General features: G+C 62.3%; 47 protein-coding genes (1 of these 47 running past the window's edge). 21 read left to right on the top strand and 26 right to left on the bottom strand.

What is annotated here, in order from left to right:
• Window positions 1-72 precede the first annotated feature (72 nt).
• The gene (locus QM649_RS08205; protein ID WP_415198540.1) at window positions 73-852 is read right to left on the bottom strand and encodes a DUF5666 domain-containing protein; all 780 of its coding nucleotides are present in this window, start codon (window positions 850-852) and stop codon (window positions 73-75) included.
• A gap of 380 nt (window positions 853-1,232) precedes the next feature.
• On the opposite strand from QM649_RS08205, the gene egtB reads away from it, so the two are divergent.
• Both egtB and egtD read left to right on the top strand, forming a co-directional pair.
• Complete coding sequence (egtB, locus tag QM649_RS08210) at window positions 1,233-2,552, top strand: ergothioneine biosynthesis protein EgtB (protein ID WP_415198541.1); 1,320 nt, start codon at window positions 1,233-1,235, stop codon at window positions 2,550-2,552.
• Between the two features lie 59 nt (window positions 2,553-2,611).
• The gene (egtD, locus tag QM649_RS08215; RefSeq protein WP_415198542.1) at window positions 2,612-3,589 is read left to right on the top strand and encodes an L-histidine N(alpha)-methyltransferase; all 978 of its coding nucleotides are present in this window, start codon (window positions 2,612-2,614) and stop codon (window positions 3,587-3,589) included.
• Window positions 3,590-3,933: 344 nt separating this feature from the next.
• Here egtD and QM649_RS08220 read toward each other — a convergent pair whose 3' ends face one another.
• The 5 genes from QM649_RS08220 to der form a co-directional block, all read right to left on the bottom strand.
• Window positions 3,934-5,046, bottom strand: a complete 1,113-nt coding sequence (locus QM649_RS08220; RefSeq protein ID WP_415198543.1) for a carboxypeptidase regulatory-like domain-containing protein — start codon at window positions 5,044-5,046, stop codon at window positions 3,934-3,936.
• Window positions 5,047-5,164: 118 nt separating this feature from the next.
• On the bottom strand, window positions 5,165-5,857 hold the full coding sequence (gene queC, locus QM649_RS08225) for a 7-cyano-7-deazaguanine synthase QueC (RefSeq protein ID WP_415198544.1): 693 nt from the start codon (window positions 5,855-5,857) through the stop codon (window positions 5,165-5,167).
• Window positions 5,858-6,116: 259 nt separating this feature from the next.
• Window positions 6,117-7,109: a substrate-binding domain-containing protein gene (locus QM649_RS08230; RefSeq protein WP_415198545.1), complete on the bottom strand. Its 993-nt coding sequence runs from the start codon at window positions 7,107-7,109 to the stop codon at window positions 6,117-6,119.
• Between the two features lie 162 nt (window positions 7,110-7,271).
• The gene (gene trmFO, locus QM649_RS08235; protein ID WP_415198546.1) at window positions 7,272-8,612 is read right to left on the bottom strand and encodes a methylenetetrahydrofolate--tRNA-(uracil(54)-C(5))-methyltransferase (FADH(2)-oxidizing) TrmFO; all 1,341 of its coding nucleotides are present in this window, start codon (window positions 8,610-8,612) and stop codon (window positions 7,272-7,274) included.
• A 97-nt stretch (window positions 8,613-8,709) separates the two neighbouring features.
• Window positions 8,710-10,248 carry a ribosome biogenesis GTPase Der gene (gene der, locus QM649_RS08240; RefSeq protein ID WP_415198547.1) on the bottom strand — a complete coding sequence of 513 codons (1,539 nt, stop codon included), beginning with the start codon at window positions 10,246-10,248 and terminating at the stop codon, window positions 8,710-8,712.
• A gap of 154 nt (window positions 10,249-10,402) precedes the next feature.
• On the opposite strand from der, the gene QM649_RS08245 reads away from it, so the two are divergent.
• The 4 genes from QM649_RS08245 to QM649_RS08260 all read left to right on the top strand — a co-directional run bounded on the left by QM649_RS08245 (window position 10,403) and on the right by QM649_RS08260 (window position 14,786).
• Window positions 10,403-12,388, top strand: a complete 1,986-nt coding sequence (locus QM649_RS08245) for an ATP-dependent DNA helicase (protein WP_415198548.1) — start codon at window positions 10,403-10,405, stop codon at window positions 12,386-12,388.
• 8 nt (window positions 12,389-12,396) lie between these two features.
• Window positions 12,397-12,996: a DNA-3-methyladenine glycosylase I gene (locus QM649_RS08250; protein ID WP_415198549.1), complete on the top strand. Its 600-nt coding sequence runs from the start codon at window positions 12,397-12,399 to the stop codon at window positions 12,994-12,996.
• Window positions 12,997-13,108: 112 nt separating this feature from the next.
• Entirely contained in the window at window positions 13,109-14,215 is a 1,107-nt protein-coding gene (locus QM649_RS08255) for a hypothetical protein (protein ID WP_415198550.1), read from the top strand.
• A gap of 319 nt (window positions 14,216-14,534) precedes the next feature.
• Window positions 14,535-14,786: a hypothetical protein gene (locus QM649_RS08260; RefSeq protein ID WP_415198551.1), complete on the top strand. Its 252-nt coding sequence runs from the start codon at window positions 14,535-14,537 to the stop codon at window positions 14,784-14,786.
• Here QM649_RS08260 and QM649_RS08265 read toward each other — a convergent pair.
• A complete protein-coding gene (locus QM649_RS08265) occupies window positions 14,783-15,664 on the bottom strand; it encodes a hypothetical protein (RefSeq protein WP_415198552.1) in 882 nt (293 codons plus the stop codon). The two genes, QM649_RS08260 and QM649_RS08265, sit on opposite strands and share 4 nt — an antisense overlap.
• Window positions 15,665-15,832: 168 nt before the next feature.
• On the opposite strand from QM649_RS08265, the gene queD reads away from it, so the two are divergent.
• From queD to QM649_RS08285, 4 genes are all read left to right on the top strand, one after another.
• Window positions 15,833-16,210: a 6-carboxytetrahydropterin synthase QueD gene (gene queD / locus QM649_RS08270; RefSeq protein ID WP_415198553.1), complete on the top strand. Its 378-nt coding sequence runs from the start codon at window positions 15,833-15,835 to the stop codon at window positions 16,208-16,210.
• Window positions 16,211-16,225: 15 nt separating this feature from the next.
• Window positions 16,226-16,906, top strand: a complete 681-nt coding sequence (locus QM649_RS08275; protein ID WP_415198554.1) for a 7-carboxy-7-deazaguanine synthase QueE — start codon at window positions 16,226-16,228, stop codon at window positions 16,904-16,906.
• 368 nt (window positions 16,907-17,274) lie between these two features.
• On the top strand, window positions 17,275-19,554 hold the full coding sequence (locus tag QM649_RS08280) for a GH92 family glycosyl hydrolase (RefSeq protein ID WP_415198555.1): 2,280 nt from the start codon (window positions 17,275-17,277) through the stop codon (window positions 19,552-19,554).
• A gap of 287 nt (window positions 19,555-19,841) precedes the next feature.
• Window positions 19,842-20,678, top strand: coding sequence for a TIGR03435 family protein (locus QM649_RS08285; protein WP_415198556.1), 837 nt, complete (start codon window positions 19,842-19,844; stop codon window positions 20,676-20,678).
• Window positions 20,679-21,199: 521 nt separating this feature from the next.
• Here QM649_RS08285 and QM649_RS08290 read toward each other — a convergent pair.
• Window positions 21,200-21,868, bottom strand: coding sequence for a hypothetical protein (locus QM649_RS08290; RefSeq protein ID WP_415198557.1), 669 nt, complete (start codon window positions 21,866-21,868; stop codon window positions 21,200-21,202).
• 146 nt (window positions 21,869-22,014) lie between these two features.
• On the opposite strand from QM649_RS08290, the gene QM649_RS08295 reads away from it, so the two are divergent.
• Genes QM649_RS08295 through QM649_RS08315 form a run of 5 tightly spaced genes read left to right on the top strand, consistent with a single transcriptional unit; the run spans window position 22,015 to window position 26,726 of the window.
• Window positions 22,015-23,301, top strand: a complete 1,287-nt coding sequence (locus QM649_RS08295) for a 3-deoxy-D-manno-octulosonic acid transferase (protein ID WP_415198558.1) — start codon at window positions 22,015-22,017, stop codon at window positions 23,299-23,301.
• A complete protein-coding gene (gene lpxK / locus QM649_RS08300; RefSeq protein ID WP_415198559.1) occupies window positions 23,298-24,248 on the top strand; it encodes a tetraacyldisaccharide 4'-kinase in 951 nt (316 codons plus the stop codon). Before QM649_RS08295 ends, lpxK begins: the two co-directional genes overlap by 4 nt.
• Window positions 24,249-24,252: 4 nt before the next feature.
• The gene (locus QM649_RS08305) at window positions 24,253-25,356 is read left to right on the top strand and encodes a glycosyltransferase family 9 protein (protein ID WP_415198560.1); all 1,104 of its coding nucleotides are present in this window, start codon (window positions 24,253-24,255) and stop codon (window positions 25,354-25,356) included.
• Window positions 25,356-25,937: a methyltransferase family protein gene (locus tag QM649_RS08310; protein ID WP_415198561.1), complete on the top strand. Its 582-nt coding sequence runs from the start codon at window positions 25,356-25,358 to the stop codon at window positions 25,935-25,937. Before QM649_RS08305 ends, QM649_RS08310 begins: the two co-directional genes overlap by 1 nt.
• 9 nt (window positions 25,938-25,946) lie before the next feature.
• Window positions 25,947-26,726 (top strand): DUF3108 domain-containing protein, encoded by a 780-nt coding sequence (locus tag QM649_RS08315; protein ID WP_415198562.1) that lies wholly within the window; start codon window positions 25,947-25,949, stop codon window positions 26,724-26,726.
• 48 nt (window positions 26,727-26,774) lie between these two features.
• Here QM649_RS08315 and QM649_RS08320 read toward each other — a convergent pair whose 3' ends face one another.
• Window positions 26,775-27,089: a hypothetical protein gene (locus QM649_RS08320; RefSeq protein ID WP_415198563.1), complete on the bottom strand. Its 315-nt coding sequence runs from the start codon at window positions 27,087-27,089 to the stop codon at window positions 26,775-26,777.
• A 483-nt stretch (window positions 27,090-27,572) separates the two neighbouring features.
• Between QM649_RS08320 and QM649_RS08325 the strand changes: the two genes are divergently transcribed.
• Window positions 27,573-28,955, top strand: a complete 1,383-nt coding sequence (locus QM649_RS08325; RefSeq protein WP_415198564.1) for an alpha-L-fucosidase — start codon at window positions 27,573-27,575, stop codon at window positions 28,953-28,955.
• Window positions 28,956-28,981: 26 nt separating this feature from the next.
• On the opposite strand, the gene QM649_RS08330 is transcribed toward QM649_RS08325, so the two are convergent.
• From QM649_RS08330 to QM649_RS08385, 12 genes are all read right to left on the bottom strand, one after another.
• Window positions 28,982-31,567, bottom strand: coding sequence for a ComEC/Rec2 family competence protein (locus tag QM649_RS08330; RefSeq protein WP_415198565.1), 2,586 nt, complete (start codon window positions 31,565-31,567; stop codon window positions 28,982-28,984).
• Window positions 31,568-31,710: 143 nt separating this feature from the next.
• The gene (locus QM649_RS08335) at window positions 31,711-32,991 is read right to left on the bottom strand and encodes a class I SAM-dependent RNA methyltransferase (protein ID WP_415198566.1); all 1,281 of its coding nucleotides are present in this window, start codon (window positions 32,989-32,991) and stop codon (window positions 31,711-31,713) included.
• Window positions 32,988-33,698, bottom strand: coding sequence for a hypothetical protein (locus tag QM649_RS08340; protein ID WP_415198567.1), 711 nt, complete (start codon window positions 33,696-33,698; stop codon window positions 32,988-32,990). Before QM649_RS08340 ends, QM649_RS08335 begins: the two co-directional genes overlap by 4 nt.
• 3 nt (window positions 33,699-33,701) lie before the next feature.
• A complete protein-coding gene (locus QM649_RS08345; RefSeq protein ID WP_415198568.1) occupies window positions 33,702-34,511 on the bottom strand; it encodes a type III pantothenate kinase in 810 nt (269 codons plus the stop codon).
• A gap of 3 nt (window positions 34,512-34,514) precedes the next feature.
• The gene (locus tag QM649_RS08350; protein ID WP_415198569.1) at window positions 34,515-35,330 is read right to left on the bottom strand and encodes a biotin--[acetyl-CoA-carboxylase] ligase; all 816 of its coding nucleotides are present in this window, start codon (window positions 35,328-35,330) and stop codon (window positions 34,515-34,517) included.
• A 2-nt stretch (window positions 35,331-35,332) separates the two neighbouring features.
• The gene (gene nadC / locus QM649_RS08355; RefSeq protein ID WP_415198570.1) at window positions 35,333-36,229 is read right to left on the bottom strand and encodes a carboxylating nicotinate-nucleotide diphosphorylase; all 897 of its coding nucleotides are present in this window, start codon (window positions 36,227-36,229) and stop codon (window positions 35,333-35,335) included.
• A gap of 26 nt (window positions 36,230-36,255) precedes the next feature.
• A complete protein-coding gene (locus QM649_RS08360; protein WP_415198571.1) occupies window positions 36,256-39,060 on the bottom strand; it encodes a valine--tRNA ligase in 2,805 nt (934 codons plus the stop codon).
• Window positions 39,061-39,284: 224 nt separating this feature from the next.
• Window positions 39,285-40,940 (bottom strand): outer membrane protein assembly factor BamD, encoded by a 1,656-nt coding sequence (gene bamD, locus QM649_RS08365; RefSeq protein ID WP_415198572.1) that lies wholly within the window; start codon window positions 40,938-40,940, stop codon window positions 39,285-39,287.
• Between the two features lie 93 nt (window positions 40,941-41,033).
• Window positions 41,034-41,711: a ribulose-phosphate 3-epimerase gene (gene rpe / locus QM649_RS08370; RefSeq protein ID WP_415198573.1), complete on the bottom strand. Its 678-nt coding sequence runs from the start codon at window positions 41,709-41,711 to the stop codon at window positions 41,034-41,036.
• Between the two features lie 151 nt (window positions 41,712-41,862).
• Complete coding sequence (locus tag QM649_RS08375; protein WP_415198574.1) at window positions 41,863-42,948, bottom strand: UvrB/UvrC motif-containing protein; 1,086 nt, start codon at window positions 42,946-42,948, stop codon at window positions 41,863-41,865.
• 185 nt (window positions 42,949-43,133) lie between these two features.
• Window positions 43,134-44,510, bottom strand: coding sequence for a TldD/PmbA family protein (locus QM649_RS08380; RefSeq protein WP_415198575.1), 1,377 nt, complete (start codon window positions 44,508-44,510; stop codon window positions 43,134-43,136).
• Between the two features lie 404 nt (window positions 44,511-44,914).
• Window positions 44,915-46,015 carry a thioredoxin family protein gene (locus QM649_RS08385; RefSeq protein WP_415198576.1) on the bottom strand — a complete coding sequence of 367 codons (1,101 nt, stop codon included), beginning with the start codon at window positions 46,013-46,015 and terminating at the stop codon, window positions 44,915-44,917.
• Between the two features lie 54 nt (window positions 46,016-46,069).
• Between QM649_RS08385 and QM649_RS08390 the strand changes: the two genes are divergently transcribed.
• Window positions 46,070-46,783, top strand: coding sequence for a M24 family metallopeptidase (locus QM649_RS08390; protein ID WP_415198577.1), 714 nt, complete (start codon window positions 46,070-46,072; stop codon window positions 46,781-46,783).
• Window positions 46,784-47,005: 222 nt separating this feature from the next.
• Here the strand turns inward: QM649_RS08390 and QM649_RS08395 are convergent, their stop codons facing one another.
• From QM649_RS08395 to QM649_RS08405, 3 genes are all read right to left on the bottom strand, one after another.
• Window positions 47,006-48,193 carry an NAD(P)/FAD-dependent oxidoreductase gene (locus QM649_RS08395; protein ID WP_415198578.1) on the bottom strand — a complete coding sequence of 396 codons (1,188 nt, stop codon included), beginning with the start codon at window positions 48,191-48,193 and terminating at the stop codon, window positions 47,006-47,008.
• 148 nt (window positions 48,194-48,341) lie between these two features.
• The gene (locus QM649_RS08400; protein ID WP_415198579.1) at window positions 48,342-49,862 is read right to left on the bottom strand and encodes a GH39 family glycosyl hydrolase; all 1,521 of its coding nucleotides are present in this window, start codon (window positions 49,860-49,862) and stop codon (window positions 48,342-48,344) included.
• Between the two features lie 200 nt (window positions 49,863-50,062).
• Window positions 50,063-50,971, bottom strand: a complete 909-nt coding sequence (locus QM649_RS08405) for an acyl-CoA desaturase (protein ID WP_415198580.1) — start codon at window positions 50,969-50,971, stop codon at window positions 50,063-50,065.
• Between the two features lie 277 nt (window positions 50,972-51,248).
• Between QM649_RS08405 and QM649_RS08410 the strand changes: the two genes are divergently transcribed.
• Window positions 51,249-53,732, top strand: coding sequence for an ABC transporter permease (locus QM649_RS08410; protein WP_415198581.1), 2,484 nt, complete (start codon window positions 51,249-51,251; stop codon window positions 53,730-53,732).
• Window positions 53,733-53,819: 87 nt separating this feature from the next.
• On the opposite strand, the gene QM649_RS08415 is transcribed toward QM649_RS08410, so the two are convergent.
• Window positions 53,820-54,914 (bottom strand): PIN/TRAM domain-containing protein, encoded by a 1,095-nt coding sequence (locus tag QM649_RS08415; RefSeq protein WP_415198582.1) that lies wholly within the window; start codon window positions 54,912-54,914, stop codon window positions 53,820-53,822.
• Window positions 54,915-55,163: 249 nt separating this feature from the next.
• Here QM649_RS08415 and QM649_RS08420 point away from each other — a divergent pair, with 249 nt between their 5' ends.
• From QM649_RS08420 to QM649_RS08430, 3 genes are read left to right on the top strand one after another with little or no spacing between them, the layout of a single operon-like run.
• On the top strand, window positions 55,164-55,520 hold the full coding sequence (locus QM649_RS08420) for a hypothetical protein (protein ID WP_415198583.1): 357 nt from the start codon (window positions 55,164-55,166) through the stop codon (window positions 55,518-55,520).
• Between the two features lie 5 nt (window positions 55,521-55,525).
• A complete protein-coding gene (locus QM649_RS08425) occupies window positions 55,526-56,212 on the top strand; it encodes a TetR family transcriptional regulator (protein WP_415198584.1) in 687 nt (228 codons plus the stop codon).
• Window positions 56,213-56,215: 3 nt separating this feature from the next.
• Complete coding sequence (locus tag QM649_RS08430; RefSeq protein WP_415198585.1) at window positions 56,216-57,175, top strand: TIGR01777 family oxidoreductase; 960 nt, start codon at window positions 56,216-56,218, stop codon at window positions 57,173-57,175.
• 117 nt (window positions 57,176-57,292) lie between these two features.
• Here QM649_RS08430 and moeB read toward each other — a convergent pair whose 3' ends face one another.
• On the bottom strand, window positions 57,293-57,671 hold the end of the coding sequence (gene moeB, locus QM649_RS08435) for a molybdopterin-synthase adenylyltransferase MoeB (RefSeq protein WP_415198586.1). 815 nt of this gene lie beyond the right edge of the window; only the last 379 of its 1,194 coding nucleotides appear in the window; its start codon lies off the right edge, out of view; it ends in the stop codon at window positions 57,293-57,295.

Below are 57,671 nucleotides of genomic sequence, written 5' to 3' on the forward strand. Positions count from 1 at the left end.
GCCGTGTCTCCTCTGGCAGCCTCGGCGAGCAGAGCAATCGTGGGAAGAAGTCGCTGCTTCATTGGCCTGTTCTTAGAGGTTGGGATTCTGCGGAGGATTGGTGTTTGCGGGTGCGTCTCCCGAGTTGCTGCCCTGACTGTTCACAGGACCATTGCCTGGCCCGCGGTCGCCGCGTGGGCCACCCGGTCCGCCGGGACCGCCAGGGCCGCCGACGTTCAGGGTCTTTGCGAGGAAGTCTGCACCCTGCAATGCGCCGCGCGCGGTCACGTTGTCGCCTACCTTGATGTCGGCCAGGGTGATGTCATCGCGCCGCTTGCGGAAGGAGGTGTTCTCGTCGACGACGATGATCTGCACGGCGTTATCCGGGCGTTTGACGGTGATCTTCGTGTCGACGATCGTCTGCACGACGCCCATGGTCCAGGTCTTGCCGAAGTCAGCCTTCGCCTTCTCGATCTGCTCCTGCTGTTCCTTGCTGATGACCATGACGGCGATAGCGCCGAGATCCTTCGCCTTGTCGTCTTTGTCGCCGAAGGCTCCGACGACGTCGCCCGCGTGGAGGTCGGTCAGCTGGATCTGCTGACGGTCCCTGCGGACGCGCGTGTTAGGGCCGGTTTCGATTGTCCAGCTGGCTCCGTCCTCGGTCTTCACGGTCAGCTTCGATCCATTGATCGCGGTCACCGTGCCCTGTACGCCGTGGTCCTGGAAGGCCTGCATCATGCCCATGCCACCGGGACCGCCTCCCGGTCCACCACCGGGCCCACCCTGAGGCGGGCCATCCTGCCCCAGCGCGGGAAGAGCCCCGACCAGCAGCGCGAGCAGGGACAGGGGGAGGAATTTGCGAAATCTGGTCACGACGAGCGTTCCTTTCTGGTACAGTCTCGGGGATGTGGAAGCGCTGAGAAGCTGCACGATAGACGCCATCGGCAGCCGGGAAGACGCAATGTGCTGTGCGCAGGAAGTTTGAGACAGGCCCCCAACGTTTGTCATGGGCTCCAGGCCACGAATATCCACGGAACCCGTTGCTCTGTTCCGCGCATCTTTAGGGAAACGGCCATTTGTGTCCGCTGAACAGGGCTCTGGCAACGTTTCGGTGCCCGTCCTGTTCTCATACAGAGAATATCTCGACCCATCATCGCGTTAAGAACGATCGCCGGGCAGGGTGTTGCCCGATTCTTTCCACTCCGGAGCCGCACGTCGCGCGCCCGGCCAGCCATCAGGAAGGTAAGCACGCCATGCATGCAACGGTAAGCCCGGTCGCCGAGACCCTGTCTATGCAGTCCCGGACAGGCGTCGTATCCTCGCAGGCAGCGCTCCTCGAGTTTTTCTGTAGCGTGCGGCAGCAGACGGAAGCACTCTGCCTGCCGCTGACTCCCGAGGACATGATGGTCCAGTCGTGTCCTGAAGCCAGTCCGGTTAAATGGCATCTGGCCCATACCACATGGTTCTTTGAGACCTTCGTTCTTACGCCCTACCTCGACGGCTACCATCCTTTCCATCCTGATTTCGTCTGGCTCTTCAATAGCTACTACAATTCCGTCTCTGACCAGCCGCTCAAGAAGCTGCGTGCCTGCTTCTCTCGGCCCTCGCTCGACGAGATCCGCGCGTATCGCGGCCATGTGGACGCCGGCATCGAGAGCCTGCTTGCGGGCTCGCCGGATCCGGAAGCGGTGCGCCGTATCATCATCGGCGTTCACCATGAGCAGCAGCACCAGGAGCTGCTGGCCTACGACGTGAAGAACGCCTTCTGGGTGAATCCGCTGCATGCCTCGTATCGCTCCGAAGCGCTGAAGCCTGCGACCAAGTCTCCAGCCGTGGAGTGGATCGACTTCTCCGGTGGCCTGGTCGAGATCGGCCATGCGGACGAAAGTTTCTCCTTCGACAATGAACTGCCCCGCCACAAGCACTATCTGCGGCCCTACACGCTGGCCTCCCGCCTGGTCACGTGCGGCGAGTATCTCGATTTCATGCGAGATGGCGGCTATCAGAGGCCGGAGCTGTGGCTCTCGGAGGGCTGGGAGACGGTAAAAGCGCAGGGCTGGAGCGCGCCGCTCTACTGGTTCCACGGCGAGAACGGCGAATGGCAGCTGTTCTCGCTCGCCGGCGCCATGCCGCTCTCGGCGATGCTGGCCACGCCGGTCTGCCACGTGAGCTACTTCGAGGCCGAGGCCTTCGCCCGCTGGGCCGGCAAGCGTCTGCCGACCGAACAGGAGTGGGAGGCTGCGGCAGAGACGGTCTCCGCGGAGGCGCGGGCGATGGGCAACTTCCTCGAGTCCGGCGATCTTCATCCCATGCCTGCGAGCGCAGGTGGGGGCCTCCAGCAGATGCACGGCGACCTGTGGGAGTGGACGGCCAGCGCGTATCTCGGCTATCCGGGGTATGCCGCCGAGCCGGGCGCGCTTGGTGAATACAACGGCAAATTCATGTGCAACCAGATGGTGTTGCGCGGCGGTTCTGCCGTGACTCCGGCCAGCCACATCCGCTCCACCTATCGAAACTTCTTTTCACCAGCCACCCGCTGGCAGTTTGCGGGTTTTCGTCTGGCCAATCGCTAGTAAGCTTCTCCGCTTGTTTTCTTAAAGCCGAAAGACCAACCGAAAGCCGGGTCCCCTGCATGAATGCTGCATCGCCGATACTCTCCTTGCCGGAAGCCGCCTGTACGCCCGTGGGTTCCGAGGTCTATCGCGGCCTCACCGCCAGGCCCAAGACGCTTTGCCCCTGGCTCTTCTACGATCAGGCCGGTTCGGAGCTCTTCGAAGCCATTACCGATCTGCCGGAGTATTACCTCACGCGCACCGAGCGCAGCATTTTCAGTGAGCGCGGCGACGAGATTATCGCCGCCGCCTCGGATGGCGCGCCGCTGACAATGATCGAACTGGGCGCAGGCACAGCGACCAAGACCGGCCTGCTGCTGCGCGCCGCGATCCGGATGCAGGGCGTGGTCGATTATTACCCCATCGATGTTTCGGAATCGGCGCTTGCCGCGGCGGAACAGCATATCCAGGCTGGGATCTCCGGCGTGCGCGTGGAATCGCGTGTCGGCGACTACACGCAGGGCGTTGCGCCGATCGATTGCGTGGGCCGCAGGCTGGTGCTGTACATCGGTTCGAGCATCGGCAACTTCGAGCCCTCTGACGCAGTCGGCGTTCTCCGCGAAGTGCGCCGCATTCTCGCGCCGGGCGACCGGCTGCTGCTGGGAGCGGATCGCGCGAAGGATGCTTCGGTTCTTATCCCCGCCTATGACGATGCAGCGGGCGTGACCGCCGCGTTCAACAAGAACGTGCTTACGCGCATCAACCGCGAGCTGGGTGCAAACTTCAATCCGATGAGCTTCCGTCATCGCGCGCGCTGGAATGAAGATCAGTCGCGCATCGAGATGCACCTGGAGAGCCTCGTTGCGCAGACCGTTTCGATTCCCGCGCTCGAACTCGAAGTGCGCTTCGCGCGCGGCGAAACAATTCATACCGAGAACAGTTACAAATTCACGCCGGAATCGATTGCGTCGATCGTGGAGCGAGCCGGCTTCGCCATGACCCGCTGCTGGAGCGATCCGCAGCAGTGGTTCGGGGTTTATCTGGCGACGGCCGTGTAGCTGCTGCGCGAATCGCCTTCGGCCACCGCTCCCGTTGGTCGCGATCCGATGTAGGTATCCCACGTCTCAGAATCGAGACGTGGGATACCCGGGCCATGAGGCAGGTCTCGCAAAGAACAAAATCATCTGTCATTCCGACCGTAGCGAGACGTTTTTGTTTCGCGCAGTGGAGAAACCTGCGGTTCTCTTCAAACATGTGAGGATGCGGATTGTTGCTTCCCCACTCAAGCCAAACCCGGGCTTGCATGGGCCACCCGCCATTTCTCTACCCACCCTATACTCAGCAGCAGACGCACAAAAGCCGCCCCAGAAGGGCGGCTTTTGTGTGGTCTGCTGCAAAGAGGTTACTTGGCCTTGTAGCGGCTCTGGACCTTTTCGCCGAGCGAGTCGAGGATGTTCTTCGCATCCGCGGCGAAGGGACCGTTCGGCGCCAGCTCCAGGTACTTCTGGTAGGCGTCGGCGCAGCCCGGAGGCGCGACGATCTTCTGGGTCTTCGGATCGACGGTGGCCTTGTTGATGAGCGCCTTGCCCTTCAGGTAGTAGGGAATCGGCTGGTTCGGATCGGCGGCGATAGCCTTGTCGGCGGCCTCGACGGTGGCGTCGACGTTGCCTGCGCGGTCCATCATGATGGCCTCGTTCTGGTAGTGCATGAACGCAGACTTCGGATCCTTGGTCGCGGCAGCCTTGGCGGCGGCGTCATAGGCTGCCTGCGCATCGGGAATCTTGCCTTCGGAGGCGAGCACTTCGCCCAGCGCGTCGTTGGCAGCGGCTTCGATATCCGGGTTCGGCTTGCCACCCGCGTTGTCGAGCTCGACAGCCTTCTTGAGTGAGGTCTCGGCTTCAGGCAGCTTCTTCTCGCCCTTCTGCGCTACGCCCAGCTCTACCCACAGGACAGCGGCATCCGGCTTGGCGGCGGTGTCCTTGGTCATCAGTTCGTCGGCCGCGGCGTAGTTCTTGTCGCGATTGTCGTCACGCGCGGTCTTCAGGTCGGCGTTCAGGTTCTTGATGACGCCGTTTTCCTTCATCGCGGTGGCATTCTTGGCCTTCACCTCTTCGAGCTGCTTGCGCTGCTCGGGCGACATCTTCGCGACGTACTCAGGACGGCCGAGGTCGAAGTCCTGCGCGGTGTCGGCGCCGGCGGTGATCTTCACGTTCTGGAACTGGTCGATCGGCTTACCCTGATCGTTGTCCAGGGTCACAATGTAGGTGCCCGGGGCGATGCCATCACCGGTGTAGTTGCCGTTCGCATCGGTGGTAAAGGTGTACTTGGCGGTCTTGCCGTCGGTGCTCACTTCCACCTTCGAGTTCGCGATCACGACACCCACGGGGTCGACCGCGTGACCGTGCAGCTTACCGGTCTCCTGCGCGAAAGCGGAGTGCGTCGCAAAAGGAGCGGCGGTAAGAGCCAGCCCAAGGGCCAGCCGGAGGCTTTTGCTGCTGGTAATCTTCGTTCCCATACTTTTTGATCTCCTTGGGTACTTGCTGAGCGCTTGGTCCCCGCGCCGCATCCTGCGGCAGGTGGGGTCCGAACCCTGTTCGCTGATCTTCATTCTCCGGCTTGCCTGCCCGGAGAGCCTATCCTTTGCCGCTGGCGTAGGGAATCGGGTCGCTGAGGCCTGCTTCGCGAAAGGCGCGCAGGCGGAGCACACAACTGTCACACTCTCCGCACGCCGCTTCGGCGCCCGAGTAGCAGGACCACGTTAAATGGAACGGAGCGTTCAGTTCAAGGCCCAGCGCCACGATCTCCTTCTTGCGCATATGGATGAGCGGAGTGGCAACTTTGATGTCTCCCTCCTTCGTTCCGCGCTCGATAAGGGTCTGGAAGGCCTCATAATAGGCCGGCCGGCAGTCCGGATAGCCGGAGCTGTCCTGCTCGACGGCGCCGATGACGATAGTGCGGGCGCCCAGCACCTCGGCCCAGCTCACCGCCGCCGAAAGAAAGTGCGCGTTGCGGAAGGGCACGTAGGTGACAGGCACCGATTCGCCGATGGGCTCCTCGGCCGAAGCCTTAGGCACGTCGATCGAGTCGTCGGTCAGCGCCGAACCGCCGATCCGGCGGAAGAAATCGAATTTCACGTGCAGGAAATCCTTGAAACCCAGGGTTTCAGCCACCGAGCGGGCGCTTTTCAGCTCGCGCTCCTCGGTCCGCTGACCATAGCTGAAGTGCAGGGCATAGGCGTCGTAGTCGCGCGCGGTAAGAGCTGCGCAGACCACCGAATCCATGCCCCCCGAGAGACAGACGACGGCGCGATCGCGGGTGGAGGCCATAACCCTCTATGCTATCGCGAGCCGCAGTTGCGCGGGACTGGCCTCCGGACCTTTTGCGCTTCGCAGTCCCCATTACATGCAGAGCGGCCTGCATCTCGCACCTGGCAACAACCCGAAGTTGTCATTTCGACCGGAGCGGGACCATTTTCTGGCACTGCGGAGCGGAGAAACCTGCGGTTTCCGCCGGTCACAGGCGAAGAACCGCAGGCCCCTCTACTCCGCTCTGCCGTTGGCTGCGCTTCTGTCGGGATGACAGGTTCTAGGGCTGTGTGGCCTCCGAAGCGGATGCGGCGTAGATGTCCACGTTGTCCTTGTCTACACGAGCCGTTCCCGTATCGACGAAGACCGGCACGGGTGAGAACGTATCCACCGCGTAGTCCGATCCCAAGCCTTTCAGCTGGGAGTGGTACAGATCGTCGAGCGCTTTGAGTCCGTAATACGCCATGGTGTAGGGCTTCTGTGCGATGGTCGCATCGATGACGCCCTTTTTGATTAGGTCGAGTGTGTCCGGGTCCACGTCCATGGCGATCAGCAGTCGGTCAGTCGCGTGCTGTCGCTGGAGAATCTCCGCCACATCCTTTCCGGCCGAGGCTTCGAGGCAGATGAAGGCGTCGATTTTATTGGCTCCGGTTTGCGCCAGGTACTGCGGCGTCTTGTCCATGGCATTGCCGGAGTCGCCTTTGATGTTGAAGATCTCCGCCACCTTGATACCCGGGTGGTCGGCGAAGATTTCCATGTAGCCGTTCAGGCGCTCATCGAGGTTGGGCTGGCCGGGCATGGTGAAGAAGACCACGTTTCCCTTGCCGCCGAGTTTGTCCACGACGCGCTGTCCGCCCAGATGGCCAGCCTCTCGGTTGTTCGTTCCGATGAAGAAGATGCGATGGCTGTGCGGTGCATCCGAATCCATGGTGATGACGGGGATGCCGCGGGCCAGTGCTGTATCGATTTGCGACTGCATGGAGGAGGCGTCGGCCACGGAGACGAGAATGCCGGCCGGTTTTGTGGCTGCGGCCTGGTCGAAGGCCTGCGATTCGGCCGCGGCGTCGTAGTTATCCGGGCCGACGACCTTTGCGGTCACGTGATATTCCGCGGCAGCCTTCTCAAATCCCGTCGCCGCTGTCTTCCAGTACGGCAAATTCAGGTTGTTCGATACGAGGTAGTAGGTTTCATTGCTGGAGTGGCGGCTGCAACCGTCGAGCAGGAGCAGGGTGAAGAAAACGGAAACCATCCCTGCGCGGAGAGCTATGTGCATAGGATCCTCCCACGAGAAACGCCAGGCTGTGGCCGGCTCGGAGAGTACGCAGCAGAGCGGGTCGGTCTGCGCAGCGAAGCGCGGCGGAATTCTACTCCATCCGGTGCAGAGCTGGTTGCTGTGCCGGGAGTGAAGTGCCGCCGCTTCGCATGCGGTGAAAGATTATGCGCCGGCGGCGGACAGTTGCGGAATGCCGGCGAGCCAGCCGTCAAAGGCAGTAAGCCCGCGCTCGCACTGGATGCGGTGCCGCTCCTTCTTGTCGCGGATCTTCTTGCGCAGCTCCTCTTCGAGCGGCGGAATCAGGTCGAAGGTAATGTTCGCCGGATCGAAGTGTTTGCCCTCGTAGTGCGTGATGTAGTGCACCAGTGAGCCGAGCGCGGAAGGGCGCGGCGCTGGTTCCGCTGTTTTGCCCGCGGCGTAGGACGCAGCGAAGATTCCGGCGAGCAGACCGGTGGCGATCGACTCGGTGTAGCCCTCCACGCCGGAGATCTGCCCGGCGAAGAAGATCGACGGATGCTCCTTCATCTGCAGCGTCTCGGTGAGCACCTTCGGTGCCTGGATATAGGTGTTGCGATGAATCTGTCCGTAGCGCAGGAACTTCGCATTCTCGAGGCCCGGAATCATGCGCAGGATGCGCGCCTGTTCGCCGTACTTGAGGTGATTCTGGAAGCCGACGAGGTTGTAGCTGTCGGCGCGCAGGTTCTCACAGCGCAGCTGGACGACGGCCCAGGGCGTCTTGCCGGTACGCGGATCGCGCAGGCCCACGGGCTTCATCGGGCCGAAGCGCAGCGTGTCGCGGCCGCGCCGGGCCAGCTCTTCAATCGGCAGGCAGCCCTCGAAGTAGTCGAGCTTCTCCCACTCCTTTTCCTTCACCTGTTCCGCGGAGACGAGCGCATCGTAGAAGGCGTCGTACTCTTCCTTGTTCATCGGGCAGTTGATGTAATCGGCCGTGCCCTTGTCCCAGCGCGCGGCAAAATACACGCGGTCCTTGTCGATCGAGTCGGTCTCGACGATAGGGCTGATCGAGTCGTAGAAGGCGAGGTGCTCGCTGCCGGTAAGGCGTGCGATCTCAGCGGAGAGCGCCGACGACGTGAGCGGGCCGCTGGCGATGATCGTGATGCCATCGGCAGGATCAAGCTGCGTGACTTCTTCGCGGATGACTTTAATCTTTGGCTCGTCGGCGATGGCCTTCTCGATGAGGCGCGAGAACTCCACGCGATCGACGGCGAGCGCATGGCCGGCGGGCACGGCGCTCGCATCGGCGCACTTCAACAGCACGGAGCCGGCGCGGCGCATCTCCGCCTTGAGCAGCCAGGGCGCGGTGTTTTCACTCTCGGACTTGAGCGAGTTCGAGCACACGAGCTCGCCGAAATCGGATGTCTGATGCGCGGGCGTAGGCTTCACCGGCCGCATTTCGTAAAGTTCCACTTCGCAGCCCAGCCGCGCGGCGGTCAACGCCGCTTCCGGTCCGGCAAGGCCGCCGCCAATCACACGAATCTTCATACTTCTGCCTTCTTCACGGCCGCTCCGGGCCGGATCTGTTTCGCTGTGCAGGGCGATCAGCATTGAGCCGACGCAGGCCCTGCGCGCGCAGGTGCGGCTAGTCTTCGTTCTTCTTGTTTCGCGGCTTGATCTTGAACCAGATGGGCGATCCTTCAAAGCCGAAGGAGGCGCGAATCTGGTTTTCGAGGAAGCGCTCGAAGGAGAAGTGCAGCTTCACGTCGCGGTCAGTGAAAAGCACGAAGGTCGGCGGCGCGACCGCGGCCTGCGTCATGTAGAAGATGCGCATTTTCTTCGAGAGCGGCACACCGGCGCGCTGGAAGTCGATCTGCTCCAGGAAGCGATTCATCTGGCCGGTGGAGACGCGCTTGCGGCGCTCTTCCGCCACGCGGATCGCGGTGTCGAGCAGGTGCTGGATGTCGCGGCTCTCCTGGCCCTTTTCTGCGCGCTCGATCGCAGCGGCAGCCGAAAGGAAGACCACCGGCGCGTAGTTCAGATACTTGAGGTGGTAGCGCAGCTGCTCTTCGAAGACCTTGCGGTCGGCGGCAGGCTTGCCGTCAGTGCGGTTGGTGGTGACGAGGTCCCACTTGTTCACCACGATCACGACCGAGCGGCCGCTCTCGTGCGCGTAGCCGCCGATGGTCGCGTCCGATGCGGTGACGCCTTCGGTCGCGTCGATCATGAGTAGCGAAACGTCGGCAGCCTCGAGGTGGCGGCGCGACATGATGACTGAGAGCTTCTCCGCCATCTCGTGCGTCTTGCCCTTGCGGCGGATGCCGGCCGTGTCGATGATGCGCAGCGTCTTGTCCTTGTACTCGATGACCTCATCGACGGCATCGCGCGTGGTCCCCGCGATAGGCGAGACGATGGCGCGAGAGGTGCCGGTGACGGCATTGAGCAGCGTCGACTTGCCGACATTGGGGCGGCCGATAATCGCGATGCGCGTTTCGTGCTGCTCATATTCGCCGTGCGTGCGATGCAGCGACTGCGCCTTCTCTTCCGAACCCTCTTCCGGTTCCTCTTCAAACGGCTTCTGCTCTTCTTCCTCTTCGGTGGGGAACTTGAGCACAGCGAAGACCTCGTCAAGCAGGTCGCCGATGTTATGGCCGTGTTCGGCAGAGATCGCAATCAGGTTGTGGATGCCGAGCTGGCGGAAGTTCTCCGCACCCGCGTCGAGCGCCTCGGTGTCGATCTTGTTCACCGCGAGGAAGAGCGGCTTGCCGGAGCGCAGCAGGATGCGCGAGAGCTCGAGATCGGGCGCAGCCAGCTCGGTGCGGCCGTCCACGACCATGACGATGGCCTGCGCTTCCTCGATGCCGACCTTCGCCTGGCGATAAATTTCGGAGGGAATCAACGCTTCGTCGTCGGGGACGATGCCGCCCGTGTCAACCAGGCGTGCGGTCTTGCCCTCCCACTCGACCTCGCCATAGATGCGGTCGCGGGTGATGCCGGGCTCGTCGCCCACGATGGAGCGGCGTGTGCCGGTGAGCCGGTTGAAGAGCGTCGACTTGCCGACGTTCGGCCGCCCCACGATGGCGAAGGTGGGCTGCGAGCTGTCCTGCGAAAAGGCAGTCGTGGCGGAGTGCGGTCCGCGGCTGCGGCCCTTCTGTGTCGGTCGGCGGGTCTTTTTCTGGTTCAAGAGTGTCTCGTCTGCGGCAGGAATCGCCGGGTAAATATGGTGCCGCGTGACAGAAGACGTAAGTCCTCGCGAAAGCTCGGCAATCTTTTATTCTATCGTGAGCCGTCAGCGGGCCGATTTTGCACGCCCTCGCAGGCGATATCCTGTAAAGACCGTGTCGCCCACTCTCCAATCCACGCACAAGCTGCCGTCGCTCTATGACTTTTTCGCGCCGGGCGGGGTGCTTTCGCGTTCGCCGCTGCCGTACGAGTTCCGCAAAGGCCAGCTCGAAATGGCGCAGGCCGTCGAGCGCGCTATCGAGGAGAGCCGACACCTCATCGTCGAAGCGGGCACGGGCACGGGCAAGACGCTCGCCTATCTGCTGCCGGCGCTGCGTTCAGGCCGCCGCGTGGTGATCTCGACCGGCACGAAGAACCTGCAGGAGCAGCTTTTCTTCAAGGACATTCCGTTCCTCGAGTCGCTGCTCGGCCCGCTGCAGACCTGCTACATGAAAGGGCGCGCGAATTATCTCTGCCGCCATAAGCTCTTCGCGCTGCGCAGCCAGCCCATTCTCACGGGCCTCGAGGAGATTGCGCAGTACCAGGCCATTGCTGAGTGGGAGAAGACGACCGAGACCGGAGACCGCGCGGAGATCGATGGCCTTCCGGAGACGAGCCAGCTGTGGCCGAAACTCGATGCGCGCGGCGAGGCCTGCCTGGGGCAGACGTGCCCGGACTACCAGCGCTGTTTCATCACCGAGATGCGGCGCAAGGCGGCTGAGAGCGATATCGTCATCGTCAACCACCATCTCTTTTTCGCCGACCTCGCCATCCGCCAGCAGGCGAAGGCTGCGCCAGATGCGGGCGTGCTGCCGGATGCGGGCATCGTGATCTTTGACGAGGCGCATGAGCTCGAAGACGTGGCTTCGGGCTACTTCGGCATCAACCTGAGCAATATTCGTTTTGAAGAACTGGTGCGCGACCTGGAGACGCTGCTGCGCTCGAAGGATGCGCTCTCGGCGGGTATCACCAGCGCCGCTCAGACATTGCGCGAGCGCGCCCGGCTCTTCTTCTCGACGCTGCCTCGCGGCGCCGGGCACGAAGGCCGGATGCAGTTCACGGACCGCGAAGGCTTTCTCGAAGAGCATGGCGACCTCTACATGGGCGTGCTCAACGGGCTGCACCGGCTGGAAGGGGAGCTGGAGCGCGTGCGCGGCGCGGAAGAGGCGCAGCCGCTCAAGCGGCGCACCGCGGATATTCGTGAGCAGTTGAAGTATTTGTTCGAGTCGGAAGACAAGAATACTGTTTTCTGGCTGGAGCGCAGAGGACGCGGAGGTGCGCATGCTGCCTCGCTCTCGACTCATATCCAGGCCACGCCGATCGATGTCTCGGGCATCCTGAACCAGCTGCTCTTCGAGAACTTTCCGACGGTGGTGCTGACCTCGGCGACGCTCACTGTGGCCGGTGGCTTCGAGCACATGGAAAAGCGACTGGGGCTGCGCGAGGCGCGCGAGATGGTGGTGCCCTCGCACTACAAGTATTCCGAGCAGGCGGTGCTTTTTCTGCCGCCGCGCATGCCCGATCCGCGCGATCCCAACTTTCAGGAAGAGGCGGCGCGGCATATCCGCCGCATGCTCGAGATCACCGAGGGCCGCGCCTTCTGCCTCTTCACCAGCTACGCGCAGATGCGCGATCTCTATGAGCGGCTGCTGCCGCAGGTGGGCTATCCACTCTTGTTACAGGGCACCGCGCCGCGCAAGGCTCTGCTCGAGGAGTTCCGCAACACGCCGAATGCCGTGCTCTTCGGCACATCGAGCTTCTGGCAGGGCGTGGACGTGCAGGGCGACGCGCTGAGCTGCGTCATTATCGACAGGCTGCCCTTTGCCGTGCCCAGTGATCCGGTGGTGCAGGCTCGCATGCGCGCGGTCGAGGATCGCGGTGGCAGCCCATTCTTCGAGTACCAGGTGCCGTCCGCAGTCATCACGCTGAAGCAGGGCTTCGGCCGGCTCATTCGCTCGCTGGAAGATCGCGGTGTGCTCATGCTGCTCGATCCGCGCCTGCAGCGTCAGCGTTATGGCAAGGTCTTTATCGACAGTCTGCCGCCTTACCGCGTGACGCATGAGTGGTCGGATGTGGAAGACTTTTTCGCCAAGGAAGAATAGAGAAACCTATGTCGAAAGCCATTGCCGGGGAAGATGGAAAGCTGCGCTGCGCGTGGTGCATGAGCGCGCCCGAGTTCCTCAGCTATCACGATACGGAATGGGGATTTCCTGTTCATGACGATGTGCGGTTGTTTGAGAAGCTCGTGCTCGAAGGCTTCCAGTCCGGTCTGAGCTGGCGCACCATCCTGAATAAACGCGAAAACTTCCGCAAGGCCTTTCGCGGATTCGATTTCGACAAGGTGGCACGCTTCACGCAGAAGGATGTGGAGCGGCTGCTGCAGGACGAAGGCATCATCCGGCATCGCGGCAAGATCGAAGCAGCGATCCACAATGCCAAATGCGCGCGAGAGATGGTCGAGCGCGAAGGTTCACTTGCTAAGTTCTTCTGGCGCTATGAGCCGACACCTGCGAACCTCGCGAAGCCGCAGACGCTGACGACTTCAGCCGAGTCGATTGCCTTGTCGAAGGATCTCAAGAAGCTGGGATGGAAGTTCGTCGGCCCGACGACGATGTTCGCGCTGATGCAGGCCATGGGTCTCATCAACGATCACGTGGAGGATTGCGTGATTCGCGCGCAGGTGATGAAGGCGCGCAAGCAGAAAAGATAAGTGGTTGCCTGTTCATCCGATATTTCGATTTCAAATGCTAGCCTTGGAAGGGCTTCCACGCGAACTTGGAAGCCGTACGCATCCGAATATCGAAAGGAACCCACGTCCCACGATGTTTTCTGCGATTCTGCTTTCCGGTCTCCTCGCGGCCACGCCCGCGCAGGCGAAGAAGACTCCCCCATCCTGCCACGCACTCACGGAACATCAACTGAAGGATGACATCACGCTCTCCGAGCCCTGCTATGCGGTCAGCGGCTTTGTCACCATCGGCGGTCACATCACGGTTGAGCCGGGTGTGCATATCGTCGTTGGCTCCGGCTCTACGCTTTCGTTCGAGAATGACGGCACGCTGACGGCCATTGGCACCGCCGACAAGCCCATCGTGATTGAGGGCAAGGATCACACGCCCGGCTTCTGGAGAGGTCTGCATTTCCAAACCAATAGTTCGAAAAATCAGCTGAGCTATGTCACCGTCGAAGATGTCGGCGAGGCAGGGGCTGACTCCGGCGCGGTGATGGTCGGCGTTGCCGCTCGCCTGGCGATGGATCACACCACGGTGCGCAATGCCGAGGGCTTTGGGCTGAATGTGGACCAGCGCGGCATCCTCGCGAAGTTCGAGGCGAATCACTTCGAGAACACCGGCACGCCGCTGCGTGTGAAGGCCGCGGATCTTGCGATGATCGATCCGGCGACAACCTTCGCGAACAATAAGAAAAACTATGTGCTGGTCTACTTCAACGAGTGTGTTGTGAGCGACGATGCGACATGGCGTGCACTGGCTGTGCCGTATCACTTCGCATGCAGTCCGGAGATCAAGAGCCATTTAACGATTGAGCCGGGCGCGAAGCTTGAGTTCGAATCGAATGTCGGCATTGATGTGACGCAGGACGGCAGCCTGAGCGCGGAAGGCACGCCGGATAAGCCGATTGTCTTCACCGGAGCGGACGAGACGCCGGGCTTCTGGACTGGGCTCTACTTCGAGTCGAACAGCGCGAAGAACGTGGTAAGTCATGCGACGATCCAATACGCCGGGCAGGATAGTTCGATCAGCGGCGGTGTCTGCATCGGTGTAAACGCAGGCGCGAAGGTGTCGGACTCCGAGATCGGCAACAATGCGGTCGCCGGTATCCGCGTGCTGCAGAACGGTAGGCTCAACGCGGATGCGGAGACGTCGAACCGGTTCCATGACAACAAGGTGAACATCCAGCGCGAGAACTAACGGCTCGCCTTTCCGAAGAGCATCGTCATCTCGACCGGAGCGGAGAGACCTGCGGGTTATCCTTCCCACCCAAGCGGAGCTTGGGTGGGGCACCCGAATCCTCGCTCGATACGAGAACCGCAAGTTCCTCCGCTTCGGTCCGAATCACAGGGCTAACGATGGTTCGGCTGGCCCATTCAAGCCCGGTGTTGGCTTGAGTGGGGAGCGGGAACTGCAGGGTCCTCCACTGAGCCTCCTCTGGTCGCTTCGGTCGGCATGACAGTCTTGGATAAAGATGTGCAGGATCGGATAGCATCATCGCTGCTCCACTCTGCTCACCATGGCTCGCAACCTCTACATCCTCGCTGCTACGCTCGTTCTCTTCTCCGCCATCTCGTGTGCCGCTGTGTTTCTGGGCGGCTCCAGCCAGCCGGGGCTGCCGGGGAACGGATCGCTCTGGAAGACGGTGTCGCTGTTTCTGCTGGTGGGCGGCCTCGTCGTCGCGCTCTGCGGCATGATGACCGCGATGTTCGAGCAGGTGGAGCGGCGGAATGAAGAGCAGAGGCGGCGCGAGCGAGCGAAGCGGCGTTAGGCTTGTGCCTCGGTCCCCGTGCCCAGCCCTGCGAGTAGCAGAGTAGCCGCGAACAGCAGAGTATCCCCTACATAATTGAGCCCTTCGAGCGCGAGCGAGGTGTGCGCTTCTGTCACGAAGATGGGGACGTAGAAGAGCAGTGTCAGCAGCACGAGTATGGTGCCGGTGAAGGCCGCTGCGGCGCGCACGGTGCGTGGAATGAGCAGCCCGATTCCGCAGAAGAGCAGGGGAGCCCCGATCACGCACGCAAGCACATGTGGCCAGGGCACCCACGCGGGCGTCAACTTCTCGAGCGGCACACCGGGTACGAATTGCGGAAAGAGAAAGTGCTCGACTGCATAAAAAACGCAGATCGGCGCCACAACTCCTCGGCCTGCGTATGCGAGCGCAATACGCAGTTTGCTTCCGCGTGGCAGGAGGCTGGCTGTCAGCACCCATGCTCCGCAGGCAAAGGCCGTTTCGCGGAGGGTAAGCGTCCAGTAGAGGCGGTCCCGGAGATGCGGAGCGAAGTGCTGCGGCAAATTCGGCAGATCGAGGGTGGCGACAATGATGAGGAAAAACAATGCGAGCAGGGGAGCGGAGAGCTGCACCTGCCGCCATGCGATGAAGCTTACAGCTGCGGCCAGCAGCGCGATGCCGACCAGATAGGTCCAGAAGAGCGGCGCAGGCAGCCAGCGAGGCACAATGCCCATGAGGTCGCGCGCCGCGAAGAAATGCTCCGCTGCGAACATGGCGAGAGCGACAGCTTCAAAGACCGGCCCGAGAACCAGGATGCGATCCAGGCCAGAAGCGCCGTGAAAGCGCCGGCGGGCAAGAAACAGTCCGGCGATCAGTACGGATAGCCCTGCGGCCATCATGGCCCAAACCACAGTGGGCATAGGTACCTCCCCCAATCATGCTTGCAGTGTGCAGCGTTGAGCCGTCTGGCTTTCCGGTCACGGAAGCATATCGCAAATGGGCCTGCCATTCAGCCCAAATCCACCCCGCCCGCCTGACCGGCTACAATAGAAAAAGGGCCGTTTTGCCCCAGAGAGCCACAAAAAGCAATGTACGAAGTTAGAGTTGAGCGCGAGTTTTCCTCGGGCCACTACCTCAGGAACTATCGCGGCAAGTGCGAAAACCCGCACGGACACAATTACAAGGTTCAGGTCACCCTGCGCGGCGAGACGCTGGACGTCTCCGGCCTGCTGCTGGATTTCAAGATCCTCAAAGAAGTGATGCGCCCGGTCCTCGATCGCCTGGATCATCAGATGCTGAACGACCTCGAGCCCTTCACCGAGATCAATCCCTCGGCTGAGAATCTCGCCAAGTATTTCTATGACGAGACCAAGAGCCAGCTCCACGAGCTGACCAAGGGCCGCGTCACGGTGAAGGACTGCACCATCTACGAGACCGACACCACCACCGCGACGTACTACGAGTAGCCCTGGGAGTAGGCCTTGTACCTGATCGAGATCTACAAGTCCGTCCAGGGCGAGTCGAGCTTTGCCGGCGTGCCATGCATCTTTGTGCGCCTGGCGGGCTGCAATCTGCGTTGCTCCTGGTGCGACTCGGAATACACCTTCACCGGCGGTTACAAGTTGACCGAGGACGAGGTGATGGCCGAGATCCGCAAACTCGCGCCCGTAAAGCTGGTGGAGTTCACCGGCGGCGAGCCGCTGTTGCAGGAGCGTGAAGTGGTGCCCCTGATGAAGCGGCTGCTGGCCGAGGGCTATGAGCTGATGATCGAGACCAGCGGCGAGCGCCCGGTGGTGAACGTGCCCGAGGCCGTGCACAAGATCGTCGACGTAAAGTGCCCGGGCTCCGGAGAGATGAACCGTTTCCATCGGCCGAATCTCTCCTCGCTGACCCTGCGCGACGAGCTGAAGTTCGTCATCTCCGATCGCGCCGACTACGAGTATGCCCGCGACTTCATCCGGACCAACTCACTTGAAGGCCGTGTGGGGCAGCTGCTGCTGTCGCCCGCCTTCTCGAAGACGCCTTCGCCCGAGCGGTCGACGGCGAACTGCGTGCTCGATCCGCGGGAGCTGGTGACGTGGATGCTCGAGGACGGTCTCAACGCGCGGCTGAGCCTGCAGATTCATAAGTACATCTGGGAGCCGCAGAAGAAAGGCGTCTAGGGCTGGCCGTCCAGGCCTTTCGCCTTCGGCTGCTGTTCCAGCTGGTCGCGATCCGGATTAAAGCTCGTTCTCCTGCGAACCTCGTGCTTCGATGGGATGCGGGTAGAGGCGTGAACCCCCTCTGTGTCCTCGGTGGTGGATAGGCTTTGTGTGGCCCATCCTCGCCGCTCGGAAAACTGCAGGTTCCTCGACTGCGCTAGGAATGACAGCTTTTGGGGTTAGTGCTGGTCCTGCCAGCCCTGCCACTCTCATGGTATCGTTTCCATATCCAGGGTTCCCCCGAACCATGCTTCACCCTTGCTCCACCACCCCGGCGCGGCATCCTGCCCGTGCCGGGGCAAGACTGTACCGGAGGAAATCGTCTGCCTATGAAGTCGCCGTCCACCCCTCTCTCCGCCTCACGTCGTAACTTCCTGAAGTCCTCGTCGCTGGCCCTGGCCGCGACTGTTGCCGTTCCCGCCGCTGCTCCGGCTGTTGCTCGCGCGGAGGGCTTTGGAGAGGGTCAGGACAACGGCATTCCTCCCGCTGGGAGCACCGGTTCCGTTGCCAGCCCGGTTACGCTGGTGAACATTCTGCAGGGCACGGCTTCCACGCCCGAGTTCTCCCGCGGCGGCACGCTGCCGATCGCGACGCGTCCCTTCGGCATGGGCCACTGGACGCTGGAGTCGAATCCGCACAGTTCGTGGATGTTCGCGCCCGGCGATCGCCGCGTGACCGGCTTCCGCTGTACGCATCAGTTGAGCACCTGGCTCGGCGATTACGGCCATGCTGCCTTCCTTCCGTTTTCGGGTGAGATCAATGCCGACTCCGGCGGCCGCTCCAGCTCGTATCGCCCCGAGGATGCGAAGCTCGCGCCGCACACGCTGGGCCTGCGCCTGATGCGCTACTCCATCGATGTCGAGCTGCTGCCCACCGAGCGCTGCTCCCTTATCACCGCCAAGTACGAAAAGAAGCAGACGCGCGGTTTCATCTTTGACATCCCCGTGCAGAAGGAAGCCTCTGCGCCGAAGGTCGAGATCGACAAGGACGCGAAGACCATCCGCTTCACTTCGACTGCGAACTCGGGCGGCGTACAGGAGGGGTTCGCGAGCTACTACGTGCTGCAGTTCTCCGCTCCTTGGACGAATGTCGAGGAGAAGGACGAACTGAGGGACGGGCGCGGCTCGCACACCGGCAAGGTCACCTTCGACGACGATGTGTGGGCGGTCGAGGTGCGCATCGGGACCTCGTTCATCTCCTTCGAGCAGGCCGAACGCAACATCAAGCTTGAACTCGGCGACAAGACGCCGGACGCGCTGCGCAAAGAATCGGAAGAGGTCTGGAACAGCTACCTCAAGCGCATCGAGATCGAAGGCGGAACCCACGAGCAGCAGCAGACCTTCTACTCCTGCCTCTATCGCACGCTGCTCTTTCCCCGCATCTGGCATGAGCCGGACGCCGACGGCAAGCCGCAGCACCGCAGCGTCTACACTGGCAAGGTGCTGCCGGGCGTGATGTACGCCGATCACGGCTACTGGGATGTTTACCGCGTCTGGTACCCGATGATGACGATCCTGTTTCCGGAGCGCCTCGGCGAGATTCTGCAGGCCTGGGTGAACATCTACGATGAGGGCGGCTGGCTGCCGCAGTTCCCGTGCCCGGGCTATCGCGCCTGCATGACGGGCAGCCTCATCGACTCGCTCTTTGGCGAGGCCGCGGTGAAGAAGATCAAGGGCTTCGATCTGGCGAAGGCATATGAGGGCCTGAAGAAGCACGCCACGCAGCCGGGCGATCCGGACAAGGGTTACGGCCGCCGCGGGGTTGATCTGTATATGCAGTACGGCTACGATCCGGCGGACAAGGTGGGCGAGGCTGCCGCCGAGACGACCGACGCGGCCTACGGCGATTACTGCATCGCGCAGGTGGCCAAGGCGCTCGGCAAGACCGAGGACTACGAGATGTTCATGAAGCGCTCGGAGAACTGGCGCCATCTCTTCGACCCGCAGACTGGATTTATCCGCGGCAAGAAGTCGGACGGCAGCTGGCTCGAGCCTTTCAACGAATTCACCTGGGGATCGCCGTACGTGGAAGGCGGCCCGTGGCAGCATCGCTGGGATGTGCCCCACAACATGCCTGCTCTGATCGAGGCCGTGGGCGGCAAGGCGAAGGCGGTCGAACTGCTCGAAAAGATGATGGCCCTGCCGCCGACCTTCAATACCGGCGTCTACGGCTATGAGATCCACGAGATGTCGGAGATGGCGGCGCTGAACCTCGGCCAGTACGCGCACAACAACCAGCCCGTGCACCACGTGCTGGCGGTCTTCGCGGAAGCCGGCCGTCAGGACCGTCTCGCCTACTGGTCGCATCGCACGCTGAACGAGTGCTACGCGCCCAGTGGCTTCTCGGGTGACGAGGACACAGGCTCGATGGCGGCGTGGTATGTGATGGCCTCGCTCGGCATCGTCACCCTGTGCCCGGGCAAGCCGGAGTACAAGCTGGGTAGCCCGCTGTGGTCGAAGGCCACGGTGCACCTGCCGGAAGGCAAGACGCTGGTCGTCGAGTCCGCCGCGCCCGAGGCTCACAAGACCACGCTGAACGGCAAGCCGCTCAGCGATGCGACGGTGGATCACTTCGAGCTGGTTGCAGGCGGCAAGCTGAAGTTCGCCTAGGGACTGACCGTCCCGGGTATTCGCCGTCGGCTTCCGCTCCCGCTGATCGCGAGTTGAAGTCGTAGTAATGAAAAGGCGCTGCGAAAGCAGCGCCTTTCTGCATATTCAGCACAACAATCGGGTGGGACCATTCAAGCCCGGTTGGCTGGAGTGGGGAAGCGACTCCTTTGCTCGTATCAGGGCAAGGCTTTAGCCGCGCCTGAACCTTTCGCGGATCGCTGGCTTACGTCGGACAGAGAGTGCCGTCTACACATGCGTAGCGCTCTCACCTGATCCTGGAGCCTGGAATGCATCTTCGTTGGCACGCGCTGTTTTCAAAGAGCCTTATCGTTCTGTTCTTGTTCAGCGGCGTTTCGCTTATAGCTGCACAATCCAGCAACTCTCCATCCTTCGACGCGGTGTCCATTCGCCCATCCAACGCGATGAAGATGGTCCAATTCCCGCAAAGAAGCGTCGCGTTTCCCGAGCACCGGGCGTGCCAGTATCTGCGTGATCGTGTGACATGCCTGTTGCCGCTCCGCGACTTGCTGCGCGAGGCATTTCAGCTCCGGTATTTCCAGCTAAACGTTCCCAGCTGGATGGATGATGCACGGTACCAGGTTGAGGCCACGATGCCTCTCGATACTTCGAAAGAGGTCGCGCGCCAGATGCTGCAGCGTGCGCTCATCGAGGCGTTCAGCATGAAGTATGAGCAGACTTCGCGCATGACCCCTGTCTACGCGCTCGTCTGCGCACCGGCAGGCACACACCTCACGCCCTTCGACCCCGAGCATCCCGTGATGCAATCCCGGGAGACGCCTCTGGGGAAAGTAGAAGACTCGGTGGTCATCACGCCGGGGCATTTCTTTCAGGCCGGTGGGAGCCTGGATGTATTTGCCCAGAACCTGGGATCGACCGCGGCACTCACGCTGCCGGTCATCGATGCCACCGGCCTGACCGGAAGATACGTGATCGACCTTAGCTGGAAAAGCTCGGCCGATCAGGACCAGGAATCAAATGTGAATGTTGAGGACAGAGGCATCGTCAAGGCAGCGGCGCAAGAGTTGGGGTTGATCCTGGAAAAGAGAGAGATGCCGCTCCCATATCTCAAGGTGGATTCCGCGAACAAGTCACCGCAGATTTAATTGCGTGCGCTGTCGCGAGCTTGTATCGAAGTGCGGCAAGCGCCCGGGGGAATTATCTTTGCCCACTGAGCAAGAGAGCGATTCCTCCGCTTCGCGCCTGCGGCCACTTCGGTCGGAATGACAGGAATAGGGAAGTGCGGACTTCGCGTTCTTTGTGTCTTTGCGCTGAAATGCGATGCGGGCGTGGTGCGAATCCTTCCGTACTCTCTCTGTTCTGTGGTGAAAGAGTCTTATTCAGGCGAGGATCATGCCTTCCCACTCAAGCCGCAAACAGAGCGGCTTGAATGGGGCACCGTCAAATCGTCCTTGAGTTGAGGAGTCGCACCTTCCCGCGTCTAAGAATCGAGACGGGAGCACCTGACACGAGAAGACGTAATACCGGGTGCCCATGTCTCGCTCTTGAGACATGGGATGGATCCGTCTGTTTCTTCACTTCGGGCTAATCGTGAAGCAGAATCCCACGTCTCAGAATCGAGACGTGGGGCACCCGGATTTGAGAGGGGTTAAACCCAAAGCCAGGGCTATTGCGTAGCGCCCTTCTGCACATCGAGGAACTTGTTGAACGGGATGTCATATGGGAAGAAGTCCCGCCCGTCGGAGTCCTGCACGCGGCGGAAGGTCAGCTTGGCGTCGCGCAGAGGGTTTCCTCCCAGACCTTCCATGTCGTAGAAGAGGAAGCCGTACTTGGTCGAGTGTGGCGGGACGGTGACGTCCTGGTACTCGAGCTGCCGGAAGTCGGCCTCGATCTTGGCGTCGGGTGTCTTCGGCTTGCCTCCCATCGGCGGCAGCGGAGCAGGCATGGGCACGGCGCGGCCGGTGTTGCTCACATGGGTCATGCGGCGCTCCACATCCTCGGGCTCGGCCGCCTGCACGCGGTCATTATTCGCGCCGATGAAGTCGATGCGCGCTTGCGCGAGCGAGATCGGCTTGTCGCCATTGTTCGTGACGACGATCAGGATGGGCAGGAAGTTGTTCTTGAGGTAGTCGACCCGGAAATACTTCATCTCCTCCTTGGTCTGGAAGGGGATGGCGGCGATCGCCACCTTTTCGTCGCCGTGGGCGTCGAAGGCCGGATACTTCGTGGCGTCCTGCGGCGGCGGAAGCGCGTGCTGCGCCCGGGCGAGCGGCGCCAGGGCCGCCAGCAGAAGCAGAGAAAAGGCGAAAGAACGCGGGCGCAGGGTGTTAGGCATGATGATCATCGTCGCTGAAGACACCGTACATCAGAACATCAGACGCAATCCGAGGTAGGGATGTCGCAATCCTATGCCTCCGGCCGGTTAGAAACCGGTAAAGTGGAGCAGGAGAATGACTTTACCGGAGCGGAGTTTGTAAGCGGATGTTTCTGCTGTACAGTCTGGCGCTGAGCCTGGTTCTGCTGCTGAGCGCGCCTTTCTGGCTCTTCCGCATGGCGACCAGCGGAAAGTACCGCGAAGGGCTCGGGGAGCGGCTTGGCCGGGTTCCCAGGCGCCTGCGCGGGGCCGCCTCCGCGCGTCCGGACGAGCGTCCGGTGGTCTGGCTGCACGCTGTTTCGGTCGGGGAAACGCTGGCTGCCAGCGGCTTGATCCTGCGTCTGCGCTCGAGCCTGCCCGGTTACCGGATCGTCGTCTCCACCACCACGCGCACCGGCCAGAAGCTCGCCCGCGAGCGTTTCGGCGCGGACAGCGTCTTCTACTTCCCGCTCGATTTCGCCTTTGCGGTGCGCTCCTGGCTGCGATTCCTGCGCCCGCGCCTCGTGGTGCTGCTGGAGTCCGAATTCTGGCCGCGGATGCTGCATGAGTGCCGCCTTGCCGAGGTGCCCGTGGCGGTGGTGAATGCGCGTGTCTCCGATCGCTCCTGGCCGCGCTACCAGCGCCTGCGCATGCTGTGGCGTGCTCTGCTGTCTCCGCTTGCCCTTACCCTCGCGCAGAGTGAGGAGGACGCCGCGCGGCTGATGGAGATCGGTGCAGGGAACGTCGAGGTCGCGGGCAATCTCAAGTTCGACATCCGGGTGCAGAAGGAAGCGGCCGTGACTGTCGCGCTGCGCCGTGTGCTCTCCCCCGGCCAGCCGGTGCTGGTCTGCGGCTCCACGCTCGAGGGCGAAGAGGAGCTGCTGCTGAACGCCGCTCCGCCCGAGGCCGTCGTGATCCTCGCTCCGCGCCATCCCGAGCGTTTTACGGCGGTTGCGCAGCTGTTGCGCCGCCGCGATGCCCGCTGGATCCGCCGCTCGGAGTGGCTGCCTTCGCCCGCGCCGCTCAAGCCGGGCAGCGTGCTGCTGCTCGACTCCATCGGCGAGCTGGCTTCGGTCTATTCGCTGGCGACCATCGCCTTTGTGGGTGGCAGCCTGGTACCGGCCGGCGGCCATAACCCGCTGGAGCCTGCGCAGTTCGCAGTGCCCATCGTGATGGGCACGCACTATCAGAATTTCCGCGCCATGGTCGAGCTGCTGCGCTCGCTCGACGCGATCCGCCTTGCGCCTGTTTCGGATCTGCGTGCCGTACTTGCCGAGCTGCTCCGCTATCCTGATGAAGCAGCCGCTATGGGAGAGCGGGCCCGCGCTATCTTCGACGCCGAGGCTGGTGGTACCGACCGTACGCTCGCGCGTCTGCTTTCGCTTCTCGGAACTCCATCCGGAGACGATGCTTGATCCTCACTCCCCTCATTCCGATCTATGCCTCGGCGATTGCTGCCAAGAACTACGCCTACGACCGGGGCTGGAAACATGCGCACCGGCTTACGCAGCCGGTCATCAGCGTGGGCAACATCTCCACCGGCGGCGCGGGCAAGACGCCTTTTGTCCAGTACCTGGCGGGGCTGATGATCCGCCTCGGCTACCGCGTGGACGTGCTCTCGCGGGGCTACGGACGCGAGACCACCGGAATCCTGCGCGTGGACCCGCGCGGCTCCGCCCGCGATTACGGCGACGAGCCCCTGCTGCTGGCCCGCTCCGGCGTGCCTGTCTACGTGGGCGCGGACCGCTATGAAACCGGTCTCTTCGCCGAGGGCATCGCTCCGGCCGCTCACCTGCTCGATGACGGCTTCCAGCATCGCCGCCTGTACCGCGACGCGGATATCGTCCTCATGCACTCGTCGGATTTCACCCAGCAACTGCTGCCCTCCGGACGGTTGCGCGAGCCCCGCACCGCGCTGCGGCGCGCCTCCATCGTGGTACTGCGGCAGGAGGATATCTTTCTCGAGGAGCACGTCCGCAATCTCGGGGTCACCTGCCCGGTGTGGATCCAGCGCCGCCGCCTGAGCCCTCTGCCGCAGGGCAAAGCCTTCGCTTTCTGCGGCATCGCCCGCCCGCAGGAGTTCTACGCCCGCATCAAGGGGCAGGGAGTCACGCTGGTGGAGACGCGCTCCTTCGGCGACCACCAGCCGTTCTCGGCCTCCGATGTCGATCAAATTCTGCGCCTCGCTGTAAGCCGGGGCGCGTCGTATTGCGTCACTACCGAGAAGGATGCAGTGCGCCTCGGCGACGAGCTCTGCGCACGCCTTCGCGCGGTGATGCCTCTCGAGGTGCCCCGGCTCGACGTGACCCTCACGGACGAGTTCGCGGCGGCCGAGTGGCTGAATGACCTTATGAGAAAATAAGCCTTTGCCGAACAGAACGAAGCAGTTTCGAGTCCTCATCGTGCGCCTGGGCGCCATGGGAGACATTCTCCACTCCCTGCCCGCGGTCACCGCGCTCCGCCAGCGATTTCCGGACTGGTATATGGGCTGGGCCGTGGAGCCGCAATGGACCGGCCTGCTGGCCGCACCCGACTCCGATTTTCGTGGCATCTCCCAGCCGTTGGTCGATCGCCTGCATGTGGTCCCGGCTAAGCGCTGGGCCCGGGAGCCCTTTTCCCGTCGCACCTGGTCGGCGATCCGGGAGCTCCGGCGCGAATTGCAGGAAGCGCACTACGATGCCTGCCTCGATCTGCAGGGCGCAGTCCGCTCAGCCATGATCGCCCGCCTCGCCGGCACCGGCCGCGTCGTCGGCGAAGACAAGCCGCGAGAGGCTGCCGCCCGCTGGCTTTTCCATGATCGCGTACCCACCGAGGGTGTCCATGTCATCGAGCAGGCCATCGAGGTCGCCAGCCGCCTGGCCGGCTCGCCACTGCTGCTGGCTCCCGCCGCTCTGCCGGTCGATCCTGAGACCGAGCAGGCTGCGGATGCCTTCCGGCGTCCCTTTGTGCTGCTGAATCCCGGCGCCGGATGGGGCGCCAAACGATGGCCGACCGAGCGCTATGCCGCAGTCGCTCGCGCGCTGCATGACGCAGGCTATGGCATCGTCGTGAATCTTGGTCCCGGGGAAAAAACTCTCGGCAAGGAGCTGCGGGCCGCTGCGGGCGAGTTTGTCCAACTGGCCGAGGCTTCGCTCACCGAGCTTATCGCCCTCACCCGCCGCGCCTCACTCGTAATCGCCGGAGACACCGGACCGTTGCACCTGGCCTCGGCGCTGGGTCGCCCGGTCGTTGGCATCTTCGGGCCTACGGACCCGGCGCGGAACGGTCCCTTCGGCGGACGCTTCCACGTGCTGCGCCATCCGGACAGCGTCCGCGATCACTCGCGGCGCGCCGAGCCCGAGTCGGGCCTGCTTACGATTACCCCGGAGGCGGTCACCGCCGCTGCATTGGATCTGCTGGCGGACGGGAGCCCCTCCCTGCAACACTTTTCCCTGAACGACCTTTCCCTGAACGACAAGGAGAAACACTGATGGCTGGCGGATGGAAAAAAATTGCCAAGCGTATTCGCGTTCCACTCGGCTTTGCCTTTGCCATCTTCTTTCTCTGGATGGCCCGGCCCTCGCTGCCGTTCCTGGCGCTCAGCCTGGTGCTGGTGGTGCCCGGCGTCGCCCTGCGCGCCTATGCCTCCGGCTACGTGAAGAAGAATCGCGAGCTGACCATCACTGGCCCTTACGGCTATACACGCAATCCGCTCTACCTCGGCTCGATGATGATCGCCTTCGGCTTCGCGCTGGCCTCGCGCAGCGTGTGGATTGCCATCGCTCTTGCCGCGCTCTTCGCCATCATCTACATCCCGGTCATTCAGGGGGAGGAGCAGTTCCTGCGTTCGACCTTCCCCGGATTCGACGCATATTGCAGCCGCGTTCCGCGCCTGTTTCCGCGCTTCACCAGCGCTTCGAAGGGCACCGGGGCAGAGAAGGGCGCCTTCGCCGTTGATCTTTACAAAAAACATCGCGAGTACAATGCACTCATAGGCGCCTTGGCCATTTACGCGGCCCTGGCCCTGCGCCTCTATCTTTCCCAGGCGGGCGTCATCCCCTCCGGCAGGTGAGAAACAGATTTGATCCGTAGTCGACGACTGCTCCCTTTTGTGGCCGGACTTGTTCTTTTTGCCGGCGCCTCGGCCCGCTCGCAGCAGCCTGCGCCGCCGCTTCCGCCACCCCATGCCGGATTTGCCTTTCCGGCGAAGCAGACCCTGAACTATGCCGTCGACTGGCGCGTTTTTCCCGCAGGCATCGTGTCCTTCCACTTGGAGCAGGATGGCGATCTGGAGCGCGTGTCCGTCACCGCGGATACCGTCGGCGCAGTGAACCTTCTCTTCCGCGTCAGCGATCGCTTTCAGTCCGCCTTCCATCGGACCACGGGCTGCTCGGACAGCTTCTCGAAGCAGACCATCGAGGGCCGCCGCCAGGTGAACAGCGAGCTGCACTTCGACTACAACCAGCGCAAGGCCTTCCTCAGCGAGACCAACCTCGTCTCGCGCATCACGAAGCATCAGCAGAACTCGATCCCCGCCTGTGTGACCGATTCGCTCTCGGCGATTTTCTACGCTGCATCGCAGCCCATGACCGTGGGACAGAGTTTTGAGGCTCCGCTGGCCGATGCGATGAAGACCGTCCCCGTGACCATGAAGGTCGAGGGCAGGGAAGAGATCAAGACCCCAGCAGGCACTTACCAGACCATTCGCGTCGAGCCCACGGCCGATGCCGGCGTGGTGAAGAACCGCGGCAATATCTGGATCTGGTACACGGACGACGACCGTCACCTGCCCGTGCAGATGCGTGCCCGCCTCTTCTGGGGAACGATCACCTTCCGCCTGACCTCGATCGACCAGAAGTAAAGTTTTTCGTGCAGGGAAGGCCGTCCGGATTCGGGCGGCCTTTGTCTTTCACTGGATTCGGTATCGTTCGCGCATGAGCCGCTGCAGGCGCGGCTTGTAGATGAGGTTGTAGGCCAGTTCCTTGTCGGGGAACATGGCGAGCGCTGCTTTGCGGCTGTCGGCCACCATCACGGCGGCCTCGTCCACGGTCAGGCTTTTGTCCTGCCGGATGACGGACATGACCAGGTCCATCATGAGCTGTAGGCGGCGCAGGTTGCGCTCTTCCTGGATTTCGAGTTGGAGATCCGACGCCTCATTCGGAGTCGTTACCGCATGCGATGAGTCGGAAAGAGGTGCCGCACTTTCTGTGTTGTTTAGGCCCATGTACGAACGTTCCTCCTTGTTAGAGTCTGTTAGGGACTTTGGCGTGGGCATCGCTGAGAGCCAATTTCTCTCATATCGAGGAGTGTGCCGCGACGGATATTTAACATATCCGAGCGGTGCGCGACGAAGAGATGGGGAAAATTGGCCTCAGCCCTTCGGGTTGCTGGGTAAACCGGCCCATACTTCGTTGTCGTCCTCGTCTGGGAATAGCCTAAGCCTTCATCCTCCGCCTCGTCTGGGCTGATTTGCCCAGCAACAATGCCTGCGCGAAAGTCCCTAACAGACTCTAGGCATCCTACTCTTTCTATCGACGCGGCTTCGAGCAAAAAGATGCCTGGATCGGTATCCATGCGAATGCCCCGATCGCGGACGGTGGGCTACCCGCTGGATAGGGTGGCCCACTCAAGCTTCCGATGCTTGGGGGACAAGCGAAGCGACATCGGCGGTTAGTCTAAGAACAAACCAGAAAGGAACCCGCAGTCGATGTCCTCATCCCTGTTCACCCGTCGCGGCATGCTTCTCGGAACTGGAGCGTCGCTGGTCGGTGCCGCTCTGCGTCTTGACGCGCAGAAAGCCGCAGAGAAAGATGCTCCGAAGCCTGCACCCTGCGCTCCTCGCTCGGACGATTCCTATCCGCCGACGCCAGACCAGCTTCGCCGCCTGAAGTGGTGGAAGGAGGCGCGCTACGGTCTCTTTATCCACTATGGCCTTTACAGCCTCTACGGACGGCAGGAGTGGGCCGTCGAGAAGGAAGCGATCCCGTGGCCCGAGTACGAACAGCTCGCACATCGCTTTTCGCCGCGTCCGGATTGCGCAAAGGAGTGGGCGCGCATCGCGAAGGCAGGCGGTATGCGTTACATGGTCTTCACCGCGAAGCATCACGAGGGCTTCTGCAATTGGGATACAAAGCTCACCGACTTCAACTCGGTGAAGCAGGGTCCGAAGCGCGATCTGGTGCGCGAGTACGTCGAGGCCGCGCGTGAGGCGGGCATCCGCGTAGGCATCTACTTCTCACTTATGGACTGGCACCATCCTGACGGCGAGCGTTGCTCGGTGGATGAGGCTGCGCGACGCCGCTTCGTCGATTACACGCATGGGCTGCTGCGCGAGCTGTTGACCAACTACGGCAAGATCGACATCCTCTGGTATGACGCCGCGATGCCGATGGACGCGAAGGGTTGGGAGAGCGAGCGCATGGACCGTATGGTCTTCGAGCTGCAGCCGGACATCGTGGTGAATGGCCGCAACGATTCGATCGGCGACTTCTCGACGCCCGAGCAGCATCTGAGCGCCTCGGCGCATGGCCGCGCATGGGAGAGCTGTATGACGCTCAATGAGAGCTGGGGCTACTGCGCCGCGGATCATGAGTGGAAATCGCCGCGCACGCTGCTCGCCAACCTCATCACCTGCGCGCGCGATCAGGGTAACTATCTCATCAACGTGGGCCCCATGGGAGACGGGACCTTCCCCGAAGAATCCGTGCGCATCCTGACAGAGGTTGGTACGTGGATCGAGGGCAACGCCGAGTCGATCTTTAACACCGATCTCGCGCAGCCCTGGCGTCCCAATTACGCGCTCTACACACGGCGCGGCAACACGCTCTACATGCACGTGCACATGTGGCCGGGTAGCGATGTGTCTCTCTCCGGCTTGCAGACGAAGGTGCTTTCCGTGCGCATGCTGCGCGGCGGCGCGCCGCTCAAGTTCACACAGGATGCTTGGCGTGTGCACATCGCCGGCCTGCCGGAAGAAGCTCCGGATCGGCCCGCCACCACGCTGGTGCTCGAGTGCGAGAGCGAGCCGCGCATGAACTCCGATCATGAACTGCGCCTGGCCAAGCCGCGTGGCGGCGTGAACATCGGCTGATGATCACTGGCCCTGTGCTCCTTCGCTCAGGGCCAGTTGCCTGCTGTCACTCTCTTGCCGTCAAGATAAAAGCTCGTCATTCCCGTCAGCTCGGTAAGCCGCGTGCCCACATGCGCAGCTGCGAGCCGCGCCAGCACCTCGCGCCGTGGATGCCCGTAGAAATTGCGCTTTCCCACGGAGATGACCGCCCATTGCGGAGCGACAGCTGCGAGGAACGCAGGCGTCGTTGAAGTGATGCTGCCGTGATGCCCGACCTTCAATAAATCCGAATGAAGATCGCCTTCGGCTTTCATCGCGGCTTCCGTCCGCGCCTCGGCATCGCCTTCGAGCAGCGCGGAGGTCTCGCCATACGCCACGCGCAGCACCAACGAATCGTCATTCGAGGCTGCGGCGCCGGGATGATAGTTCGCTGCAGGCCATAGAGCCTTCACCGCCGCGCCGCCAAAGCTCCACGCATCGCCCGCCACGTGCGCGATGGTTTGTGTTCCGGCTTCGCGCGCGGCCTGCAGCACGCGGCCATAGGCGGCACTGTCCGGATTTTTCCCAATCCATAGCGCATGTGGGCGAAAGTTCGCGATGACCGCTGCCATGCCGCCGATATGATCGAGATGCGCATGCGTTATGGCCACCGCATCGAGCTGCCGGATGCCGCGCGCCCACAGCACGGGTGAGACGACATCTTCGCCGACATCGAAGTTTGACTCTGGCGAAGTGCCGACGAGACCTCCTGCGTCGATGAGCAGAGTTTTGCCCTCAGGCGAGACGACAAGCAGCGCATCGCCCTGGCCGACATCGATGGCGGTGATCTCGAGCACGCCTGCGCGCCGCTGCATGGGGTGTGGCAGCAGCAGCGTCACGACGGCTGCAATGAGTGCCGCCGCTGTAAGCGTGAGAGTGAAGCGCCGGCGTAGTCGGATCAGGATCATCGCTGCGAGGCACAGAGCCATCCACACGATCACTGCCCACGCAGCTGGATTGGGACAGCGCAGTTCTGCGAGATGAATACGCGATGCAAAGCCTACGATCGCTGCTGCGAGATGTAGCAGCGCAGCTGTAGCTGCTCCAGGCAGCCATGCGCAGGATGGCTGCACCAAAGCCGTTGCGAAGGTGATGAGTGCGCACGGCAGCAGTAATCCGAGCAGTGGTACGATGAGCAGGTTTACCGGCAGCCCCAGCACGGTGATGCGATGGAAGTAAGCTACCATCGGCAGCATCATGAGCACCTCGATGCTGAGTGTGATTAGGAGCAACTCCATTGCGCCGAGTAGGAGCCGCAATGTGTGGGGCAGCATTTTGTATGCGAGGAATGCGCCTGCGATGGGCCGCATATGATCCTGCAGCAGGCGCAGGGTTACGCGAAACTGCGCGATATGCGGCGGCAACGATGCGTCGATTCTCACCTCTCCGAGGTTCCGTAGCGCGCGCCGGTAGGGTTCGAGTGTGAGTTCGAGCAGCGGTCTTGCCAGCCCTGCCACGGCAATCACCGTGAGCAATGTCATTTGCATGCCTGCGTCGAAGATATCGCTCGGCGCGGCGATCAACAGTAGCAGCGTCACCAATCCAAGCGTATTGAGTGCGCGCCGCTCGCGCCACAGCAGGTCGGCAGTGAGATACACCAGCACCATGCCGAGCGAGCGCTCTACGGGATGTCCGAAGCCAGTGAAGACGGCGTAGGCCGTTGCGGCAAATGCCGTGCAGAGTGCCGCTCCCGCGCGTCCCAGCCGCAGCTTTTTTGTCAGCGCAAAGATCAGCCCGGCGAAGATCGCCAAGTGAAGTCCGGAGACGACCAGCAGGTGAAAGGTTCCCGTGCGTTCGAAGCCCACACGCAGACTGTGCTGCAGGTAGGTTCGGTCGCCCGTGACCATCGCGGTAAGCATGGCGGTGTCTTGAGGCGAGAGGCGCAGCCATGCGGGCAGCCGTGCCATGCGGGCATCGTCTGCGAGGGCCAGCACAGCCGCACTCGCGCGTTGCTGCAGAAGGCCGATGCGGCAACGCAGCATTGACCCCCGATCTAATGCGCCTGTTCCTGAGATGGAGATGGCCGTGGCTTTCGCACTGGCGACTGCTCCGATACCCTGCGAGAGCAGGTATTCGCTCGCGTCCCACACGCCCGGATCGCCGAAGTGCTCTTCTTCGTGCATCGCAATGTGCGCCACGATAAGCTCGCCGCAGGCAAAAGAAGGAAACGATGCATCCGCCGCAGCGAAGACGCTCAGTCGTAACCCGGCTGTCTCTGGCGCGAGATCTTCGTCGTTTATACGTACAATGCGCAGGTCAAGACGCTGGCCGCGCTCTTCAGTAAGGGTATGCGAAAACAAGCCAGCAGACGTGCTCAGGCGCACTGCTCCCAGGCGCGACACAATGCCTTCGACCGCATGTGGCTGATTGTCCGCAAACTGCCGCAGGGAGCGCTGACGGTCAGGCTGTGGCGCGACAGTCTGCGCGAATGTGCCCAGCAACAGGTAGACGAGGAGCACCGCAGGCCATGCCAACCGCGGAGTGCGAAGATTCGCCACTGTTGCAGTAACAAATGACAGTACCAGTGCGATGAATAAGAGTCCGGCGAAGAGCTGCAGGCGATGACCCAGCCACAGGCCCGAGACGAATGCCATCGCTGCGGGCAGCATTGGTGCGGCATGCAGCTCGAAATAGCGTGGAGTGCGTGGCGCGCGCCCACGTCGGTGTCTGATTTTAGGTGTTGCCAGTGCGGGCGTGGTGAGCGTGGCGGCCATAGTGCAGCCCCGCGACGTCTGCGTTATCCCCGGCTCAACCTTACGATGCTTTCCATGTGAAAGGTCTCGGGGAACATGTCCAGAAGATGCAGGCGCTCAAGCGAGTAGCCCGAGTCTAGCAGCGATTTCACGTCGCGCGACAAAGTCGCCGGATCGCACGAAACGTAAGTAATGTGCCGCGGACCGATCTTGCCGAGTAGTGAGGTCACATCCTTGCCCAGGCCCGCGCGCGGCGGATCGACGACGACCAGGTCCGGAGCCTTTTCCTTGCGCGACGCCGCGCCTCGCAGAAAGTCAAGCGTCGGCGCCTTCACTGCGCGCTGTGCCTTGCCCTGGAGATTGCGGCGCAGGTCGGCGCTCGAACTCGGCGCGGATTCCACCGCCGTGATGCGCTCGAAGCGCTCGCTGAGCGCCTGCGCGAAGAGCCCGACTCCGGCATAAAGATCCCACGCAGAGCTGCCGCCTGCATCCGCCGTGACCAGCTCGATCATCGGATCGATGAGATAGCGGTTCACCTGAAAGAACGAGCCAAGACTCACGCCATAGTCGCGTCCCGCTGCGCGATAGCTGAAGCCTGGTTCTCCCGCTGCCGCCAGCAGACGGCTCGCGTGCTTGCCGCGCTCGGCAGAGAACACGGCCGCGCCCACGCACGCGGGCAACGCCTCTTCAAGTATCGGCCATAGCCGCGCGAAGGCTGCGCGCGCATCGTCTTCGGCCCAGAGAGAGAGCAGCAGCGCGTCGCCGTTGGTAAAGAGCTCGATCTCGGTGAAGTCACGTGACAGCTCCCACGTCTCGCTCTTCGCATTTAGCGTCAGGATCACTTCACTGATCGCCGGTGCTGCGATAGGGCAGGTTTCGATGGCCAGCGTCTCATGTGAGCCGCGCCTGCGATAGCCGAGCCGTCCCGTCTGCGTGTCGATATGCAGACGCACGCGATTGCGATAGCCCAACGGCTCGCCGCTCAGTACTTCAATCTCCGGCAGGCCGCCTGAGCGCTCCGCCACCTTCGCGCGCTCGAAGGACTCGCGCAGGATGGCACGCTTCATCGCCAGCTGTGCAGGATACGTCGCATGCTGATAGTGGCAGCCGCCGCAGATACCGAAGTGTGGGCACGGTGGTGTGGTGCGATCGGGCGAAGCTGTGATGACCGCTTCAAGCTCCGTCTCCGCATAGCTGCCGCGATCGCTGGCAATGCGCGCTTCCACCACCTCGCCGGGCAGTGTGAAGGGCACAAAGACTGCCTTGCCTTCATGCCGCGCGAGGCCTGCACCGCCGTAGATTGCTTTTTCGATCGTGAGCTTCATCCCTGCCTCATGTAGAACAGGCTCAGTCGCGGAAGCCGATAGCGTTCGAAGAGGCGCTTGTGCAGGAACTGCTGCTCCACCTGCTTGATCTGCGCGGCCTGCATGCGCGCCTTGTACGGAGCAAGCTCGCGCGCACTCTCGGTGCGCAGCGTCACCAGCTCGTCTTCAGGAGCCGTAGCCATCAGCGCGCTCAGCAGCTTCTCTTCCATCACCAGCAGGCGACGGTCGAGTTCTTCGAGATTCGGCTGCGCGGCCAGGGTCTCTTCGGCGATCGATTTCAGGCTGGCGATGTTCGCCGTCGCCAGTTCTGCCGCGATGCCTGCGAGCTGCGCCTGCGTGAGCTCCTGCGCACATTCGCGCAGATGCGCCGCGATGCGTTCCTGCTCAAAGCCTGGCGCGGCGGATTCGGCATCGGCCTCCTGCTTGGCTGCGCCGGTCACGGCTTCCTTCATCTCTTCGACGGCTTCCATGATGGCCTGCGAGCAGTATGCCAGCCCATTCACGCGTCGGACACGCGTCTTCGCGGCACGTGCATCGAATTTGTCGAAGGATGTGTCGATACCGCGCAGCACGGCTTCGAGCGGAATGCCCGCTTCGCGCCATGTCTCGATCAGCGCCCAGTCGAGCGTCGAGAGCAGCAGCAGCGATCCGCGGCGCCGTTGGAAGTGCATCTCGATCTCGGTGAAGTAATTGAAATAATTCTGCACCTGTTAACGTCCCGCGGCAGGCTTCTTCTGCGCCCGCGACTGGCGTTCGTAAATAATGCGCAGTCCGTCGAGCGTCAGCGTATCGTCCACGTGCTTGATGAATTTCGATTCGCCAGCAATCAGGTTTGAGAGGCCGCCCGTTGCCACGCACACCGTGTCGTCGCCAAGCTCGGCGATCATGCGCGCAAGGATGCTGTCGACCAGTCCGATATGCCCATAGAAGAGACCGATCTGCAGATTGTCGACGGTGTTTGTCCCAATGACCTTCGCGGGCTTCTTGATCTCGATGCGTGGCAGACGCGCAGCACGCGCGAACAGAGCCTCGGCCGAGATGTTGAGGCCCGGCGCAATCGCGCCGCCGAGAAATTCACCCTTACGCGAAATCACGTCAAAGTTCGTCGCCGTGCCGAAGTCGACGACGATACATGGGCCGCCATACTTTTCGAACGCGCCCACGCAGTTGGCCACGCGGTCCGCGCCCACTTCGCTTGGGTTGTCGGTGAGGATGGGCAGTCCCGTCTTCACACCCGGTTCGATGAAGACGGGCTTCTGCTTGAAGTAGCGCTCGCAGAACTGACGCAGGATCCAGTCGATGGGCGGCACGACCGAGGCGATGATGATCGCGGTAATCGCCGAGCTCTGCACGCCTTCGCCCTGCAGCAGGTTGCGGATGAGGATGCCGTACTCGTCGGCGGTCTGCTGATGGCGCGTGCTGATGCGCCAGGTCATGCGCAGTTCGCCGGGTTTACCGTCCGTGAGCGGATAAAGCGCGATCACCGTGTTCGTGTTGTTGACGTTTAACGTGAGAAGCATCGGTTATCGCGAGCCTTTCTGTTCCCGCACGCCGCCCGAAAGCACCGTGCGCAATCCATTGGCCGTGCGGATCTGCAGAAATCCGCGCGGATCGAGGCCATCTGTGACGCCTTCCATGCCGGGCTGGTTCTCGACGTACACCTGCTTGCCGCGCACCCATGAAGAAATCTGCTCAAGCCGGCGGAGGATGCTTTGTTGCGCTTCCACTGTCGAGCCGGTCAGCGCGTTCACCTCGTGGTCGATCGCCTTCAGCAATAGTGCGAGCAGCTCCTGCCGCGGCCAGTCGCGGCCAGTCTCGATATGCAGCGAGCTCGCCACATCCTTCAGTTCGTCGGGGAACGCAGGCTGGTGCACGTTGATGCCGATGCCGATGACGAGATAGCGCACGCGCGTAACCTCGGCATTTAACTCGGTAAGGACTCCCGAAAACTTGCGCTTGCCGAAGAGCAGGTCATTGGGCCAGCGCAGGTCGGCTTCGAGTGAGGTCAGCTCGCGCACCGCATCGTGCACCGCGAGTCCTGCGGCGAGCGACATCCACAGTACGTCCGCCGGTGTGAGCTGCGGACGCAGCAGCACGCTGACGTACAGGCCCGAACCCGGGGGCGAAGTCCACGCATGTGCGCCGCGTCCGCGTCCTGCCGTCTGTTCGTCGGCGAAGTACACCGTGCCGTCAGGAGCGCCGGCCTCGCCCTGCGCCATGGCATGCGTGCTGGTGGAAGGAATCGTCGGAAAGAACTGCAGTTTGCCTGCAAACCGGGTGCCCGCAAGCGCATGGTCCAATTGTTCCAGCGCCTGCGGATCGAAAGCGGAGACCTCCACGGCTAGTAGATCTCCGCGGTGATGCGCATGCTCAGGTCCACGGCCACGGCCGAGTGCGTGAGTGCGCCCACCGAGATGTAGTCCACGCCGGTCAGCCCATATTTGCGGATATTCTCCAGCGTGATGCCGCCCGAGGCCTCCGTCGGGATCGATACGCCGTGCTCTTTTTCATGTGCGCGTACGATGCCCACGGCCTTCTTTACCTGCGCGGGCGTCATGTTGTCGATCAGCAGCGATTCCGCGCCGTTCGCAAGTGCCGTCGCCAGCTCGTCGAAGGTGCGCACTTCGATGTCGATGACCTGGCCAGGCTTGCGCAGCTTGTGCGCGCGCTTCAGCACGGTTTCCACGCCGCCGCCGAGCGAGATGTGGTTGTTCTTGATGAGAATGCCGTCGGAGAGATCGAGGCGATGGTTCTCGCCGCCGCCGCAGCGCACCGCGTACTTGTCGAGCAGGCGCAGGCCGGGCACGGTCTTGCGCGTGTCCAGAACCTTGGCTTTCGTGCCCTTCAGAGCATCGGCATACTCACGCGTCAGCGTGGAGATGCCGCTCATGCGCTGCATCAGGTTCAGGATCACGCGCTCGCAGGCGAGGATCACGCGCGCGTTGTGGCGAATGACCGCCAGCGCCTGACCCTTCTTCACATTCACGCCGTCGAACATCTCCGGATGACTGATGACCTCAAAGCGGCCCGAAGCCTTCTTATCGATGCGCGCGAAGATATCGAGGAAGCGGGGAATCGAACCCAGCCCGCTGATCACGCAATCCTGCTTGGCGATCACCGTGGCCGAGGCCCGCAGGTTCGGGTCCACCGTGATCGCGGTCGTGATGTCGTTGGTCGCCTTGTCCTCAACCAGCGCCTGCTCGAGGATGGCTTCGAGTTTTTTGCTCTTCCAGTCCATGATGCTGTCCCGTGGGCCTCTCGTGCTTAGCAGGCCAGTTCTGCGAGTGCCGCCCGTGTCTTCTCGAGCAGCCCGGTTACCTCGGCGAACCGCTTGCGCAGCCCGTCCACCACGTGCGCCGGCGCCTTGGCCATAAAGGCCTCGTTGCCCAGCTGCCGCTGGCCGTTCTCGTGTTCCTTCTCGAGACGCGCCAGCTCCTTCTTCAGCCGCTCGCACTCCACGGCCGGGTCGATCTTCTTTTCGTACACCACCTGGACATCGAACTCAGGCGTCGAGCGGATACCGCTGCCTTCGAGCTTTGTCTCTGGAAATTCGATGCCGGAGACGCGCGCGAGTCGCTCCACAATCTGCGTATTCGGCTCGATGCGGGCACGGATGTCGGCCCTGCACGCGACACGCACCGGCACCTGCGCCTTCTCTTCGACGCCAAGATCCTTGCGGCCAGCGCGCACCTGCACGATCAGCGCCTGCAGTGTGGCCATCTGCTGCTCCACGGCGCTGTCCAGGGCTTCATCCAGCGGCTGCGGATAGCGCGACAGCGCGATCGACTTCGCCGGAGTCTTGCCTTCGTAGAGAGCATGCCAAAGTTCTTCGGTGAGGAAGGGCATGAACGGAGAAAGCAACCGCAGCGACGCTTCGAAGGTGGAAAGTTGCGTCCTGAGCGCAGCCTTGGCTGCGTGCAGGTCGGCTCCTTCGCTGAAGTCCAGGCGGATCTTGACGATTTCGAGATACCAGTCGCAGAAGTCGCCCCAGAAGAACTGGTAGACGAGGTTCGCTGCTTCATGGAAGCGATAGTTCTTGAGTGCCAGGTTGACTTCTTCCGCGGTGCGGTTCAACCGGGACACAATCCAGCGAGCCTCGAGTGGCGCCGTCTCGTCCGGTCCGAGTGAGTCGGCGAGAGTGTGAGGATCGATGCGGATGCCGGCTTCGGCTGCGCGTCCAACGTTCATGAAGAGCAGTCGCGCCGCGTTCCAGATCTTGTTTGCAAAGGCGCGATAGCCTTCGGTGCGCGCTTCGCTGAAGGCGATATCCGTACCGGGCGAGGCCATGGCCGCGAGCGTGAAGCGCACCGCATCGGTGCCGTACTTCTCCACGATCTCGATCGGGTCGATCACATTGCCCTTGGTCTTCGACATCTTCTGGCGGTCGGCATCGCGCACCAGCGCGTGGATGTAGACCTCGCGGAAGGGCACGGCATTCTTCAGCTCACGTTTTGTGCCGTCAGCCTCGGGCACTTCGAGCATGAAGTGGCTGCCAAGCATGACCATGCGCGCCACCCAGAAGAAGAGGATGTCGAAGCCGGTCAGCAGCAGCGACGTCGGATAGAACGCTTTCATGTCGGCCGACGGCGTGCCGTCCTTGGTTGGCCAACCGAAGACAGACACGGGCAGCAGGCCCGAGGAGAACCACGTGTCCAGCACGTCTGTCTCCTGCGTCAGCTCCTTCGCTCCGCACTTCGCGCAGGCTGCTGGCGTCTCGCGGGCCACGGTCACGTCATGGCAGGCCGCGCAGTGCCACGCAGGAATGCGATGACCCCACCAGAGCTGACGCGAGATGCACCAGTCGTGGATGTTCGTCATCCACTCGAGGTAGGTCTTCTCGTACATCTCCGGCGTAAAGTGGATGGCCTTCTTGCCGTTTTCGTCCGCTTTTACCGCGGCAATCGCGGATTCGGCGAGCGTCGGTCCGCCATGGTTCGGCTTCTTGTTCACGGCCACGAACCACTGCGTCGAGAGTCGCGGTTCCACGACTGCGCCCGAGCGCTGGCTCAGGCCAAGGGCCATGTTGTGGTCCTTTACATCCACCAGCAGGCCCAGCTCGCGCAGGTCTTCTACGATCTTCTCGCGCGCCGCATAGCGGTCCAGGCCGTGATATAGCGAGCCCGGCAGGTCGATCTTCGCCGTCTCATCCATGATGGTGAGCTGCGGCAGGTTGTGCCGCTGGCCGATCTCGAAGTCGTTCGGATCGTGCGCCGGCGTCACCTTCACCGCGCCAGTGCCGAACTCGGGGTTCGCCCACTCGTCGGCGAGGACAGGAATCTCGCGCTCAGCCGCTCCATTGATGGCGCTCAGAGGCAGGCGGAGCAGCTTGCCCTGCAGGGAGAGGTAGCGCTCGTCCTTCGGATTTACCACCACGGCCACGTCGCCCAGCATCGTTTCGGGGCGCGTGGTCGCGATCACAATCGAGCCTGAGCCGTCGGCGAGCGGATAGCGCACGTGGTAGATCTTGCCCACGCGCTCCTCGTGCGTCACCTCGAGGTCGGACACCGCGGTCTGCTGAATCGGGTCCCAGTTCACGATGTACTTGCCGCGGTAGATGAGCCCTTGCTCGTAGAGGCGCACAAAGGCCTCCTTCACCGAGATGGAGAGGTTCTCGTCCATGGTGAAGTACTCGCGCGACCAGTCCACGCTCGCGCCGAGGCGCTTCATCTGCTCGAGGATGGCGCCGCCGTAGTGCTGCTTCCACTGCCACACGCGGTCGACGAAGGCCTCGCGGCCCAGCGCCTTACGGTGCGTGCCCTCGCCGGCGAGCTGCTTCTCCACCATCATTTGTGTGGCGATGCCGGCGTGGTCGGTGCCGGGGAGCCACAGCGTCGGGTCGCCCAGCATGCGGTGCCAGCGGGTCAGGATGTCCATTTCCGTCTGGTTGAGCATGTGGCCCATGTGCAGACGGCCGGTAACGTTCGGCGGCGGCAGCAGAATGGTGAAGGGCGTGCGCCCGGCAAGCGTTTCCGCCGAGGGGGTATCGAAGAGCTTCTCGTCTACCCAGTAGGCGGCCCAGCGATCTTCAATCGCTGTCGGGTCATAGGCTTTAGCTAATTCTTCAGGCATTTCGGACAGTCCAATTCTTCACGATAAAGCATTTCGGGAGGCGGTGTCGGGCAGAGCCGCGCCGCAGCCGGCGTTTTCGTCTTCTCCGCCACGTGGAGTGATTCCGCGTGGCAATCCGCAATTCTCAGGAAGCGAGAGTGGGGCGCCCTGTTCATGCGGCGGCAGCTCCAAAGAAAAGGGGCCGCGCTTGGCGGCCCCTCGGGTGTTCAGCATGCAACTGGAATTTAGAAGGGATTCAGCTTGTCGAGGCCCTTCTTCTTCTTGTGCTTGCTCGAGGACTCCGTACTGCTGTCGTACGGAGCGTTCTTGGCCTTCTTCTTCGGATTGTTGTTGACCTGGCCGTGCGTCGGGTTCTTGATCTCGTTGATCTGCGTAGGCGCATCCGCCGGAGCATCGACCGCCGGGAGAGGCTTGCTCTCGGCAGGCTTGACTGCCGGAACCGCAGGCGTATCCTTCGGGCCGTTCACCACCGCGTCGGGCGAAGCTTCGCTCGTCGGGTGCGAGATGGCGTTCGCGTCATAGCCGTTGCCGCCGGCATTGCTCGCGGGAGCTTCCTTGCCATCGGCGGCGGTGCCAGTGGCATCGTCGCTGCGCGGAGCCGTGGTGGCGCCGGTCGCCGGGCCGCTCGGGACTTCCACCGTCACCGTGCTGCCTTCGCTGCCGCCGGCTTCCGGTACCGTTTCAAGCTTTAAGCTGCCGGAGGCTGCAGGCTGTGCTGCCTGGGGTGAGGTGCCGTTGGCCAGAGCTGCGGCCGTTGTGTCGTGGCCCTGCGCATCCACGCCGGGAAGCGGCTGGTTATGGATGGCCGCCATGAACAGAGCGACATTCTGCTTCTGGACATCGGGAGCCAGGGTCTGCGTTGCATCGGTGAGCGTCGGCTCGCCTACGCGGGAGGCCTCGATGGTCGAGGGGCCATGCTTGATCATCAGCAGCGCGCGGTCACGAAGCTTTACATTCGTGCGGCTGCCTTCTTCGGCTTCGCTCTCGGCCACTTCCTGCTGTGTCGGATCCGGAACCAGGCGGCCCAGCGCGATCAGGCGGTCCTTGGCATCTTCCACGTGCGGAGCTTCGGGATAGCGCAGCACAACACGCTGCCAGGCAGCACCGGCGCGGTCGTTATAGATCTTTACCAGCCTCGCCTTGGCCGCCGGAGGAATGTTCAGGCGGCTGGCGATGTGGGCCTGCGTCGCATAGGCGTCGCCCAGCATGATCAGCGTCTGGTCCGAGTGGCTGAAGAGCGGATAGTTGTCGGCCACCGTCTGCAGGCGGGCGATGGTCGCCGGCCAGTTCTCGTGTCCGAAGTAGAAGCTGCCGATCTCGAACTGGCGCTGGGCCAGAACTTCCTGCACCTCGCGCAGACGCTGCTTGGCGCGCGGCACCAGCGGGGAGTCGGGGAAATCCTGCAGCATGGTGCGGTACTCGCGCTCGGCGTGCTCCGCGTTCTGCGGATCGCGATCCGGCTTCTCCATCTGCTGGTAATAGATGTCGCCCACCTTCATCTGCGCCTCAGCCGCTTCCGGCGTGTTGGGGAAGAAGGTGATGAAGTCCTTGTACTCGTTCTCGGCCTGTTGCAGAGCGGCCGAACCGCCTTCCTTGTACCAGGTGTCGCCGATGGCCAGCTTGGCGCGCATCGCGTACTCGGTTTCCGGATAGGTGTTGAGCAGGGTCTGGAGGTCGAGGCGGGCTACGTCGAACTTGCCCTTCTTGAGCGCCAGCATTGCCTTGTCGAACAGCTCCTTATCGGGCTGCTTCGACTTCACATCGGCCAGCGGATTGGCGCTGAGGTCCGTCTGCTTCTTCTTTTTCGTCGCATGCGCTGCGGAGGGCAGCAGCACGAGGCAAAGGCCTGCGACGGCAATCTGGTTGACAACGCGATTCATAACACCTCGAAAAATCCCCGCGGGACAAACAAACTTCGGGCGGCCCCGCGGCTAGCTCCGCTTTCGCCCCTCGTCTTGCGTATAAGACCCTGCTTAAACCTGAACCCGCTCTTCGGCCTGCTGCGCCAGCTCCAGCAGTTCGCGGGCATTCTGTTCCGCCTTGCCGCCGTTGAACACAGCGCTCCCTGCAACCAGCAGCTCCGCTCCTGCTTCGACGACTGCCGCAATGGTGTCGTGAGCAACGCCGCCATCGACTTCGATCCGGTAGCTCAGCCCGAGCTCCTGCCGAAGCTCTTTCAATCTGCGTATCTTGTTGAGCGAATAGGGGATAAAGCTTTGTCCGCCAAATCCGGGGTTCACACTCATCACCAGCACATGGTGCACCATGCCGAGGATCGGGATCAGCACCTCGACCGGGGTTGCCGGGTTGATCACCACGCCCGGCTTCATGCCGTGCTGCTCGATCAGCTGCAGGGAACGGTGCAGATGTGGGCAGGCCTCGTAGTGGACGCTCATCCAGTTGATGCCGGCCTCGGCAAAGGCGGGAACGAACTCGTCCGGGTTCGAGACCATCATGTGGCAGTCCAGCGGCAGACGGGTCACCTTGCGCAGGCTCTTGACCACGGGGACGCCCAGCGACAGGTTCGGCACAAAATGTCCGTCCATCACGTCCACGTGAATGACGGTGCCGCCTCCGCGCTCGGCGGCCTGGACGTCTTCACCCAGACGGGCGAAGTCAGCGGAAAGAATCGATGGAAGTAGCTCGACCAAGATGACACAAGTTTAGCAGCCGAGGGCAGAATTGGGCTCCCGGCCGGGTGAGAATTTGCGGGCCGATTCCGGGGAAAAGTTGCCTGGCAGGAGTTGATTGGTTGCGACCTGGGAAGTCTTTTCTTTTTAGAAGTTTCCAGAGATGGCTATATTAGGCGGGATCAGCGTTCGGGCTCACGCCCGCCCGATACACCCGTGAAATCGCCCGCAGTACGCTGCGCTTTGGCAGGTCGCCGTTTTCGTCGGCGAAGCAGGCCTCGCCTACCCGGCGCGCCTGCGGCCGGAAATACCACCGGCTGAAGAGGCAGAGCTGATCGGCAGTCTGCTGCACGCCGCCATGGTTTTCGGCGAGTTGCCCGCGAAGTTCGGCAAGTGCCGTCTCCAGCCGCTCCTCTAAGACGTCGCGCGAGGCCAGTCGCACCGCCGTTGTGCCGCCCTCATCCAGCGGAACCGCCTGCATGGCCATGGGATGGGCGAAGAGCGAGGAGGAACCCGATTGCTCATTCTGGTGCCGCATCCCGGCCACCGAGTAGGCCACCGGGCCGGCCAGGCATCCGCGATCGAGCAGGAACAGGTGGACCTCTTCGGTGTCCACGCCATCTTGAGAGATGCCCGCCGCCGGCTGCATCACCAGCGCCCGCAGTTGCGCCAGCGGATGCACCGCCGCCGGCATCAGCGATGCTGCGGCCTCTGCCTTGGAAACCCTGGCATGGACCTCCGCCGCCCGTTCGAAATCCAGATCCGCAGAGGCCGCGTCACGTTCGGCCTCCAGCTGTTTGGTCAGGCTCTCGCCACGCGTTGCGAGAAAGGCTCGTACCGCCAAGGATTCTTCGGAATAGCGCTCGTCCGTACAGCCTTTGAAGCAGGGGGCAAGGCACTTTTTCATCTCCGAATAGACGCAGCCGGGGAAGGCCGGATCGGGATTCAGCTCCTCGACGCAGCGCCGCAGCAGGAAAAGATTCAGCATCGCCTCGAGCGCTGCCTCGGCCGAGTTGCGGGAGGGAAACGGGCCAAAGAGGTGGTTGGCGGCGCCCTTTGTGATGCGATTGGTCACGTAAACGCGCGGATACGCGTTTTCCATCGCCATGCGCAGAAAGACCGGAGGCCGCAGCTTGAGCCGCTTGCGCGCGCGATCCCCGAAGGCTTCAAGCGAAGCGCGATAGAGCGCGAGCCACGATTCAAAGTCGGAGCCGGTAATGCAGTATTCGATGCGCCGCACGCTCTCGGCCAGCCGCAACCGCTTCGACTGCTCCGGTTTCGGGTCGAGCAGCCTGCGGAGTCTTCTCTTGAGATTGGGCGTCCGGCTCAGGTACGGTTCGGCTTTGTCGTCCGCTCCAAAGAGAGCGAAAACCCCTGCAGCCTCGGGAAGCCGGTGCCACTGCGGGTCGCGCGCGTCGAAATCCAGCTGTTGCGCCAGCATCGCTACTCTCCGGCGATGGTCATGCCGTCGATGCGCAGCGTGGGCGAGGCGACCGAGCCGCGGAAGACAAGATCGTTGCCGATGGCCGTGATATTGCGGAACATCTCCTTAAGGTTTCCGGCGATAGTGATCTCCTGCACCGGGAAGGTCAGCTCGCCGTTCTCGATCCAGAGACCCGATGCGCCGCGGGAGTAATCGCCGGTGACCATGTTTACCCCCTGGCCGATCAACTCGGTCACGTAGAGTCCGGCCGGGATGTCCTTGAGCAGTGCCTCAGGCGTGATCGATCCCGCCTTGAGAAAGAGATTGCCGTGCCCGGTGCCGGGATTGCCCGCCAGTCCGCGCGCCGCTGAGCCAGTGCTCTTCATCCCCAGCTTGCGCGCTGTATAGGTGTTGAGCATGTAATGCTTCAGCACGCCGTTTTCGACTAGCACCGTGCGCCGCGAAGGCAGGCCGTCACCGTCGAAGGGCGATGTGCCGAAGCCGCCGGCGATGGTGCCGTCGTCGACCACGGTGATCGATTCCGCTGCAACCTGCTGGCCGAGCATGCCGGTAAAGAACGACGCTCCGCGATAAATGGAATCGCCGCTGGCTGCGTCGAAGATCGCGCCGATCAGACCTCGCGCAACCTCCGGCGAAAAGACGATCGGCACCTGCTGCGTCTTGACCTTGCGGCCATCGAGCCTGCGCAAAGTGCGCCGTGCCGCTGTCTCGCCTACGGACTCCGGAGTTTCGAGAGCGCCCAGGGAGCGCGCGTAGGAGTACCAGTAGTCACGCTGCATCTCGCCCGCGCTGCCGGTGGCAATCGGACTGCATGAGATCGAGCAGGACGAAGCGCGATACTCGCCCGAAAAGCCGCGTGAGTTGGCAAAGGCCTTGCGCCCGGTTCCTGCGTCGAAGCTGCCGCCTGCGGAATTGGTGATGCGCGTGTCGAAGGCAAGAGACGCCGCTTCGGTCCGCCGCGCATATTCAATGCGCTCTGCGGTGGGCAGCTTGTAGACGTCTTCGTGGAAGAGTTGGAGGTCGCCCGCGAGCGATCCGAACTCCGATGCTTCGGCGAGACCTGCAAAGGGATCTTCCGAGCTGACTCGCGCCAGAGCCAGCGCGCCGTTCACCAGGTGAGCGATGCCCTCGGGCGTGAAGTCGCTTGTCGAGGTACTGGCCACGCGGTAGCCATTGTCGGAGGCCACCAGCACCCGCAGCCCCACGCCGCGCGAGCCCGCCTCCTTGAGCGTCTCCACCTCGCCCATGCGCACGGAGACGGAGAACTCATCGCCCTCCCGCACGGTCACTTCGGCATCGGAGGCGCCGGCCTTCTGGGCTTGGCGGACAATCTCGGCGGCAATCTGTTCAAGGCTGGCGGATACGGCAGTCGGCATCCTGTCTATAGTAACGCTCGGCGTTAAGAGAAGGATGTGAGCTGCCGGGTGCCCCACATCTCGCTGTTTCCGAGATGTGGGTTCCCAGGATGCCGATGGTTCCCCACTCAAGCCTGAAGTCGGCTTGCGTGGGGAACACACGAACATCACCCGGCGTTCTTGCCATCCCTGGCCGAAAGTGGAGAGACCAGATCCCGCAGAACCGCAGGTTTCTCCACTCCGCAGGACAGAAAACGTCCTGCTCCGGTCGAAATGACAGTGTGCGTTTATAGAGAGGAATCCGGGTGCCCCACATCTCGTTATTTCCGAGATGTGGGTTCCCAGGATGCTGACGGTGGCCCATACAAGCCTGCGGTTGGCTTGCGTGGGGAACACACGAACTCAATCGAGCCAACCCACCACCCTCAACCGAACGTAAACGTGAACGCCTGCACGCCCGGCTCTTCGAACTCGATGGTGAAGGTATGATCCGCAATCGAGCCCTTCTGCCGGATCAGCTGGTAGAGCCGGTCCTCGGTCACGACGCCGTTGCCCTGTGCGTCCGTATCCGTGCCATGATTCTCTCCGGGGGCCTGTCCGTCGATGGTGACCTTGAAGTGGACCGGCTTGCCGTCCGCGCCCGGAGCCAGCACCATGTGCAGGTCGCGCGCATGGAAGCGATAGACGATCTTTCCGCTCGCGGTACGAAGCACCGCGGCCTGGCCCTGGTCGGCCCACTGGCCAATCAGGCCCCAGTCATTGCGATCCAGCGACTTCGGTTCCGCGTAGAGGCGATCGACGTTGTGCTTGAGGCCGCCCGGTGAGACGAAGTTCTCCGCGCGCTCGTAGCCAAGATAGGTCTCCGGCGAGCGGACATCGCGCGTATCGGCCGCGGCCTGCGCGCCCTCGCCATGCACGCTGGCTATGCCGGTGGGCATCGATGTCGCGTGCGCTTCTTTCAGCAGCTCCTGAATCTGCTTCTCCGTCTCGTCATACTCGCCCTCGCCAAAGTGCTGGTAGCGCACGTGGCCCTTGGCGTCGATGAGGTAGTGCGCCGGCCAGTACTGGTTGCTGAAGGCGTTCCAGATGCGCATATCGCTGTCGATCGCGACCGGATAGGTGATATCGAACTTCTTGACCGCGCGCTCCACGTTCGGCGTCAGCTTCTCCACGTCGAACTCCGGCGTATGGACGCCGATCACGACGAGGCCGCTGTCCTTATACTTATCCGCCCACGCGCGCACGTAAGGCACGGCGCGGATGCAGTTGATGCAGGAGTAGTCCCAGAAGTCGATGAGGACGACCTTGCCCTTAAGATCCTTTGCTGTCAGCGGCTTCGAGTTCAGCCAGCCGGTGGCGCCGGAGAGGCCGGGAAGCGGCTGGGTGCCGATGATGTTCGGCCCATCCTGCGCGAAGGAGTGGGGCGGGCGGATAGCCACGCAGGCCAGCGCCAGCGCAAGGGCCGCTCCAGCCAGATACTTCAGGGTGAAATATTTCCGGGTTCTCGAATGGAATGCGATCGACATCTGGCTTTCAGCCCCTCCGTTGGGCAACACTGGAAGACACGAGGTACAGTCCGCATGGCAGACCAGCCACAGACAGTAGATCATTCCGAAGAGCAAAAGGTTACAGAGCTTCGTAACGCGCAGGACAAGGCGGTGCGCCTTTTTCATGAGGTGGAAGCCCGCGGCCTCATCCGCGCCGGCATCACCGAGAGCCGTCTCAACCAGGAAGTCTACGACCTGGCGAAGCAGATGTACGGCATATCGACCTACTGGCACAAGCGCATTGTGCGCGCCGGGGAAAATACGCTCGCTCCCTATGCGGAGAACCCGCCGGACCACACGCTCAACGAGGACGACATTCTCTTCCTCGACCTCGGCCCGGTCTTCGAACAATACGAGGCCGACTTCGGGCGCACCTATGTCATCGGATCGGACCCGCTCAAGCTGAAGCTGCGCGACGATGTTGGCAAGGCCTTCGCCGACGGCAAGCATTACTTTCAGGAGCATCCGGAGATACGCGCGGACGAACTCTTCGCCTACGCCGTATCGCTGGCGGAGAAGTACGGCTGGGAGTTTGGCGGTCCCATCGCCGGGCATCTCATCGGCCAGTTCCCGCACGAGCGCATCCAGGGCGACAAGATCTCCCTCTACATTCATCCCGAAAGCGATACGGTAATGAACGCGCTCGACGAAGAAGGCCGCCCCCGCCACTGGATTCTCGAAATCCACTTTGTAGATAAGGCACGGAAGATCGGCGGTTTCTTTGAGGAACTGCTGACGATAGGTTGAGGAGGATCACATCCTTCGGCTCGCCATCACAAAGAGTTTGTCATCCCGACCGAAGCGAAGCGCAGTGGAGGGACCTGCGGTTCGCTTGCATTCGCACGAAAAAGGGTGCCCCATCCAAGCTCCGCTTGGGTGGGAAGGCACAATCTCCGCGGGCCGATTCCCCGCAGCTCGCTTCGCGAGACGAGGAAGCTGTCTCGCTATGGTCGGGATGAACTCATGCTCTTACGCCCTGCTGCCTGCCGCCGCGCCCGAAGCCCAGGCCCACTGGAAATTGAACCCGCCGAGCTGGCCGGTGACATCGACCACCTCGCCGATGAAGTAGAGCCCTGGCACGCGCTTCGCCTCCATCGTCGAGGCCGAGAGTTCGGAGGTGTCCACGCCGCCTGCCGTGACCTCGGCCTTGGCATAGCCTTCGCTGCCGTCAGGAACCACGCGCCACGCGTGCAGCCCACGCTCCCACTCCTCGAGCGCAACATTGCTCCAGCCCGCTGGCGGTAATGCCTCCAGATATGCAGCTGTGAGCCGCGAGGAAAGCGATCCGTTAAGCGCAGCCTTTAGCGTGGCCGCATCGCGTTTCGTGCCTGCGATCAGGCTTTCCGTCACGCGTGCGCCCGGCGCGAGATCGAAGCGCACCGCCTCTCCCGGCTTCCAGTAGGACGAGGCCTGCAGCACCGCTGGACCGCTCAGACCACGATGCGTGAAGAGCAGCATCTCGCGAAACACCGGCGTCTTTTTTGCCTCGGCCGAGGCGAGGACATCCGCGGAAACGCCGGCTAGCGCGCCCCACCGTTCCAGGTCGCGCGGCGAAAAGACCAGCGGCACCAGCGCAGGCCGCGTCTCGACGATCTTCAATCCGAATTGCCGCGCAATCTCATAACCGAAGGCAGTCGCACCCATCTTCGGGATCGAGAGGCCTCCCGTCGCGATCACCAGCGACGAAGCCTGCCATGCGCCCCGGCTGGTCGCAAGCGTGAAGCCCTCGCCATTGCGCTCGACGCGATCGGTACTCGTGCCGCAGACCACGCGCACGTTCACCGCAGCGCATTCGGTGAGCAGCAGGTTCACGATCTCGGTCGCGGAGCGATCGCAGAAGAGCTGTCCCAGCTTCTTCTCATGCCATGCAATGCCGTGTTTATTTATCAGCGCAAGGAAATCCTGCGGCGTGTAGCGAGCCAGCGCGGACTTGGCAAAGTGCGGGTTCGCGGAGATATAGTTCTCCGCGCGCGCATAGATGTTGGTGAAGTTGCAACGTCCGCCGCCGGAGATGAGGATCTTTTTGCCGGCACGCTCGGCATGGTCGAGCACCACCACGCGCCGTCCGCGTTTGCCCGCTTCGATCGCGCACATGAGGCCGGCCGCGCCCGCCCCCAGCACGATCACATCGACATTCTGATTTTCGTTCGGGTTCAAGAGTTAAGGGTATCGCGTCTTCCGGCAGCAAGTGGGACGCGCGTTGCGCGTCTAGCGGTCAGGCATAGAAGCGGTCAGTGTGTTTCGGCTGCAAGCACCCATGTCCCCACTCAAGCCTTCGCGCCGTCATGCGCGCTGACGGCTGCCCTCACCGAATCTCAATCACCGCCAGCCCCTGCTGCGGCACGGTCACCGTCACCTGGCCGTCTGCAAGGGGATGCGTCTCCGGCTTGCCGATATCGCCGTCCTGCTTCAGCTGCGCTATCTGCGCGGGCGTTGGATTATCCGGGCTGCCCATGGCCTTCCATGCAGCCAGCGTGTCGCCATGTTGTGCGTCGAGATGCGAGATGGTCACCGTCGGCGTGTACTTCTTCACCTTCTTCCAGGGCACGTCGCTCAGCGAGAAGGTGAAGGTCTTGTCTGGAACGGACTGGCCCGGCTCGACGAGATTCCACGCCGCGATCACAATGGTGTCGTCGCCGCGCCGCGTCACCAGTACATCGTCCTGTGGTTCGGCGATGCGCTGATTGCCCAGCTTGTGCAGCAGCTTGAAGGCATTGAAGGCAGGCTTGGGGATGCCGTCCTCTGCCAGCAGTCCGTAGCCGCCGTAGAACGGCTTCTTCACCACGCCCTGCTCCTCGAAGACATCGGAGAAGGTCCAGTAGGACATCATCTGCACCTTGCCGTCGCACTGCCGGATGGTGTCCGCGAGCCATGGCCCCATGTAGATCGAGTCGGTGATCTCCGGCTGGTTCATGTACGTCGCGTTGAACTCGCTCCAGATCAGCGGCAGCTTCGGCTTGGCCGAGTGCTCAATCTGGTCATGCACCTTGTCCACGGCAGCGCACACCATCTGGTGCGGTGCGACCGGCCGGTCATCGCCGAAGACATCCTTCGAGACATCATTGCCGTACACGTGCGTCGAGACGAAGTCCAGCGGCACGTTGTTCTTCGTCGCGTGGTCGATCATGTCGCCTACCCACGCGGCCTGCGCTGTTGCCGGGCCACCCACGCGGATCTTCGGATTCACTGCCTTCAGCGCCTTCGCCGTGTGGTCATAGAGTTCGAAGTACGTTTGCTGCGCGGGCCGTCCGGTCCAGAAGTCAATATTCGGTTCGTTCCAGACTTCGAAATACCACGACGAGACTTCCTCGATGCCGTAGCGATCGACGAGGTGCTTCGCAAAGGCCGTCACCAGCGCGTCCCACTTGGCATAGTCCTTCGGCGGTGCGACGATCTGCTTGTACCAGAAGGCGTGATAGTCGAGGCGCGAGGCCAGCTTCTTCGGCATGAAGCTGATCTCGACATACGGCTTTATCCCGTTCTCGAGCAGTCCGTCATAGATCTGGTCGACGTACGACCAGTTGTAGACTGGATTGCCCTGCGCATCCTCGTCGTAGACGCCGTTCTCGTCCTGAAAAATGGCATGGAAGCGGACGTACTGGAAGTCCGTGACCGAGGCGACCTTGCGCAGGTCATCGCGATACTGCGCCCGCAGCGTGAGGTTGGCGCGGCCCGAGCCGAACATCTCGTCCCAGAAGTGTGGCAGCGGCGTGGTCTTGCCCCCGGCATCGATGGTGACCGTCTCCTGCGCAAAAGCACCGGGCGTAACGAGCGCGGCGGATGCGGTGAGAGCGAGAGACAGGGCGAGGGCAGTACGTCGAAGCATGCAGTCTTTCTCCAGGGCAGCGAGTGCTGCTCGTGAGATGTATCGTAGAGCGGGCGCGTTGCGCCCGAGTGGAGCAGTTAGCAGCCATGCGCAGAAACGGCCAGAAGAAAGCCTCGCTGATTCGAGGTTTCTACTGGCCGTTTCTTGACTGACCGTACTTGTGACTGGCTGCTGACAGGCGCGTAAGCGCCGCTCGCCTTCTACCCGTGAATCACCCGCGCCGGTCCCGGCTTGGCCGTCTGCACCTTGATGCGCTTAGCCAGGCCGACCGCGCCCAGGGCGCGGATGAGCCAGTAGTTCACGTCGATCTCATACCAGGCCATGCCGTGGCTGGTGGAAACCGGGTGCGCGTGGTGGTTGTTGTGCCAGCCTTCGCCGCCCGAGAGAATCGCTACCCACCACAGGTTGCGCGAATCGTCCTTCGTCTCGAAGCGGCGCGAGCCCCAGAGGTGCGTTGCCGAGTTCACCAGCCAGGTCACGTGCAGGCTCACGACAATGCGGACGAAGAATCCCCACAGAAACCACGACCAGCCGCCGAAGTAAAACAGAGCGGCGCCGAGTGCGATGCCGGGAAGAAAGTGCCAGCGGCTCAGCCAGACGTAGAAGCGGTCCTTGGCGAGATCCGGCGCGTAGCGGTTGAGCAGCGCCATGTCCTTGTTGCGGAGCGTGCCATAGAGGATCCAGCCCATGTGCGACCAGAAAATGCCGTCACGCGGCGAGTGCGGATCGCCCGGCTTGTCGGTGAGCTGGTGATGCAGCCGGTGCACGGCCACCCAGTAGATTGGACCGCCCTCGAAGGCCAGCGTCGAGCAGAAGGTCATCGCATATTCCAGCCAGCGCGGCACCACGAAGCCGCGGTGCGTCAGCAGCCGGTGATACGTGACCGCGATGCCGATGTTCTGCGAGAAGACCCACAGGATCGCCGTGACCAGCACAGCCTTCCAGCTGAAAAAGAACAGCGCCGCCAGCGCTCCGACGTGGAAGAACACCATCCAGAAGCCGAAGAGCAGGTTCATCCTCGGACTGCGGCGTTGCATCAGGACCTGTGAGTCGGCCTCGGGGTTGAGCGTTCCGGTTGCAAGCGTATTTTCTACCAGCGTTGTGGCCATATCCAGCGTGACTTCTCCATTCTTGAAACTACCGAATCCGGTGGCAAAACTACTGTAAGAGTTGAGTAATAGTTCGCCGGATCTTCTCTTCTGCCTTCATTTCAGGCACTTTTCGGACACTGTTCACATGCGGACACTCAGCCTCCATTTCCGGACATATCCAGGCCCTGCGAGCGTTCCCGAGGTGTTCTGCGCATGGAACCACGCGGCTTCGGGCAACGTAAAGAATGGCAGCCGGCGTGCATTCGGCTATTGTTCCCGCCGAAGGAGATATTTCATGGGCTCGCTCTTCCTCGATCTCAAGCTCGTCCTGCGCCAGCTGCGTAAGTCTGCCGGTTTTACCTTGCTCGCGGTGCTCATGCTGGCCTTCGGCATCGGTGCCACCACGGCTATTTTTTCCATCGTGAATGGAGTCCTGCTTCGCCCGCTGCCATTTCCTCAGCCGGATCGGCTGGTTGCCGTGGGCGATCATCTCGATGGCCTGAATTCCGACCGCTCCAGCTCCGTAACTGCGCCCGACATCGTCGCCTATGGACGCGATACGCACAGCTTTCAGAGTCTGGGCGGTTACAAGAACACCGCCTATGAGCTCTCGGGGAACGGCGAGCCGGCCCAGGTCAATGCAGCCCGCCTCGGAGGTGGGGTCTTCCCTGCGCTCGAGGTGCAGCCGCTGCTCGGCCGTGTCTTCACCGTCCAGGAGGATGAGCAGCACCAGCAGGTCGCCGTGCTCAGCTACGCCACCTGGGTCAATCGCTTCCATAGCGATCCTCATATTCTCGGCACCCATCTCCTGCTCGACCGCAAGCCGTATATCGTCATCGGCGTCATGCCGCGGGACTTCGAATTCCCGCTTGAGCCGGGCCACCTGAATCGCACCGAGCTGTGGGTCCCGTTAAGTCTGACTCCGACCGAGCTGACGGAAGAAGCATCGAGCTGGGGCTCGAGAATGGTGGGCCGTCTCAAGCCCGGCGTAACGATCGCGCAGGCGCAGTCGGACTCCGAACGGGTTGCGAAAGAGATCATGCGCAACTATCCGGCGTACATGGCGAGCCTGCATATCACCGCAGCGGTTGATCCGCTCGGAGCCGCCACGGTAGCCGATGCGAAGCCTCTGGTCCGCACCCTGTTTCTTGCTGTCGCCGTAGTGCTGCTCATCGCCTGCTTCAACCTCGCTGGACTGCTGCTGGTCCGCGCCATCCGCCGTCAGCGCGAGCTCGCCGTGCGCCTCGCCATCGGAGCCCCCGCCGCAGCGCTGGTCCGCCAGGCACTGCTCGAAAGTCTTGTTCTTAGCGTTGCGGGAGGCGTCCTTGGCATCAGCCTCGCCGGTGTCGGCCTGCATGCGGGCAAGAGCCTTCTGCCAGAAACCCTTCCGCGCATCAATGAAATCGCCTTGGACTGGCCGGTCGCTGCCTTCGCGCTTGGACTGGCCGTGCTCACCGGCCTGCTCTGCGGGCTGGCTCCTGCCTTCGCTTCGCTGCGCATCAAGGTGAACAGCACCCTCAAGGATGGCGGGCGCTCCGGTTCTGCCGGTGGCGGCCACGCCCGGCTGCGCTCCGCGCTGGTCGTTGCCGAGATCGCCATCGCTCTCGTTCTGCTGACTGCTTCGGGTCTTCTGCTGCGCAGCTTCGAAAAGATGCGCAGCGTGGATCTGGGCTTTACCCCGGACCACGTCACCTCGGCTGCATACTCGCTTCCCCGCCAGTACTACAGCACGCAGGCGGCGGTGGACAGCTTCAATAAGTCGCTTCTCGATCGCCTGCGCGCGCTGCCGGGCGTCACCTCTGTCGGATTCACCACGCTGATGCCCGAGTCCGGCAGTGACTCGAACCAGGCCTTTGTGGTCGAAGGCGGTGCGCCACAGCCGGGAGTGCACCTCAATCTGTCCACGCCCTCCGGAGTCAACGGAGACTTCTTCCGTGCCATGGGCATTTCACTGATCCGCGGCCGTGTTTTCACTGACGCCGACCGTGCAAACTCCCAGCTGGTGGTCATCGTGAATCGCAAGCTGGCCGAAAAGTTCTGGCCCGGCCAGGACCCCATCGGCAAGCACTATCGCATCGGCACGCAGGAGATGCAGACCCCCTGGCAGACCGTCGTGGGCGAGGCGGAGGACGTTCGGCAGCAGTCGCCAGACGCGGAAGCAACCCTGCAGGCCTACTATCCCGCCTCGCAGGAGCTCGCGGATGCCGGCTCGCTCGTCGCCCCCACGGAGATCATGAACGACGGCGGCTATCTCGTCGTCCGCTCCGTGCTGCCGCCGGAGCAGATGGAGAACGCCATCCGCTCGACGGTGCGTGGCATCGATCCGCTTCTGTCACTCTCACAGTTACAAACACTGACAGAAGCCGTCTCGGACAGCGAAGCGCCGCGCCGCTTCAATACCATCCTCATTTCGAGCTTCGCCTTCGCTGCCGTCGTGCTCGCGGTCCTCGGCATCTACGGCGTCATTGCCTTCTCGGTGGCCTCGCGCACGCAGGAGATCGCTATCCGCATGGCGCTCGGCTCGCGCCGCGGCGGCATCGTTGCGTTGATCCTGCGCTCGGGCGCGCAGCTGGCTGTTATCGGCTGCGTGATCGGGCTCGCCGGAGCCGCAGGCGCATCCACGCTGCTCCGCACGATGCTCTTCGGCGTGAGTCCGTTTGATCCCGCGGTGCTGGCGTTGGCTGCCGTCGGGGTCTTCGCACTGGCGCTGGCTGCCTCGGCGATTCCGGCGCGTCGCGCTGCGACCGTCGATCCGATTCAGGCGCTCAGAGGCGAGTAGCAAGTCGGCTGTCTGGAGCAAGAATGCCGTCAGCAGTTAGTCGCAAAGGCGGCTAGCGGGAACTGCTCCTGCTAGCCGTTCTTATGCCTATCTGCTCGACGCGCAAAGCGCGTCCCACGTATCTGGCTCAGCTCGAAACCACCCCCGGTGTCGTGATCTCGACCCGCGTCTCCGTTTTCGTCTCCGGCCGCACGGGGGCTCGTCCATCTTGCCGAAGATCATCTTGCCCGAGGCGGTCTGAAGCACCGATGTCACGGAGATGTCGACTGCTTTTCCGATCAGCTTCCGGGCATGATCGACGACGACCATGGTGCCATCATCGAGGTAGCCAACGCCCTGGTCATATTCCTTGCCTTCCTTCAGGATCACGACCCGCATCTTCTCGCCAGGCAGCACGACCGGCTTCAGCGCATTGGCGAGGTCGTTGATGTTCAACACCGCGACATTGTGCAGCCCCGCGACCTTATTCAGGTTGAAATCGTTGGTCACGATTTTGCCGTCCAGCTCCTTCGCCAGTTCGATAAGCTTAAGGTCGACCTCGCGCAGCTTCGGGTAGTCATTCTCGAGGATCTGGATGGTCAGCAGGGAATTGCCCTGCATGCGATGCAGCACATCGAGACCCCGGCGGCCGCGCTGCCGCTTCGAAGGGTCCTGCGAATCGGCCACCATTTGTAACTCACGCAGTACGAATTGCGGCACGGCCAGCAGCCCCTCGAGAAAGCCCGTCTCCGCCATATCCGCAATGCGGCCGTCGATGATGGCGCTGGTGTCGAGGATCTTGAGGTTGCGCTTTGCCGGGGAGCGCTCCGGGCCGAAGAGATCGCCCAGGGCCGCGAGGTTCAGCATGTCGCCTTTGCTCGTGCCCACCAGCAGGCCGACGTAGGCCATCAGCAACAAAACGAAGATCGACACCACGGACAGCGTGTTGCCCGCAGGCAGGCTCTCGCGCAGCACCAGCGAAATGAGGAAGGCGCCGAAGATGCCGAGGATGCTGCCCGTGACCGCGCCGATGAGCCGCCGCAGGCTCAGTGCCCGCACGCGCTGCTCAAAGACTACGACCAGTCCCGCCGCAGCGAAGCCCGCGAGGGCAGAAAGCCACGGATTCCATCCAAAAGGCCGGAGAAAAAAGCACGTGCCGCCCAGCACCAGAAGAAAACAAAGCCGAATCAGAATCAGGTCCATACCGAGCCCGAACCTCCCCCGCACAACCAAGCCAATGCAGTTCGGCAGTATACGCATGCGCTTCCAGAAGGGGCAAAAACTATCGGTCTTCGGGTTCCGACGGAATCTCCGGCACTCCCTTTCGATCACCTGGTGCGAAAAGTTGCTTGTCAGGGATAAATCTGAACGCGTTCAAATATTTCTTGACATAGCCCAAAGTTGAGGTACTCTCTGTTTGAACGTGTTCAAAAAATGCCCAAGGAGACCGCCATGGCTGTCGCTCTCTGCTACCTCAGCTATCTGACTATCAGCATCGTGCTCACGATGTGGGTTGCCCGCACGCTTTTCCGCAGTGGCCGCATCTTCCTGCTCGATGCTTTTCATGGCAACGAGCCGCTCGCAGACTCGGTAAATCACCTGCTCGTTGTCGGCTTCTATCTCATTAATGTTGGCTACATCGCTCTCGCACTCAAGACGACGAACCCCCTCGCTACAGTGCGCGAGATCATCGAGCTCGAGAGTACAAAGCTGGGCCTTGTGCTCATCATTCTGGGCGTGATGCATGCCTTCAACATCCTCGTCCTTACTCGACTGCGTAGCCGTACCGCCGCGCCGAGTCTTGCGTGAATGCCATGAGTCCCAGGAGCAATTCCGCAGCCGGAACAAAGAAGTCTGCCGAAACCCGTGCCCGCATCCTCGAGGCCGCGCTCCGCGTCTTTCGCGAGCGCGGCTTTGAGGCGGCCACCATGCGCGAGGTCTCTGCCGAGGCGGGAGTGGCGCTCGGCGGCGCCTATTACTACTTTCCCTCGAAGGAAGCCATCGTCATGGCCTTCTATGAGCAGGCACAGGCCGAGATGCGGCCCGTGCTGGAAGCTGTGCTCACCGAAGGTCGCACACTCGAGGCGCGGCTGCGTGGCCTCATCGAGGAGAAGTTCACCTGTTTCGGGCCGAACCGCAAGCTGCTCGGCGCGCTCTCCGGACACACCGATCCGTCGCACTCGCTCTCGCCCTTCAGCAGCGAGACGGCTGACATCCGCAATGCCGACATCGCCTTTTTCGAGCGCGCTGTCACCGATTCGAAGGTGAAGCTGCCAGCAAACATCCTGCCCTACTTGCCGCGCCTGCTGTGGATGTACCAGATGGGCCTGATTCTCTTCTGGGTCTACGATCGTTCGCCGGCACAACGCCGCACCAGGGCGCTCTTCGACGGGACCCTGCGTATGCTGCTGCTCACGCTGAAGATCGCCGGGCTGCCGCTGCTCAAGCCGATGCACAAGATCGCCGGCGATGTGCTGCATGCCGTCTTTGAAGAGAAGTAAGAGATGACGCCGTTGCGCATCGTGATCGCAGGCGGAAGTGGTCAGGTGGGCCAGATGCTTGCGCGATATTTCCACGCGCAGGGCCACAAGGTAACGGTCTTGAGCCGCCGCCCGGCATCTACCCTATGGCGCGTCGTCCTGTGGGATGAATCGCCGAACAGTGCGTGGGTCAGGGAACTGGAAGGCTGCGACGTCCTGATCAATCTTGCAGGGCGCAGTGTGAATTGCCGGTACACGGAAGAAAATCGGCGCGCAATCTACGATTCAAGAATCAACACTACCCGGCTTTTGAATGAAGTCGTTTCACATCTCGTGAACCCGCCGAAAGTCTGGCTCAACGCGAGCACCGCGACGATCTATCGGCATGCACTCGACCGTGATATGAACGAAATAACAGGCGAACTGGGAGGCGGAGAATCGGGCGCGCCGGACAATTGGAACTTTTCCATCAAGGTCGCTAAGGATTGGGAGACCGTATTCTTCGCCACCATTACGCCGCAGACGAGGAAAGTCGCCATGCGAAGCGCAATCACGCTTAGCCCTGACCGCGGAAGTGTTTTCGAGGTATTGCTCAAGCTTGTGCGCTGTGGACTCGGTGGTGCGATAGGCTCAGGGAATCAGTATGTTTCATGGGTTCATGAGGCCGACTTCATTCGTGCCGTCGAATGGCTGATCGATCATGAAGATGTTGAGGGACCGGTGAATCTGACGGCACCGAATCCTGTGCCCAATCGCGCGTTCATGCGCGCTTTTCGAGATTCATGGGGAGCACGTGTCGGCCTGCCCGCAGCTGGCTGGATGATCGAGGTCGGCTGCTTTCTGATGCGTACGGAATCGGAGCTTGTACTCAAGAGTCGCCGCGTCGTGCCTGGGCGGTTATTGGATGCAGGCTTCCAGTTCGAATTTCCGGAATGGCCCGCGGCGGTGCGGGAATTGGTGAAGCGGTGGAGAACCTCACACTGAAGACCGCTGGTAAGGTTGCTGTATGCTGCCTTCGAAGAGAAGCGATACTGAGTCAATCGTAGGCATGCAAAGACGGCGCCCATGAGGGCGCCGTCTTTGTTTGCTTCGCAATGAGCCTTAGTACTTCGGCACGCTCGGATCGACGTCGTTCGACCAGGCGGTGATGCCGCCGCTCAGGTTGGTGATGTGCTTGAAGCCGTTGGCGGAGAGCAGCTCGCAGGCCTTCTGGCTGCGGCCGCCCATCTTGCAGTGCACCACGATCTCAGCTTCCCGGGTCAGCTCATCCATGCGCGCGCCCAGCTCGCCGAGCGGGATCAGGTGTCCGCCGAAGTTCGCGATCTGGTACTCGAACGGCTCGCGCACGTCGAGCACAAAGACCTCTTCCTTCGCGTCGAGCTTCTGCTTCAGTTCCGTTGCTGAAATCTGGGGGATGCCATTCTGTGTCGGACGTTCGTTCACTATTTCCACCTTTGCTTCGGGCACAATGCCGCAGAAC

This window comes from Silvibacterium sp., from assembly GCF_047605705.1.
Classification (GTDB): Bacteria; Acidobacteriota; Terriglobia; order Terriglobales; family Acidobacteriaceae; genus Silvibacterium.

What these genes read in the sequence shown, in the direction of transcription:
- QM649_RS08360 (WP_415198571.1), bottom strand. Translation starts at nt 39,060, where the DNA reads ATGCCTGAAGAATTAGCTAAAGCCTATGACCCGACAGCGATTGAAGAT.
- QM649_RS08325 (WP_415198564.1), top strand. Translation starts at nt 27,573, where the DNA reads ATGTCCTCATCCCTGTTCACCCGTCGCGGCATGCTTCTCGGAACTGGA.
- QM649_RS08345 (WP_415198568.1), bottom strand. Translation starts at nt 34,511, where the DNA reads ATGCTTCTCACGTTAAACGTCAACAACACGAACACGGTGATCGCGCTT.
- QM649_RS08380 (WP_415198575.1), bottom strand. Translation starts at nt 44,510, where the DNA reads ATGCCGACTGCCGTATCCGCCAGCCTTGAACAGATTGCCGCCGAGATT.
- QM649_RS08400 (WP_415198579.1), bottom strand. Translation starts at nt 49,862, where the DNA reads ATGCTTCGACGTACTGCCCTCGCCCTGTCTCTCGCTCTCACCGCATCC.
- nadC (WP_415198570.1), bottom strand. Translation starts at nt 36,229, where the DNA reads ATGGACTGGAAGAGCAAAAAACTCGAAGCCATCCTCGAGCAGGCGCTG.
- QM649_RS08290 (WP_415198557.1), bottom strand. Translation starts at nt 21,868, where the DNA reads ATGCCTAACACCCTGCGCCCGCGTTCTTTCGCCTTTTCTCTGCTTCTG.
- trmFO (WP_415198546.1), bottom strand. Translation starts at nt 8,612, where the DNA reads ATGAAGATTCGTGTGATTGGCGGCGGCCTTGCCGGACCGGAAGCGGCG.
- QM649_RS08250 (WP_415198549.1), top strand. Translation starts at nt 12,397, where the DNA reads ATGTCGAAAGCCATTGCCGGGGAAGATGGAAAGCTGCGCTGCGCGTGG.
- queD (WP_415198553.1), top strand. Translation starts at nt 15,833, where the DNA reads ATGTACGAAGTTAGAGTTGAGCGCGAGTTTTCCTCGGGCCACTACCTC.
- queC (WP_415198544.1), bottom strand. Translation starts at nt 5,857, where the DNA reads ATGGCCTCCACCCGCGATCGCGCCGTCGTCTGTCTCTCGGGGGGCATG.
- QM649_RS08385 (WP_415198576.1), bottom strand. Translation starts at nt 46,015, where the DNA reads ATGTCGATCGCATTCCATTCGAGAACCCGGAAATATTTCACCCTGAAG.
- QM649_RS08430 (WP_415198585.1), top strand. Translation starts at nt 56,216, where the DNA reads ATGACGCCGTTGCGCATCGTGATCGCAGGCGGAAGTGGTCAGGTGGGC.
- QM649_RS08220 (WP_415198543.1), bottom strand. Translation starts at nt 5,046, where the DNA reads ATGGGAACGAAGATTACCAGCAGCAAAAGCCTCCGGCTGGCCCTTGGG.
- QM649_RS08390 (WP_415198577.1), top strand. Translation starts at nt 46,070, where the DNA reads ATGGCAGACCAGCCACAGACAGTAGATCATTCCGAAGAGCAAAAGGTT.
- egtB (WP_415198541.1), top strand. Translation starts at nt 1,233, where the DNA reads ATGCATGCAACGGTAAGCCCGGTCGCCGAGACCCTGTCTATGCAGTCC.
- QM649_RS08310 (WP_415198561.1), top strand. Translation starts at nt 25,356, where the DNA reads ATGGCTGGCGGATGGAAAAAAATTGCCAAGCGTATTCGCGTTCCACTC.
- QM649_RS08230 (WP_415198545.1), bottom strand. Translation starts at nt 7,109, where the DNA reads ATGCACATAGCTCTCCGCGCAGGGATGGTTTCCGTTTTCTTCACCCTG.
- QM649_RS08425 (WP_415198584.1), top strand. Translation starts at nt 55,526, where the DNA reads ATGAGTCCCAGGAGCAATTCCGCAGCCGGAACAAAGAAGTCTGCCGAA.
- QM649_RS08295 (WP_415198558.1), top strand. Translation starts at nt 22,015, where the DNA reads ATGTTTCTGCTGTACAGTCTGGCGCTGAGCCTGGTTCTGCTGCTGAGC.
- QM649_RS08285 (WP_415198556.1), top strand. Translation starts at nt 19,842, where the DNA reads ATGCATCTTCGTTGGCACGCGCTGTTTTCAAAGAGCCTTATCGTTCTG.
- QM649_RS08415 (WP_415198582.1), bottom strand. Translation starts at nt 54,914, where the DNA reads ATGGACCTGATTCTGATTCGGCTTTGTTTTCTTCTGGTGCTGGGCGGC.
- QM649_RS08260 (WP_415198551.1), top strand. Translation starts at nt 14,535, where the DNA reads ATGGCTCGCAACCTCTACATCCTCGCTGCTACGCTCGTTCTCTTCTCC.
- QM649_RS08330 (WP_415198565.1), bottom strand. Translation starts at nt 31,567, where the DNA reads ATGGCATTCGTCTCGGGCCTGTGGCTGGGTCATCGCCTGCAGCTCTTC.
- QM649_RS08335 (WP_415198566.1), bottom strand. Translation starts at nt 32,991, where the DNA reads ATGAAGCTCACGATCGAAAAAGCAATCTACGGCGGTGCAGGCCTCGCG.
- QM649_RS08420 (WP_415198583.1), top strand. Translation starts at nt 55,164, where the DNA reads ATGGCTGTCGCTCTCTGCTACCTCAGCTATCTGACTATCAGCATCGTG.
- QM649_RS08405 (WP_415198580.1), bottom strand. Translation starts at nt 50,971, where the DNA reads ATGGCCACAACGCTGGTAGAAAATACGCTTGCAACCGGAACGCTCAAC.
- QM649_RS08280 (WP_415198555.1), top strand. Translation starts at nt 17,275, where the DNA reads ATGAAGTCGCCGTCCACCCCTCTCTCCGCCTCACGTCGTAACTTCCTG.
- QM649_RS08410 (WP_415198581.1), top strand. Translation starts at nt 51,249, where the DNA reads ATGGGCTCGCTCTTCCTCGATCTCAAGCTCGTCCTGCGCCAGCTGCGT.
- QM649_RS08320 (WP_415198563.1), bottom strand. Translation starts at nt 27,089, where the DNA reads ATGGGCCTAAACAACACAGAAAGTGCGGCACCTCTTTCCGACTCATCG.
- bamD (WP_415198572.1), bottom strand. Translation starts at nt 40,940, where the DNA reads ATGAATCGCGTTGTCAACCAGATTGCCGTCGCAGGCCTTTGCCTCGTG.
- QM649_RS08265 (WP_415198552.1), bottom strand. Translation starts at nt 15,664, where the DNA reads ATGCCCACTGTGGTTTGGGCCATGATGGCCGCAGGGCTATCCGTACTG.
- egtD (WP_415198542.1), top strand. Translation starts at nt 2,612, where the DNA reads ATGAATGCTGCATCGCCGATACTCTCCTTGCCGGAAGCCGCCTGTACG.
- QM649_RS08255 (WP_415198550.1), top strand. Translation starts at nt 13,109, where the DNA reads ATGTTTTCTGCGATTCTGCTTTCCGGTCTCCTCGCGGCCACGCCCGCG.